The organism is Pseudotabrizicola sp., assembly GCF_030656345.1.
In the GTDB taxonomy this organism is placed as follows: Bacteria; Pseudomonadota; Alphaproteobacteria; order Rhodobacterales; family Rhodobacteraceae; genus Pseudotabrizicola.
Genome location: NZ_JAUSNR010000006.1, coordinates 168,081 through 224,516 on the forward strand (window position 1 = coordinate 168,081; position 56,436 = coordinate 224,516).

Consider the following 56,436-nt stretch of genomic DNA (forward strand, 5'->3'; position numbering starts at 1 on the left):
AGCCCGATATAGGGCAGGGCCGAGAAAAAGCAGCCAATCGCGCCCAGCTGACACGCCGCGCGGATCAGGTGCAGCACCGGCCAGCGGGTGCGCAGCATGGCGGGCAGACGCGGGCCCAACAGCACCGATATGATCAGCACCTGCCCGGCAAAGCGCGCCCAGATCACCTGTGGCACCGGATAGCGCGCGATCAGCCCCTTGGCCACGGCATCCATCGCGGCAAAGCAAAAGATTGCCAGCACCATCAACAGGATGCCGCTTTTGGTGTCCTTGACGGTGGGAAGAGCGATCGGGGGCAGGGTCATGCAGCGTCCTTTTGCGGCGGACGCTATCCTGCTGCCGGGGGCTTCACAAGGCCGTGCCCTGTGCCGTGCCCTTTGCTGCCCCCGTCAATCCTCATCCCGGTTCATGACAATCTCACCGGCCCCTTCGAGCTGGCGGATGGTGGTGACGATGCTGGTCATCGCGTCTTCGGCGTCCTTGTCCTTGACCTTGCCACGGGTGGCCATTTCGTCGCGGATCGACTGCGCCAGCCGCTGCGAGATGTTGGCCAGAATGAATTCCACCGCAGCGGCCTGCTGGGCCTGCGTTTGTGCGGCGGTGAGGGCGGTCACCAGAACCGGCAGGTCGATCATGCGCACGATCTTGGGGATATCGCGGGGCATGATGCGGGCAGGGATATGACCGAAGGTGAAAATCGCCTTGCGTACCTGTTCGGCAAAGGCGGCATCTTCGGCATCCAGTCCGAGCAGCACATCATCACGCGTGGCCGAGGTCGAGATGTTCAGGATTGCCCCCACCCGTTCCACCGGGCCGGCGTCAAAGGCGCGGGCGGGCTGGGCATCCAGCTGGGTCGCCAGCGAATGGCCGATCCGGCGCACGGTTTCGGGGCTGACACTGCCGGTCATGGAAACTGCATAGGCCACGCGGCGCGCCTTGTCGCCCGGCAACCGGCCCAGCAGTTCGGCGGCCTTCGGCACCGGCAGTTTGGACAGCATGACGGCGGCAACCTCCACGCTTTCCGCCTCCAGCACCGGCAGGATGCGGTCTGCGGGCAGGGTGGTCAGCCGTTCCCACGGGTCGCCCTTGCCCAAGGCGCCCGCCAGACGGCGCAGGCGGCTGGCGGCGGTGGCGCTGATATGGCCGTCCATCATGGTCAGCGCGCCATCAATGCCGCCGGGGAAAGACAGCCCCACCTCTTCCAGCTCGGCCAGGAACTCTTCGACCACCTGCGACAGGGTGTTGCGGTCAACCAGACGCATCTGGCCGATCTGTTCGGTCAGCGCCGCCTGCATGTGGTCGGGCAGGGCGGTGACTGGCATCGACCCGCCCTCGGCCAGCATCAGGCGTACAATGATTGCCGCCTTTTCACGCGGCGTCGGCGCGCGCCGTTCGCCCAGACTGCCGCCAAAAGACACTGCGCGCTGCACCGGAGTGATGCGCGCCAAGGCGTGGCCAAAATCATCCGACATCCGATTCCCCGTTCTGGTGGTCCTGCACACAGGCTGCCAGTCCGGGGTTAAGGAGGCATTACGGCCAGATCAGGTGGTGGGGGTCAGCGTGCATTCGCCCTTGGCCTGATCCCAGCTCATGCCGTCCTTGCACGACGACGCGGTGATCTCTTTGTGGCCCGAGCAATAGGCCATCGACACGGACGGCAGCAGCATGAGCGCGATGACGGCGGCGGTGAGTTTGGTGTTCATCAGTCGTCCTTCCCATGGTGAATTGAGTGCAATTCAAGGGTAGCACGGACTCTGGCATATCAAGGCCGGATTCCGGCAGGGCGCATCGCCCCGCCGGTCACGCTTTCGTTATGCGCCGAAAACCCGGGCAAAGATCGTGTCGACATGCTTGGTGTGATAGCCAAGGTCGAACTTTTCCTCGATCTGCGCCGGGGAAAGCGCCGCCAGCACCTCGGCATCGGCCAGCAATTCCGTTTTGAAATCAGCGCCTTGTTCCCAGACCTTCATGGCGTTTCTTTGCACCAGACGGTAGCTGTCTTCGCGTGACACGCCGGCCTGCGTCAGCGCCAGCAGCACCCGCTGGCTCATCACCAATCCGCGGAACTTGTTCATGTTCCGCATCATGTTTTCCGGGTAAACCACCAGTTTTTCAACCACATTTGCCAAACGGTGCAGGGCGAAATCCAGCGTGATCGTGGCATCCGGGCCAATCGCGCGTTCCACGCTCGAATGGCTGATATCACGCTCATGCCACAGCGCCACATTTTCCATCGCCGGCACCACCGCCATGCGGACCAGCCGCGCAAGGCCGGTCAGGTTTTCGGTCAGCACCGGATTGCGCTTGTGCGGCATCGCCGAGCTGCCCTTCTGGCCGGGGCTGAAGAACTCTTCCGCCTCCAGCACTTCGGTGCGCTGCATGTGGCGGAATTCGGTGGCGATGTTTTCAATGCTGCTGGCGATCACGCCAAGGGTGGCAAAGAACATCGCATGGCGGTCGCGCGGGATGACCTGGGTGGAAATCGGTTCCGGCGTCAGGCCCAATTGCGCGCAGACATGCTCTTCCACCCGCGGGTCGATGTTGGCAAAAGTGCCGACAGCGCCGGAAATCGCCCCCGTCGCCACTTCGGCGCGGGCATTGACCAGCCGCGCCCGGCCACGCGCCATTTCGGCATAGAACCGGGCGAAGGTCAGGCCCATCGTGGTCGGCTCGGCATGGATGCCATGGCTGCGGCCGATGCGCACGGTGTCCTTATGCTCAAACGCGCGCGTCTTCAGCGCGGCCAGAACCCGGTCCATCCCGGCCAACAAAAGGTCCGCCGCCCGCACCAGCTGCACGTTCAGCGTGGTGTCCAGCACGTCGGAACTGGTCATGCCCTGATGCACGAAACGCGCATCATCGGCACCGATATGCTCGGCCAGATGGGTCAGGAAGGCGATGACGTCATGCTTGGTCACCGCTTCGATCTCGTCGATCCGGGCGACGTCGAATTCCACATCGCGGGCCTTCCAGACCGCTTGCGCATTGGCCTTCGGGATCACCCCCAGCTCTGCCATGGCGTCGCAGGCATGGGCCTCGATCTCGAACCAGATGCGGAATTTCGTGGCCGGCGACCACAGGGCAACCATCTCGGGGCGGGAATAACGCGGGATCATCACGAACCTATCATTGGAAAGGGGGTGCGCGGCCCCCTTAGACTGCGGGCGTGCTTGACGCAAGGCAAAGGGGACCGGATGCGGGAATTGATGGTGATCCTGACGCTTTGGCCGGGGGTGGCGCTGGCCGAGGGGTGGCAGCAACTGACCGGCGGCCAGATTGCCGATGCGCTGACCTCACGCGTCGTGGTGTTCCCGGACGGGGTGGCGCAGTATTTCCTTGAAGACGGCCGCACGGTCCGGGCCGGGGGCTGGGGCGAATGGCGGGTGGACGGCGATCTGTATTGCGAGATCTGGTCCGGCAAACGCCCGATCTGCGCGCAGGTCGACAGTGACGGGCCGGGCCTGCGCTTCCGCGAAGACTCCGGCTTTACACGCGCCGGCCAGTACGGTGATTTATAGGGCCACGCGATAGCGGATGTGGCCGTCTTCCTGACAGTAGGTATCATACAGCCGCCGCGCCGCCGTGTTGTCGCGGTGGGTGTGCCAATACAGCCGGTGCCAGCCCTGCGCGCGGCCAAGCGCGATCAGATCCTCGATCAGTGCCCGGCCCACACCTTGCCCGCGCGCATCAGCCGTTACGAACAGATCTTCCAGATAGACATCGTCCGCAATCACCCAGGTGGAACAATGGGCATGGTGAATGGCAAACCCGCGCAATGCGGCCCCGTCAAACGCAAGACGACACTGCATCCGGTGGCCCGGGTCCAGACAGCGCGCCCATGTCGATGCTGTAATGTCTTCGGGCAGCGTGACGTCATAGAATGTCAGATAATCCTGCCACAACCCGCGCCAGGCTGTTTCATCACGTGCCTCCGCGCTTCGAATGAAAATGCTCACGGCCCGTCCTTCATCTTGATAAAAATACTCTCGGGGGTAGCCAATTGGTTTCGCCATTGGTCCGAGAAACCAATTGGCTGGGGGGGCAGCAAGCCCCCCGGCCTGTCCGCAAACGCTACGCCAGCCGGTCCAGCACCCGCGCCCAGGACCGGATGCCTTTGTGAAACGACTCCAGATCGTATTTCTCATTCGGGCTGTGGATCAGATCGTCATCGCGGCCAAAGCCGATCAGCATGGCATCCATATCCAGATAGGTCTTGAAATACCCCGCAATCGGGATTGACCCACCGCAGCCGACAAAGGCCGCCGGTTTGCCCCATTCATCCGACAGCGCCGCCCGTGCGGCATCAAAGGCCGGGGCCTCGACCGACATCACGCCGGCGGGGCTGTTGCCATGGCCGTGGAACTCGGCGCGGCAATCGGGGGGTAACTGATCCTGCACCCAGGCGCGGAAATTGTCGCGCAGCGCGTCGGGGTCTTGCCCTGCCACCAGACGGAACGAGACTTTCGCATGGGCCTGCGCCGGCAGCACGGTCTTGAACCCGTCGCCGGTATAGCCGCCCCAGATGCCGTTCACCTCTGCCGTCGGGCGCGACCACAGCATTTCCAAGGGCGTGCGGTCCTGTTCACCCGCCGGGACCGACAGCCCGACATCGCCGAGGAATTTCGCATGGTCAAAAGACAGGGCCTGCCATTGCGCGCGGATCGCGTCGGGCAGTTCCTGCACGCCGTCGTAGAAATGCGGCACCGTGATGCGGCCCTGATCGTCATGCAGATTGCCAAGGATGCGCGACAGCACCCGGATCGGGTTGATCGCGGCCCCGCCATACATGCCCGAATGCAGATCCTTGTCGGGGCCGTGGATGGTGATCTCTTCCCCCAGCAGCCCGCGCAGCATGGTCACGATCGCGGGGGTGGTGTCTTCAAACATGCCGGTGTCGCAGATCAGGGCGATGTCGGCTTTCAGCTCAGTGGCGTTCTCCTGCATGAACGGGATCAGGCTGGGCGAGCTGGATTCCTCTTCGCCTTCGAGAAAGATCGTCAACCTGCCGGGAAGGGTGCCATGCACCGCTTTCCACGCGCGGCACGCCTCAAGGAACGTCATCAACTGGCCCTTGTCATCCGCCGATCCGCGCCCGCGGATCACCCGGCCCTTGGCGGTGTCCTGCACCTGCGGATCAAACGGATCGCGGTCCCACAGATGCAGCGGATCAACGGGCTGCACATCGTAATGGCCGTAGAACAACAGATGTTTGTCCCCGGTGCCGCCATGCGCCACCACCATCGGATGCCCCGGCGTCGGGCGGCTGGAGGCGTCGAAGCCGAGCGTCTTCAGCTCCTCCACCAGCCAGTCGGCGGCGCGGGCGCAATCGGCCTTGTAGGCCGGGTCGGTCGAGATGGAGGGGATGCGCAGCAGATCAAGCAGCCGGTCAAGCGACTGGTCCAGATCGGCATCGATACGGGCAAGGACTGTGTCCAGAGACATGATTTCTTTCGCTTCTCTACAACAAAGTGAACGGATGACCGACGTTAACAGGATGCAAGCCACTGTCCAGAGCTGCGGGCTTGGGTTACATCGCGGCGGGGGACAGAAAGCAATGCCGGACGGCACAGGAGGATACATGGGCAAGTCACAGATGATGAAAGCGGGCGTTCTGGCGGCGCTGATCGCCGCAACCGGCAGTTTTGCTGCGGCGCAGACCGTGCCGGTAGAGGCCGGGGTGAATGCCGGATCGGCGGTCAGCCTGCATCTGCACCCGTTTCTGACGGCGGAAGAACTGGCCACGCTGCGGCTGGTGGCGACGAATGATCAGGCGCTGTCGCTGTTCGTGACCAGCCGCACCGGCCATGCGGCCCTTGCCATCTCGCCGCAGGACGGGTTTGTGCGCGACGGATCACCCGTGCCGTCGGCCGTGGCCCTGGGGGATCTGCCCGATGCGGCGGCCGCGCGCACTGCCGCACTTGCCGCCTGTGATCAGGCCCGCAAAGGGCAGATGCCCTGCGTCGTGGTTCTGGAAGTGGCACCTGCCCAGTGATTTCGGCGTGATGCAGACCCCGCCGGGCGGGAGGGGCGGCAAATTGCCCTGTTCCTTCTGTCCCCGGGTTGATGCAAGTCAAGGCAAGCCGCAGCTTTGTGCCTGATATTCGGGCGGAGCTGCACGCAACAGCCCCTGCGACCGATTGCAGCAGGGGGGCCACGGAGAAGACCCATGCGCTATGACACCGACCTCGATATCGCCCTGCAACGCCTGCATGATGAAGGGCGCTACCGCACCTTCATCGACATTGAACGGCAGAACGGCCAGTTTCCGCATGCGGTCTGGACCCGGCCCGATGGCAGCAAGAAAGATATCACCGTCTGGTGCGGCAATGATTATCTGGGCATGGGCCAGCACCCGGTGGTGCTGGCTGCCATGCACGAGGCGCTGGAGGCCACCGGCGCCGGGTCGGGCGGCACCCGCAATATCTCGGGCACCACCGTTTATCACAACCGGCTGGAGGCAGAGCTGGCCGATCTGCACCGCAAAGAGGCGGCGCTGGTGTTCACCAGCGCCTATATCGCCAATGATGCCACCCTGTCGGTGCTGCGCCAGATATTCCCCGGGCTGATCATTTATTCTGACGCGCTGAACCATGCGTCGATGATCGAAGGCGTGCGGCGCGGCGGCGGTCTCAAGCGGATTTTCCGGCACAATGATGTGGCCCACCTGCGCGAACTGCTGGCGGCGGATGATCCGGACGCGCCCAAGCTGATCGCGTTTGAATCGATCTATTCGATGGACGGCGATTTCGGCCCGATTGCGCAGATCTGCGATCTGGCCGACGAATTCGGCGCGCTGACCTATCTGGATGAGGTGCATGCCGTCGGCATGTACGGCCCGCGCGGGGCAGGGGTGGCCGAACGTGACCATCAGATGCACCGGGTGGACATCATCAACGCCACGCTGGCCAAGGCGTTCGGGGTGTTCGGCGGCTATATTGCTGCAAGTGCGAAGATGGTGGATGCGGTGCGATCCTACGCGCCGGGGTTTATTTTCACCACCTCGCTGCCCCCTGCGGTTGCGGCCGGGGCGGCGGCGAGCGTGCGGTTTCTGAAAACGGCAGAGGGTCAGAAATTGCGCGATCTGCAGCAATCCTATGCCCGGACGCTGAAGATGCGGCTGAAAGGTCTGGGCCTGCCGATCATTGATCACGGCTCGCATATTGTGCCGGTGCATGTCGGCAACCCCACCCATTGCAAGCTGCTGTCCGATATGTTGCTGGATCAGTTCGGGGTCTATGTGCAGCCGATCAACTACCCCACCGTGCCTCGCGGCACCGAGCGGCTGCGTTTTACACCCTCGCCTGTGCATGACTCTGTGGAAATTAACGCTTTGGTAACGGCTATGGATCATCTCTGGGGGCAATGTGCGCTAAATCGCGCCGAGGTGTCAGCCTAGGGCCGTTCTCGCAGGTGCAAAAGACCTTGTGCTGTGATAACGAATCCCTAATACGAACAAAATGAGTCGTGGTAAAAACGGCGATAGGGACTTGGGGACAGTCATGGGGCAGTGCGCATGATCGGGCGGAGGGCGAAACCTTCGATGCCGGAGACAGAGGGCCCAAAGGGCTTTGACGACTTCGATCTGCGGTTGGGCGACCTTATGCGGGGCGAACGTGCCACGATGGGGAAATCGCTGCTGGACGTGCAGCGTGAGCTGAAGATCAAGGCCGCCTATATCGCCGCAATTGAAAATGCCGATATCTCTGCCTTTGAAACCCAGGGGTTTGTGGCCGGTTACGTGCGGTCTTATGCGCGCTATCTGGGGATGGACCCGGATATGGCCTTTGCCCGGTTTTCCAAGGAAGCAAATTTCGAAGTCGCCCATGGGATGAGCGCTGCAGCCTCATCTTCCGGGATGACCGCCGCGCGCAGCCGCAGCACGCAGGTGTTCAGCGACCCGCTGGCCAATCCGAACGCCACCTTCATTCCCCGCAGCGAAAGCCTGTTTGCGCAGGTTGAACCGGGGGCGGTCGGATCGCTTCTGGTGCTGGTCGCGCTGATCGGGGCGATTGGCTATGGCGGCTGGTCGGTGTTGCAGGAAGTGCAGCGCGTGCAGCTGTCGCCGGTGGATCAGGCCCCGATGGTGGTGGCCGAAATCGACCCGCTGGGCAATGTCAGCGGCTCAGCCCCGCTGGTGCGCTCGGCCCCGCTGGCCGGCACCGACCTGGCCGGCATCGAACTGGCCAGTGCCGATCCGGTGCAGCAGCAGGTCGAACAGATGGATCGCCTGTACCGTCCGCAGGCGCTGGATGTGCCGGTGCTGACGTCTCGTGATGGCCCGATTGCGGCGATCAACCCGCGTCTGGCCGCCGCCGCCGCATCACCCGAAGCGGTGGATGCCGCGCTTGCCGAAGCCTTGGGCACCGGCGATCAGGCGGTGCAGGTCGTGGCCGCAGCGCAACCGGGGGTCGAACTGCTGGCCGTGCGCCCGTCCTGGGTCCGGGTGTCGTCGGCAGATGGCACGGTGTTGTTTGAAAAGATCCTCGATGCCGGTGAGCGTTGGGCCGTGCCGCAGCTGGAAGAACCCGCGGTTCTGCGCGCCGGCAATTCCGGATCGCTTTATTTTGCGGTGAACGGCCAGACCTATGGCCCGGCCGCCCCCGGTGCGCAGGTGGTCAAGAACGTCGCCCTGTCGCCTGAAGCGCTGACCGAAAAGTTTGCCGTCGCGGATCTGAACCGCGATGCCGATCTGGCCGCGATTGTGAACGTCGCCGATGCCTCGCAGCTGATCGGCACCCCGTCGCAATAGACCTGCGTCCTTTCCGGGTGCCGCTGAACCGTTACAGGTTTCTGTCAATCATGAGTGACATGGCCGTCCTTGGCATTGCCGGGGCGGCTTTGTCGTCTTATCAAGAGGCAAAGCATCAGAGGACCCGTGCCAAGATGAGCCTGAATACCGTTCGCCCGTGGCGCAATATTTACCGTCGGACCTCGCGCCAGATCCGCGTTGGCAAGGTGCTGGTGGGCGGCGACGCGCCGATCTCGGTCCAGACCATGACCAACACGCTGACCACCGATGTGGCGGGCACGCTGGAACAGATCCAGCGCGCGGCGATTGCCGGGGCCGATATCGTGCGGGTCTCGACCCCCGACCCGGAAAGCACGGCGGCGCTGCGGTTGATCTGCCGCGAGTCGCCCGTGCCGATCGTGGCCGATATCCATTTCCACTACAAACGCGCGATCGAGGCGGCAGAGGCGGGCGCGGCCTGTCTGCGCATCAACCCCGGCAATATCGGCGATGCAAAGCGCGTGGCCGAGGTGGTGAAGGCGGCCAAGGATTACGGCTGTTCGATCCGTATCGGGGTGAATGCGGGGTCTTTGGAAAAGCACCTGCTGGACAAATATGGCGAGCCTTGCCCGGACGCGATGGTCGAATCCGGTATGGATCATATCAAGCTGTTGCAGGACAACGATTTTCACGAGTTCAAGATCTCTGTGAAAGCATCGGATGTGTTCATGGCGGCGGCGGCCTATCAGCAACTGGCCGATGTGACCGATGCGCCGATCCATCTGGGCATCACCGAAGCCGGGGGCCTGCAATCGGGAACGGTGAAATCGGCCATCGGGTTGGGCAACCTGCTCTGGATGGGGATCGGCGATACGATCCGGGTGTCGCTGTCGGCGGACCCGGTGGAAGAGGTGAAGGTCGGGTTCGAGATTCTGAAGTCGCTGGGCCTGCGGCATCGCGGCGTGACGATCATCTCCTGCCCGTCCTGCGCGCGGCAGGGGTTTGATGTGATCAAGACGGTGACCGCGCTGGAGGACCGTCTGGCACATGTGACCACCAGCCTGTCACTGTCGATCATCGGCTGCGTGGTGAATGGTCCGGGTGAGGCGCTGATGACCGACATCGGCTTTACCGGCGGTGGGGCCGGGTCGGGGATGGTGTATCTTGCCGGCAAGCAAAGCCACAAGCTGGGCAATGACGCGATGATCGACCATATTGTCGAGCTGGTCGAGGCCAAGGCCGCCGAGATTCAGGCGGCAGATGCGGCGGCGGAAGCGGAAGCGACGCAGGCCGCTGAATAAGCGCTTACCGTCCGCGCCAGACCCAGCCGCCGCCCAAGACCCGGCTGCCCTCGGTGGCGTAGAACACGCAGGCCTGGCCTGCGCTGACGCCATCTTCGGGGTCCAGCAGCTCTACCTCGGCCTCGGTCGCCGACAGCGGCCGGATCACCGCCGGGCGCGGCGGGCGGGTCGAGCGGACCTTGACCATGACCTGCCATTCGGGCTGCGAGTCAAAGGCTGCATCGCCCAGCCAGTTCACCTCCCGCACCGGGATGGTGCGGGTGGCAAGCGATTCACGCGGGCCGACGATGACGCGGCGGGTTTCAGGATCAAGCCGCACCACATACAGCGGATCGCCCAGGCCCCCGATGCCCAGACCTTTGCGCTGGCCGATGGTGTAATGGATCACGCCGCGGTGCTGCCCCAGCACGCGGCCTTCCAGATCGACAATCTCGCCCCGATCGGCGGCTCCGGGGCGCAGCTTTTCGATCACCGCCGCATAATCGCCGTTCGGCACAAAGCAGATGTCCTGACTGTCGGGCTTGTCCGCCACCGGCAGGCCGTATTTGGCCGCCAAGGCGCGGGTCTCGGCCTTGGAGTGCAGGTGGCCCAGCGGAAAGCGCAGGTAATCCAGCTGTTCGGCGGTGGTCGAGAACAGGAAATAGCTCTGGTCGCGGTTCGCATCGGCAGCGGCATGCAGTTCCGGGCCGGAGTTGCCGGTCTTGCGCTGGATATAATGCCCCGTCGCCATGCAATCGGCATCCAGATCGCGGGCGGTGGCCAGCAGATCCTTGAACTTCACCCGTTCATTGCAGCGGATGCAGGGCACCGGGGTGGCACCGGCCAGATAGGCATCGGCGAATTCTTCCATCACCGCTTCGCGGAAGGTGTTTTCATAATCCAGCACATAATGCGGAAAGCCCATGGTTTCGGCCACGCGGCGCGCATCGTGAATGTCACGCCCCGCGCAGCAGGCCCCTTTTTTGGCCAGAGCCGCGCCGTGATCATACAGCTGCAGCGTGACGCCGACGACGTCGTAGCCTTCTTCCTTCAGCATCGCAGCCACGACCGAGCTGTCGACACCCCCCGACATTGCCACCACGACGCGCGTGGCGGACGGGGGCTTTGGCAGCCCCAGCGAATTGAGCGGGTGGTCGAGCATGGTCAAACCTTTCGGGAATGGCGCGTAATATAGGAAAATGCGCGGCAATCTCAACCCCTTCTGACGCGCAACCTTCACCATCACTTAAGTCTGATCAGGCACGGTCGGGGTAAAGCGGGTTGTCGAATGGAAAGTCATGGCCATGTATCTCAAACGTGTTGATGGCCCGCGCCAGGTCACCCTGCCGGATGGCAGCATCCTGTCCCGTGCCGATCTGCCCCCGCCCGACACCCGGCGCTGGGTCGCGAGCCGCAAGGCGGTGGTGGTGAGCGCGGTGATTCACGGTCTGATCACCCTTGCGGAAGCGCTGGAACGCTATGATCTGTCAGAGGAAGAGTTCACATTGTGGCGTCAGGCTGTTGAATCGCATGGCGAGAAGGCGTTGAAAGTCACAACCATCCAGAAATATAGACAACTTTAAGATGTTTTTGCCTCGCGCTCTGGCAGAGTAACGTATGGTTAACCATTGCCCCCCATGGTGTTAACGAACCTGTCTGTTGCGGAGCCTGACCATGCGAATACTTCTCGTCGAGGATGATCCAACAACCTCGCGCAGCATCGAGATGATGTTGAGCCACGCCAACCTGAATGTGTACTGCACAGACATGGGCGAAGATGGCATAGATCTGGCAAAGCTTTATGATTACGATCTTATTTTGCTGGATCTGAACCTGCCTGACATGTCCGGGCACGAGGTGTTGCGACAGCTTCGGCTGGCACGGATCGAAACACCGATCCTGATTCTGTCAGGGACAGATGACACGGACTCGAAGCTTAAGGGCTTTGGCTTCGGGGCAGATGATTATCTGACCAAACCGTTTCACCGCGAGGAACTCGTGGCGCGGATTCATGCCATCATCCGCCGCTCCAAAGGGCACAGCCAGTCGGTGATCGTGACCGGCAAGGTGAATGTGAACCTTGATGCCAAAACGGTCGAGGTGGACAACAAATCGGTGCATCTGACCGGCAAGGAATATCAGATGCTGGAACTGCTGTCCTTGCGCAAGGGCACCACGCTGACCAAAGAGATGTTTCTGAACCATCTTTATGGCGGCATGGATGAGCCGGAGCTGAAGATCATCGACGTGTTCATCTGCAAGCTGCGCAAAAAGCTGGCAGAGGCGACCGGCGGGCACAATTACATCGAAACCGTCTGGGGCCGGGGCTATGTCCTGCGTGACCCGGTGGGGGAACCGCGCAAGATGGTCGCCAGCGCCTGAACCTTGCAGCCCTTGCCCTTGGCTGGCCGCCCCCCTAAACCTTGGGGGCAAGCGGAGGGGATGATGGCCGAAACAGCGGTGGATCAGTTGACCGAAGATCAGGCGCGCAGCGAACTGGCGCGGCTGGCAGCGGTTTTGGCGGGCGCGAACCGGGCCTATCACACGCTGGACGCACCCGAGATCTCGGATGCCGAGTATGATGTGCTCAAACAGCGCAATGCGGCGATAGAGGCGCGGTTCCCCGGCCTGAAACGCGCCGACAGCCCCAGTGATCAGGTGGGGGCGTCGGTGTCGGATGGCTTTGGCAAGGTCGCGCATTCCGTGCGGATGCTGAGCCTTGAGAATGCGTTTGATGACGCGGATGTTGCGGATTTTGCCGATCGGGTGCGCAAATATCTGAACCACTCCAGCCCCTTGGCCTTTACCGCCGAACCCAAGATCGACGGGCTGTCGCTGTCCTTGCGGTATGAAGGCGGCGTGCTGGTGCAGGCGGCGACGCGCGGCGATGGCGAGGTTGGGGAAAACGTAACCGACAACGCCCGCACCATTGCCGATATTCCGCAGCGCCTGAGCGGCGCGCCGGATGTGCTGGAGGTCCGGGGCGAGGTCTATATGTCCCACGCCGATTTTGCCGCGCTGAATGCGCGGCAGGCGACGTCGGGCGGCAAAACCTTTGCCAATCCGCGCAACGCCGCCGCCGGATCTTTGCGCCAGCTGGATGCGGGCGTTACGGCGGCGCGGCCGTTGCGCTTTTTCGCCTACAGCTGGGGCGCGCTGTCTGAACCGCTGGCCGCCACGCAATATGGGGCGATTGCCCGGCTGGCGGCGCTGGGGTTTCAGACCAACCCGCTGACGCAGTTGTGCGACGGGCCGGATCAGATGCTGGCGCACTACCGCCAGATTGAGGTGCAGCGGGCCGCTTTGGGTTATGACATCGACGGTGTGGTCTACAAAGTCGATGATCTGGGCCTGCAGGCGCGGCTGGGGTTCCGCTCGGCGACGCCACGCTGGGCGATTGCGCATAAGTTTCCGGCAGAGCTGGCCTGGACGGAACTGCTGGGCATCGACATTCAGGTCGGCCGGACCGGGGCGCTGTCGCCGGTGGCGCGGCTGCGCCCGGTCACCGTGGGGGGCGTGGTGGTCAGCAATGCGACCCTGCACAATGAGGATTACATCGCGGGGCGGGACGCCAAGGGCAATGAAATCAGGGGCGGCAACGATTTCCGCATCGGCGATTGGGTGCAGGTCTACCGCGCCGGGGATGTGATTCCCAAACTGGCGGATGTGGACCTGAGCCGTCGCAAGGACGGCTCGCAAGCTTTTGTTTTCCCGCATGAATGCCCCGAATGCGGCAGCCCGGCCCTGCGTGAGGAAGGCGACGCGGTGCGGCGCTGTTCCGGCGGGCTGATCTGCCCGGCGCAGGCGGTGGAGCGGCTCAAGCATTTCGTCAGCCGCCACGCCTTTGACATCGAAGGTCTGGGGGCGAAACAGGTGGAGATGTTTTTCCGCGATCACGATCTGCCGGTGAAAACGCCCGCCGATATCTTCACCCTTGCCGCAAGAGACGCCGCCAACGGTTTGAAACGGCTGAAGAATCGCGAAGGCTTTGGCGAGACTTCGGCGCGCAAACTGTTCGCCGCGATTGAGGATAAGCGCCGCATCCCGCTGGACCGGCTGATCTTTTCGCTTGGCATCCGGCATGTGGGTGAGGTGGCAGCACAGATCCTGTCGCGGCACTACAGCACCTGGGAGGCGTTCGAGGCCGCCGTCACCCATGCGGTGCCGGGCACGGGCGCGTGGGAGGAATTGCTGTCGATTGACGGCGTGGGAGAGACACTGGCGACAAGCCTGACGGCGGCGTTTCAGAACGATGCCGAACGCGCGGCGATTGATGCGCTGGTCGATCAGTTGCAGGTGCAGCCGGTGGTGTGGAAAGCGGCGAGCGACAGTCCGGTCGCGGGCAAGACGGTCGTCTTCACCGGCAGTCTGGAAAAGATGACGCGGGCCGAAGCCAAGGCGCGGGCGGAATCGCTGGGGGCCAAGGTGGCGGGCTCTGTCAGTGCGCGCACCGATATTCTGGTGGCAGGGTCGGGTGCCGGATCAAAGCTGAAAGAGGCGGCAAAACATGGGGTTACGGTGCTGGATGAAGACGGCTGGCTTGCCTTGATTGAGGGCGCATGAGCCGGCCGGAAATCCTGTTTCCGCTGTTCGCGGATCTGGAAACGCTGGAAGGCGTGGGGCCGAAGACCGCCCGCGCGATGGAGGCGCTGGGGGTGACCCGGCCACGCGATCTGCTGTTCCTGCTGCCGCATTCCGGCATCGACCGCAGCCGCAAGACCTCCGTGCGCGATGTGGTGCCGCCTTGCGTGCTGACGGTCGAGGTGGAGGTGGGCGCGCATTTCCCGCCGCGCACCAAGGGCAAGCCTTATCGTGTGATGGTGCGCGATCCGCAGCTGGAATGGGCGCTGGTGTTCTTTCATGCGCGGGGCGACTACCTGCAAAAGCTGCTGCCGACGGGTCAGCGCCGCATCGTCTCGGGCCGGATCGAGCTGTTTGATGGCATTGCCCAGATGGTACACCCCGATCATGTGCTGCGGGTGGAAGAGGCGGGGGAGCTGCCCGCCTATGAGCCGGTTTATCCGCTGACCGCAGGTATCACGCTGCGGGTGGTGGCAAAGGCGGCAGAGGGGGCGGTGGCGCGCGCGCCCGATCTGGCGGAGTGGATCGACCCGGGGCTGAAGGCGAAGGAGGGTTGGCCGGACTGGCGCGCAGCGATTGCGGCGGTGCACCAGCCGGGCGATGCGGCAGCGCTTGCGCCCACCGATTCGGCCCGCGCGCGGCTGGCCTATGACGAGCTGTTTGCGCATCAGCTGACGCTGTCTTTGGCGCGGGCGTCTTTGCGCAAGTCAAAGGGGGTGGTGACGCGCGGCACCGGGCAGTTGCAGGCGCAGGTGCTGGCCGGTCTGCCCTATGCGCCGACCGGGGCGCAAACCCGCGCCGTGGCCGAGATTGCGGCGGATATGGCGGCACCCTTGCGGATGAACCGTTTGTTGCAGGGCGATGTGGGGTCGGGCAAAACGCTGGTCGCCTTCATGGCGCTGCTGATCGCGGCAGAGTCGGGCGGGCAGGGCGTGATGATGGCCCCGACTGAAATTCTGGCGCGGCAGCATTATGAAGGGTTGGCCCCTTTGGCGGCGGCGGCCGGTGTGCGGCTGGAATTGCTGACGGGCCGCGACAAGGGGGCGGAGCGTGCTGCCAAGCTGCAGGGGCTGGCCGGGGGACAGATTGCAATGCTGGTCGGCACCCATGCGGTGTTTCAGAAAGATGTGGCGTTCCACGATCTGCGGCTGGCGGTGGTGGATGAACAGCACCGCTTCGGTGTGGCGCAGCGGATGGAGCTGGGGGCCAAGGGCCGGGCGGTCGATGTGCTGGTGATGACGGCGACGCCGATTCCGCGCTCTCTGGCGCTTGCCAGCTATGGCGATATGGATGTCTCGGTGTTGGATGAAAAACCCGCCGGGCGCAAACCGATCAAGACCGCGATGATCGCGGCTGGGCGGATGGATGAGGTGGTGGCCCATCTGGCCCGCGCTGTGTCAGAGGGGCGGCAATGCTATTGGGTCTGCCCGCTGGTGGAAGACTCCGAGGTGCTGGACTACGCCTCAGCCGAGGCGCGCTTTGCCCATCTGCGCGCGGCGTTGGGCGATGTGGTGGGGCTGGTGCACGGCCAGTTGCCCCCGGCTGAGAAGGACGCCGCGATGGCCCGGTTTCAGCGTGGGGAAACCCGGGTGCTGGTGGCAACCACGGTGATCGAGGTGGGGGTGAACGTGCCCAATGCCTCGATCATGGTGATCGAGCGGGCGGAAATCTTTGGTCTGGCACAACTGCACCAGCTGCGGGGGCGCGTGGGGCGCGGGGCGGCAGAGTCGACCTGCCTGCTGCTGTATCAGGCCCCGTTGAGTGAGGCGGGGGAGCGGCGGCTGACCACGATCCGCGATACCGAAGACGGCTTCCGCATTGCCGAGGAAGATCTGGCAATGCGCGGCGCGGGCGATCTGATCGGCACTGCGCAATCGGGTCTGCCCCGGTTCCGCGTGGCCGATCTGGAACGGCAGGCGGCGCTGATGGCAGTGGCACAGTCGGATGCGCGGGCGTTGCTGACGGTGGACCCGGGGTTGACCAGCCCGCGCGGGCAGGCGGCGCGGGTGCTGTTGTGGCTGCTGGATCAGGACCGGGCGATCCGGCTGATCTCGGTCGGCTGACGCCGTATGCATTTTGTTCTCAAATGTTCTTAAAAAGTTCTTTACAGGCCTGCGTTGGTGTGAGAACAATATGGCAACACGCAAACAGGAGGATGCCATGGTTGCCCAGGTCAAGGAAATCGTCACCCGGTCCCGCGCCACGTTGATTGAGGATCTGTTGGGCGTCTTCGCCCTGTTTGCCACGCTTTATGTCTGCCTGTCGTTCTCGTTCTGACACTGCCTGCGGTCTGATCCCGCGCGCCCCGCATCTGTCCCCAAGTGATGCCATTTGCGCGCACCAGACACGCCACTTGCCGCCGCCGTCGATCCGACGTGCGGCGGTTTTTTTATTCCGGGGGTGTCGGCGGTCAGCCTTGTGGCAGCGTCGCATCCGCCATCGCAGCGGCTTCCGCTGCGGCCTCGATCGCCAGCAGGATCGAGGCGTGGCGGTTCTTGTAGTCGCGTGCCGGGGTCAGCACCACATAACCGTCGAACGGCGCGGCCGGCACCGGGCCCGCGTCCTTGAGCATGGCGCGCAGGGCGTCGCGTCCCTGCGCCAGTTCGGCCGCAGTGCGCCCGATCACCACATGGCCCAGCAGGCTGGCTGCGGCTTGCCCCAGCGCGCAGGCCTTCACGTCCTGACCAAAGGCGCTGACCCGGCCCGCGTCCATGACCAGATCCACCGTCACCGTCGACCCGCACAAGGGCGAGCGTTTGCGCACCGTGGCCTGCGCCCCGGGCAGGCGGCCATGCAGGGGAATATCCGCCGCCAGTTCAAGAATCTGGCCGGAATACAGTTTGATCAACTCGGTATCGCTCATGTTTGTGTGGTCGCTTTCGCTCAGGGCGCTTTTCCTTTGGTCAATCCTTAGATAGACCTTCCCCCCGCGCCCGCCAAGGAGAACCCCGATGGCTTTTGACCCTGCAACACTAAAGTACGACTCGAACGGGCTGATCCCCTGCATCGCGCAGGACCATGAGACGGGCGATGTGCTGATGATGGCGTGGATGACCGCCGACGCGGTCGCACAGACGCTGGCCACAGGCCGGGTGACCTATTGGTCGCGGTCGCGGGCGGCGTTCTGGGTCAAGGGCGACACTTCGGGCCATGTGCAGCATCTGGTGGAATTGCGGGTCGATTGCGACCGCGATTGCCTGCTGGTGCGGGTGCATCAGCACGGGCCTGCCTGCCACACCAACCGCCGGTCGTGCTTTTACACCGTGGTGCAGGGCGGGGTCGAGGTGATCACCATGGAACCGATGACCGGGGCCGATCGTTGACGTAATGAGTCACCTTTTCCCGGCGCAGGTCTTGACCTTCGGCCCGGAAAAGCACCTATTTGCGCCAGACCGTACCAATCGACAAAGGATGAACACGATGGCTTTCACGCTTCCCGATCTGCCCTATGCCCACGATGCGCTTGCCGCGCTTGGCATGTCGAAAGAGACGCTGGAGTATCACCACGACATTCACCACAAGGCCTATGTCGACAACGGCAACAAGCTGATTGCCGGCACCGAATGGGAAGGTAAGTCGGTCGAAGAGATCGTGGTCGGCACCTACAACAAGACCGCCGTCGCGCAGAATGGCATCTTCAACAACGCCAGCCAGCACTGGAACCATGCCCTGTTCTGGGAGATCATGGGGCCGGGTGAAAAGGCGATGCCGGGTGCGCTGGAAAAGGCGTTGACCGAGTCGTTCGGGTCGGTTGACACGTTCAAGGAAGAATTCTCCGCTGCCGGTGCAGGCCAGTTCGGATCAGGCTGGGCCTGGCTGGTCAAGGACGCGGACGGCGCGCTGAAGGTCACCAAGACCGAAAACGGCGTCAACCCGCTGTGCTTTGGCCAGACCGCACTTCTGGGCTGTGATGTGTGGGAACATTCCTACTACATCGACTTCCGCAACAAGCGTCCCGCTTACCTGACAAATTTTCTTGACAAATTGGTGAACTGGGAAGCGGTCGCGGCCCGTCTCTGACGCTTAACCCATTGATATAATTGCCATTCTTATGTCTGGCCTGATACCCGCGCATTTTTTTGTGCGGGTATTTTTGTTGTGGTCACTGTGTCACACTACCGGCGCATCATGCAGTTCCCATCTGAAAGGGAGATGAACAAGAAACGGGGGGAGGACGATATGACAATGATCACACGGGGTTGCTGGATTGTGGTGGTGGACGGGGCCGGAGCGGTGATTCTTGAGAATGCCGGCACGGTGGCCACACCCGATTTGCGGCTGATTGACCGGATTGAAACGCCCAGGTGCGACACCCCGCCAGAACCCGGCGATGGCAATCGACCGGCGGAGGCGAGCGATCGGGCACGTCTGGCCGAAACGGCAATGGTTGCCATGCTGATGACACGACTGTCCTTTGCCGTGCGCCAGTCGCGCACCTCACGTCTGGCCATCGCAGCACCACCGCATCTGCTGGAGGCGATCCGCACCCGGCTGGACCATAATCTGCGCAGCCGGGTGGCGATCATGCTGCCCAAAACGCTGACGCAGCATCCGCTGGACAAGATTGTCAGCGTGATGGCCGAAGCGATGGAGCGGGCGGCCTGAGAATTTGCCTGAGGTTGGCCGCGTAAGCGACTGACAAGTTCAGGAAAAGTCAGAGTCCAGCCGGGCCAGCAGGCCCGGCACATCGGGGATGGCGGTGAAGGCGTGGCGCAGATGCGGCTCGGCAAAGCCCTGTGCGATGACGTGATCGACAAGTTGGATCAGCGGCTGCCAGTAACCATCTGTATCCAGAAGGAAAATCGGTTTGGTGTGCAGCCCGATCTGCCGCCAGGTCAGCACCTCGAAAAACTCGTCCAGACTGCCTGCGCCGCCGGGCAGCACCACGATGGCGTCTGAATTCATGAACATGACCTTTTTACGCTCGTGCATGTCTTCGGTGATGACCAGCTGGTTCAGATCGCGCTTGCCGCGTTCCTTGCCCATCAGATGCGTCGGGATCACGCCCATGGTGCGTGCGCCTGCGGTCAGGGCGGCGCGGGCGACTTCGCCCATCAGCCCGACATCGCCCGCGCCATACACCAGCCGCCAGCCGTGATCGGCGATGCCCAGACCCAGGGCGCGGGCATCTGCGGCATAGGCGGGCGACAGGCCGGGGCGTGATCCGCAGAAGACACAGACGGAACGAAGCAGGGTCATAGTGGCCTCATTTGGGGATTTTCATTGCAAGCCCAGTGTTATCGGGGTTCCTATGCAAAGGAAAGCAGGGGCCGGGGACAGGCCCCGCAGGCCGGGCCGGTTTCGGGCCGGGGAAGCGACGGGGAAACGATATGGCGGTTTCGACTGGGTTGAGCGGCGGCGCGCGCGTCGCGGGGATTGTGGTTGGTCTTGGCGTGGTGGCGGTGATCGCGGCTGTGCTGTGGCCGGTGCAGCAGCCTGCGAATGACACGCCGCCTGTGGCCGTGACCGCCGTGCCGGAACTGGGCGGGGATAGCACGCCGGAGCAGATTGTGGCCGCTGCACCCGTGGCACCTGCGACGCAGCCCGATGAGCAGCCTGCGCCGGTCGGGCTGTCCGCTGCGCCATCTGAGCCGGAGGCCGAGCCGGGGGTGCCCGGGGTTCAGGCGGCAGCGGCGGAGCCAGCGGCAGAGCCAGAACCTGCGGCAGAGCCTGTGCCACCCGCCGCGCCCGCGCCCGTCCCCCCCGCCTTTGACGGCTACCGGATCGAGGCGGATGGCTCTGCCGTTGTGTCTGGCCGCGCGGCGGCAGGGGCGATGGTGTCGGTGCTGGTCGATGGCCAGCCGGTGGCCGAGGTTCAGGCGGGCGGCGATGGCAGCTTTGCCGCGCTGTTCACCCTGCCGCCCAATGCGCAGCCCAGTCTGATGACGCTGGACGCGCTGTTGCCAGGTGGCGCGCGGGCGGGGTCGGAACAATCGGTGGCGCTGGGGCCGATTGCCGGGCCGCAGATCGTGGCCATGGCCGCTGCACCCGCCACCGCTCCCGCCCCTGCCGCAACTCCCTCTCCGGCACCCGCGCCGATGGCAGAGGGCGCGGCAGAGGCACCGGCAGAGGCAGCCGAGGTTGCGGCCCTTGCCGCGCCTGCGCCAGAACCCGCAGAGCCCGCAGCAGAACCCGCGCCGCCCCCGGCACCGCCGGTGGCTTTGCTGGTGACCGAAGACGGGGCAACGGTGGCACAAGGCGCGCAGCCCACCGCCGATCTGGTGGCAGACGGGGTGCCGGTGCTGCTGGAGACGATTTCCTATGCACCCGGCGGCGCTGTGCAGCTGTCGGGCCGGGGCCAGCCCGGCCAGACCGTGCGGATCTATCTGGATACCGCGCTGGTGGCCGAAGCGGCCATTCTGGAAACCGGGTTGTGGCAGGTGACACTGGGCGACACCGCGCCGCAGATCTATACGCTGCGGGTCGATCAGGTGGACGGAACCGGCAAAGTCTCGGCCCGGTTCGAGACCCCGTTCAAGCGCGAAACCATCGAAAACCTGGCGGCCTTGACAGCGGCAGGCGCGCAGGACGCCGGGACCACAGCGCCGGAACAGGCCGTGGGGCAAGTGGCTGTCCGGACCGCGCAGGCGGCAGGGGACGCCGCACCCGCCGCCCCGCCGTTGCCTGAATCGGAAGAACTGGGCGCGGCACCCGCCGCGGATGTTGCCCCAACCGACACCGCCTTCGCCGGATCGGCCCCCCCGGTCGCCCCGGCGGGCACTGCTGCGCCCGCAGCGCTGACGGCGGATGCCGCAGCGCCTGCCGGGTCACCGCCGCCGCCGGTCACCGTCACCGTGCAGCCCGGCTTCACCCTCTGGGGCATCGCGCGCGAAAATTTCGGACAGGGCGTGCTGTATGTGCAGGTCTATGAGGCCAACCGCGACAAGATCGGCAACCCCGATCTGATCTATCCGGGGCAGGTGTTTACTATTCCGGCAAAACCCTAGCGCGGGTCTGGCCATTTCCGCCCGATCCCCCTAGATATCAGGGCCGAAAAGAGGCCCCCATGTTTGAACCGACCCCGAAAGACGCCCCGGCCAGTGGCCTGCAGACCATTGCGCGTGTGATCCCCTATCTGTGGCCCCCGGGTCAGGCCTGGGTGAAACGGCGGGTGGTGGCATCCCTGCTGCTGCTGGTGATGGCCAAGGTGGTGTCGGTCTCGACCCCGGCGATCTACAAGCAGGCGGTGGATGCGCTGGCGGGCGACGCGCCTGATGCGGCCACCCTGCTGGGGCTGGCAGCGGTGGGGCTGACGGTGGCCTACGGCATGGCGCGGCTGCTGACGGTCGCCTTCAACGAGGCGCGCGATGCGGTGTTCGTGCGGGTGGGGCAACGCGCGCTGCGCCAGCTGGCGCTGGAGACGTTCACCCATATCCACAAACTGTCGATGCGCTATCACATCACCCGGAAAACCGGGGGGCTCAGCCGGATTATCGAACGGGGTGTGAAGGGCGTCGATTTCCTGTTGCGCTTCATGCTGTTGTCCATCGGGCCGCTGATCCTTGAGCTGAGCATGGTGGCGATCATCTTTGCGGTGGTGTTCGGCTGGCAATATGCGGCGGTGGTGGTGGTGGTGATCAGCATCTACATCGGTTTTACCCTGAAGGTCACCGAGTGGCGGGTGGCGATCCGGCGCGAGATGAATGCGCAGGACACCGATGCCAACCAGAAGGCCATCGACTCTCTGCTCAACTATGAGACGGTGAAGTATTTCAACGCCGAAGGGCTGGAGGCGCAGCGCTATGACATGGCGATGCAGCGCTATGAGGTGGCGGCGGTCAAGACCGGGTTGTCGCTTGCGTTCCTGAACCTTGGGCAGGCGTTCCTGATCACCTCGGGTCTGGTGATCGTGATGGTGATGGCGGCGCGCGGGGTGCAGCAGGGCGTGCTGACGGTCGGCGATTTCGTCATGGTCAACGCCTATATGATCCAGATCACCATGCCGCTGAACTTCCTTGGCACGGTGTACCGCGAAATCCGGCAGGCGCTGGTCGATATGGGTGAGATGTTCGGCCTGCTGGGCCAGCCTGCCGAGGTGGTTGACAAGCCCGCAGCACCCGATCTGGCGGTGACCAAGGGCGAGGTCACCTTTGACGATGTGCGCTTTGACTATGACCCGACCCGCCCGATCCTGAAAGGCGTCAGCTTTACCGTGGCGCCGGGGCAACGGGTGGCGCTGGTCGGGCCGTCGGGGTCGGGCAAATCAACCATCGGGCGGCTGTTGTTCCGGTTCTATGACGTGACCGGCGGCGCGATCCGCATCGACGGGCAGGATCTGCGCGATGTGACGCAGACCAGCATCCACGGGCAGATCGGGGTGGTGCCGCAGGATACGGTGCTGTTCAACGATACGGTCTATTACAACATCGCCTATGGCCGCGCCGGGGCCACGCGGGATGAGGTGGAGGCGGCGGCAAAGGCGGCGCGCATCCACGATTTCATCGTGTCCCTGCCCGAAGGGTACGAGACCACGGTGGGTGAACGCGGGCTGAAACTGTCGGGCGGGGAAAAGCAGCGGGTGGGCATTGCGCGGACCTTGCTGAAGAACCCGCCGATCCTGATTCTGGATGAGGCGACCTCGGCGCTGGATACCCAGACCGAGCGCGACATTCAGGACAGTCTGCTGCTGATGGGGCAGGGCCGGTCGGTGATCACCATCGCGCACCGGCTGTCGACCATTGCCGATGCCGACCGGATCATCGTGCTGGAAGCGGGCGAGATCGTGGAACAGGGCACGCATGAGGTGCTGCTGACCAATGGCGGGCGCTATTCCGCGATGTGGGCCCGGCAATCGGCGGAAGAGGAAGAGGCGGCGTAAGCGCCGCTCCTCCCTCGCTTGCGCGCGGTCCTCGCTATTCCGCCGCGCTGCGGATGGGATGGGGGTCTGTCGGCGGCGCGTCTTCCCACAGGATCAGCGGGCCCTGCACCGCGCGGGCGGCGCGGGTCAGCGCCAGATCGCGCGCCTCCACGCTGCCCTTGCCATGCGCGAGGGCCGACAGTTGCGCCCAGCCCCGGTAGGCCCCGGCCCAGAACCAGACGCGCAGCGCCAGCAAGGAGGGCGTCAGCACCAGCGTCAGTACGGTGGCAATGCCAAGCCCGAACACCACGGCGGTGGCCAGCTGCGTCCACCACAGCGCCGAAGGGCTGTTGAGCGTGTAGCCGCCGCCGATGAAATCGACCGACAGGCCGAACATCATCGGGGCCAGCCCCGCCATGGTGGTGATGGTGGTCAGCAGCACCGGGCGCAGGCGCTGTTCCGCCGTGCGGGTGATCGCCTCCAGCTTTGGCATGTAGCGGCTGAACTCCTGATAGGTGTCAATCAGGATGATGTTGTTGTTCACCACAATCCCCGCAAGCGCCACGATGCCGGTGCCGGTCATGATGATGCTGAAGGTCTGGCCCATCACCATCATGCCGATCAGCACCCCGGTGGTGGACAGGATGACGGCCAGGAGCACCAGCACCGCATTGTAGACCGAGTTGAACTGCGCCAGCAGGATGATGAACATCAGACCCAGCGCGCCGGCAAAAGCCTGCATCAGAAAGGCCCCCGCCTCGGCCTGATCTTCCTGATCGCCGGTCCAGACCCAACTGACACCAGCGGGCAGCGGGTTGGTGTCCAGCCATGCCGTCAGCTGCCCGATCCGTTCGGTGGCGTTGATCGGCACGCCATCGGGCCGCGTCAGGCCGGGGGCCACATCGGCGCGGATGTCGTAGACGCGCGATTCGTTGACCCGGTCGATGCGGCCCAGTTTCGGCACCGGCTTGCGGCTGATGAAGTTTGACAGCGGCACCAGCCCGTCTGCGGTGCGGACTTTCAGCGAATCGAGGGTCGACAGCACCCGGTCGGCCTCTGGCAGGCGGACGCGGATCTCGATCTCTTCATCCGAGGTGTCGACGCGCATCGTGTCGAGCATCACGCCGCGCGTCACCAGCTGCACCATGCCGCCGACAGTGGCGACATCGGCCCCAAAGCGCCCGGCGCGGGCAACATCGACGGTGATTTCCCAGTCGATGCCGGGCAGGGGGCGGGTGTCTTCCACGCCGATGATTCCGTCCAGCGTCGCCATCTGCGCGCGCACGGTTTCGACGGCGCTGTCGAGGGCGGCAAAATCATCGCCCGACAGGCGCAGGTGCAAAGGCTTGCCCGAGGCGGGACCAGAGGCCCCGGCCAGCACCTCGATGCGGATGCCGGGCAGGGCTTGCAGGCGTTCGGTCAGTCCCGCGATGATCTGCGCGCCGCCAAGGGCGGGGTCTGCGCTGCGCTGTTCCCACGGGGCCAGTTCCAGCTGGATCTGGCCCACGCTGTCCAGGGGGGATTGCGCGCCGCCGGTATTGGCGTTCAGGCCGCCAGCCCCGGCGAAAGAAAACGTGGACTGCACCCCCGGCGTGCCGACCACCAGCGCCTCTGCCTGTTGCAGCAGCGCGTCTTTTTCGGTCAAGGACAGGTTGCCGCGCGCCTGAACGTAGACGATGGCCTGTTCGGGTTCGGTGGCTACAAAGAACTCCACCCCTTTGCCATGCTGGGCATAGAGGCTGAAGATCAGGGCGATAAAACCCGCCACAGTGGCAATTGTCACCAGCGGCATGATCGGGTTGCCGGTCAGAAAGCGGATCACCCGGCCAAACGGGCTGCGGCGGTAGCCAGACACCACAGGTGCCCGGCGCTGGGGCTTTGCGGCCTCCAGCGTGATGGACGCGGCAAAGCCGCCCAGCATCGCCAGCCCGGCACCGGGCAACAGACCGGGCACACCCATGCCGCGCGGGGCCAGCAGCAACGCCACGCCGGTGAACAGAATGGCAAGCGAGACCAGCACCAGCAAAACCCGCAGCCACAGAGGGCGCGGGCGCAGCAGGGCGGCGATGGCTTCCAGCTGCCGCGTCACCCGGCCCGCCACACCCCCCATCACCGGCACATAGACCAGCGCGACCAGCAGCGATGCCGACAGCACAAAGATCAGCGTGACCGGCAGCATCCCCATGAATTCCCCCGCCACCCCGGGCCAGAACAGCATCGGCAGAAAGGCACACAGCGTGGTGGCGGTAGAGCTGACGATGGGCCAGAACATCCGCTTGGCGGCCTCGGTATAGGCGGCCATCGGGCCGGAGCCTTCCTGAATCCGCTTGTCGGCATATTCGACCACCACGATGCCGCCATCGACCAGCATCCCCACCGCCAGAATCAACCCGAACATCACGATGTTCGAGACTGAGATGCCCAGCACGGCAAAGAAGGCGAAGGTCAGCAGAAACGTGGTGGGAATTGAAAACCCGACCAGCAGCGCCGACCTTGTGCCAAGCGCCGCCAGCACCACCACCATCACCAGCGCAATCGCGGTCAGCACAGCGCCTTCCAGCTGGCGTACCATGCCCTGCACATTGGTCGACTGGTCCAATGATGCCGCGACCGAGACCGACCGGCGCAGGTCTTCGGGCCAGAGCGCCACCTCTGCCGCCACCACCTCCTGCACCAGACGCGAGGTATCAATCAGGTTGAAGCCCTTGCGCTTGACCACCTGAATGGCGACCGTGGGCGCACCGTTATAGCGCGCGGTGCCGGTGGGGTCTTCAAAGGTCAGGTTGATCTGCGCCAGATCCCCCAGCGTGATGGTGCGGTCACCGTTCACCTTGACCGGCAGGCCGTAGACCTGCGCCGGGGTGTTGAAACTGGACGGGATCTTGACCGCGAATGCCCCGCTGGCGGTTTCCACCTCTCCGGCCGCGATCAGCTGGTTGTTGCGGGTGACAACCGTGATCAGCTCGGCGGCGGTGATGTTATACGCCTCCAGCTTCAGCGGGTCGATCAGCACCTCCAGCATCTCATCCCGGTGCCCGGCCAGTTCGGCCTTGAGCACCGGCTCCATCGCCGCGATCTTCGATTGCAGATCCTTGGCGGCGCGCAAAAGCGTACGTTCGGGCACGTCACCCGACAGGGCGATCACCAGAATGGGAAATTCGCTGAAATTGATCTCATTGATCGAATAGGTGTCGGCCCCTTGTGGAAACTTCGCTTCCGCCGTGTTCATCCGGTCGCGGACATCGGCAATGGTCTGCGATTTGTCCCAGCCGAATTCAAATTCCAGCGCCACGCCGCCATAGTTTTCAGCCGCCGTGCCGGAAATGGTCTTCAACCCGTCAAGGCCAGACAGTTCCTGCTCCATCACCTTGACCAGCAGGGTTTCCGAATCGGCGGCGGAAATGCCGGGGAAGGGGACAGAGACGAACAGCGCAGGGATGTCGATATCAGGCTCGCCCTCCTTGGGCAGGCTGACATAGGCCAGCACCCCGGCAGCAACCGACAGCAGGATGAAGGCCACCACCATCCGGGCGCGGGCGGCGGCCCAGTCGATCAGCCCGGTCATGGTGCAGCCTGCTGCAAGGTGACGGTTACGGCCGTGCCGTCGGTCACATATTCCTGACCGACCGTGATCACCGTCGCCTGATCGGGCAGGCCGGTGACCAGCATGCCCTCCACCGTATCGCGCAGCACGGTGACGTGGGCAAAGCTGGCGCGACCCTCCACCGCCAGCCGCACGCCCAAGATGCCCGCATTGTCCAGCGTCAGGCTGGACGCGGGCAGCAGATGCGCCATCACCCCATCGGCGGCGATCAGCATCTCCGCCGTCTGGCCATCGCGGATCGCAAGGTCGGTGTTGGGCACCGTCACCTCGACCCGAAAGGTGCGGGTGGCGGGATCGGCGACGCGCGACAGAAAGGTGACGCGGCCCTGCACTTCGCGCCCGGAGATCAGCCGCGCACCGGCAATGGCCCCGACGCTGATCCGGTCAACCTCGGCCTCGGGCACGAAACCGACCAGCCGGATCGGGTCCAGCTGGATCACCGTGGCGCAGTCGCCGCCGGGCTGCAACAGGCTGCCAAGCTCGGCGGTGTCGGTTTCCAGCAGCCCCTCAAACGGGGCGGTGACGGTCAGGCGGGAAATGTCGATGCGGATCGCATCGAGTGCCGATTGCGCCGATTGCACCCCGGCGCGGGCCGATTCAAGCGCGGCCTCGGTCCCGATGCGGCGGGTTTCCGTGGCAAAGCCGCCCTCGGTCAGCCGGTTGGCGGCATCGGCGTTCACCTCGGCCTCGCGCAGGCGGGATTGGGCTTCAGTCAGCCGCGCCTGCGCTTCGGCCTCCTGCTGCGGCCTTGTGCCGGGGTCCAGTTGGCACAAGGTCTGGCCGGTGCTGACAAAGGCTCCGCGCCGCAACGGGTCTGACCGCACCAGCCCGCCGGTTTCGGCCCGCACGTTGACCTGACGCGCGGCCTCGGTCCGGCCCCGGGCGATCACGGCGTTCTGCACCAGCGTGGCGGTCGATGCGATTGCCACCACCGACATCGCGGCATCGGCGGGTGTTTGCGCAGGCCCCTGATCCGCACCGGCGGGCCCCGGTTCGGCGGCGGTGGTGGTGGCCATCAGACGATCACGTTCGAACACGGCAACGTAAAGCGTTGCCGCGACAGCCAGAGCGGTCAGGGGGGGAAGGATACGCATTGTTACCTTTCAGGCCGCGCTTGCAGCGGTTAATTTAGGTGTTGCGGGGGCGTCCGGCAAGCCGCGTCCATGCCGCAGCCTGTGCCGGATGCCGGGCCGTGTCCGGGGCAGGGCTTGGCAAGCCCTTGTGCTTGCGTGTAAGACAGGGCGCAGACGTGTGGTCTGGCGCGCTTCAGGCCGGGTCATGCCCGACCGACCAGTAAAGCGCCCTTTTGAAAGCCGAAGTGACGTGAGCAATCCCGAAAGTTTCATCCAGGAAGTGACGGAAGAGGTACGCCGCGACCGGCTGTATTCCTATTTCCGCAGATATGGCTGGATTCCCGCGCTGATCGTGCTGGCCGTTGTCGGTGGCACCGCCTGGACCGAGTGGTCAAAGGCGCGTGACGCCGCACAGGCGCAGGCCTTTGGCGATTCCGTTCTGGATGCGCTGGATCTGGGCGGGGCAGAGGCGCGGCAACAGGCGCTGTCAGCGGTTCCGGCAAACGGCGCGCAAAAGGCGGTGCTGGCGCTGCTGCTGGCCTCGGACCCGACGCAGGACCGTGCCGCCAGTCTGGCGTCGCTTGAGGCGCTGGCGGCAGATACGGCGCAACCGCAAAGTTACCGCGATCTGGCCGTGTTGCGCCGGGTGATCCTGGCGGGGGCCGATCTGCCCGTGGCCGATCGCCGGGCGATGCTGGAGCCGGTTGCGGCTGCGGGGAGGCCGTTCCGGCCACTGGCGCTGGAACAGCTGGCCTATCTGCTGGTGGAAGACGGCGACACCGCCGCCGCGATCAGCGCGCTGCGGGCGCTGACCCAGGACCAGCAGGCCCCTGCGGGCTTGCGCGGGCGGGCGGGACAGATGATTGTGGCGCTTGGGGGCGACACCGCCCCGGCAGGTGACGCCGGGTGACGGTGTTTGGCAGGGCGGTGTTTGGCAGGATGGGGTCCGTGGGAGTGGAGCGAGTGGTGAAACAGAAGTGCTGGCTGGGGCTTTCGGCAATGACGGCCGTTTTGCTGCTGTCTGCGTGTGAACGCGAACTGATCCTGCCGGGCGAACGCTTTCCGGTGCGCGCCGATCTGGATGCCTCGGTCCGGTTGGAAGGCCAGCCTGCGCCGGTGGCCCCCTCTGCACTGCCCCCGAACCGCTCTGTGCCGATTTCCCTGCCTGCGGCGGCGGCGAATGCGGACTGGAGCCATCGCGGCGGCTCGGCCCGCCACGCCTCGCCGCACGGGCGGCTGTCTGCCACCCCTGCGCGGGTGTGGAGCGCCAATATCGGGGCCGGGTCCAGCCGCAAGAACCGGATTTCAACCTCTCCGGTCGTGGCCGATGGCCGGATCGTGACGATGGACAGCAATGCGCTGGTGGTGGCCACCGGCACCAACGGGGCCACGCTGTGGCAGGCCGATCTGACGGCCCCGTTTGACCGGGGCGGCGCGGTGTCGGGCGGCGGTGTGGCGCTTGGCGGCGGCATGGTCTTCGTGGCGACCGGCTATGGCGAGCTGGTGGCCTTGCAGGCCAGCAGCGGTGCCGTGGTCTGGCGGCAGCGTCTGGCCAGCCCTGTGTCCGGCGCGCCGGCCTATGATGGCGGCACGGTCTATGTGGCCACCCGCGATGGCGCGGGCTGGGCGGTGGATGCCCGCAACGGCAAGGTGCAGTGGACGGTTCCCGGCCTGCCCAACACGCTGGCGGTCTCGGGGTCTTCGGCCCCGGCTGTGACCGACCGCACCGTGATTTTCCCGTTTCCCAGTGGTGAGCTGGTGTCGGCCCTGCGTCTGAATGGCGTGCGGGTCTGGGGCGCGCCGGTGACCGGGCAACGCCCGGGGCGCGGCTATCAGGGGCTGACCGATCTGACCGGCGATCCGGTGATCGTGGGCAGCACGATTTACGCAGGCACCGCCGCAGGCCGGACCGCCGCGATCAACGCCGGGTCGGGTGACCGGATCTGGACGGCGGTAGAGGGTGCGATGAACCCGCCGCTGGTGGTCGGCGGATCGGTCTTTGTGGTGAATGACGAGGCGCGTCTGGTGCGTCTGGACGCCGCCACGGGTGAGGTGATCTGGCTGGCCGACATGCCGTATTTCGAGAATGAAAAGCCCCGCCGTCACAAGGCGATCACCGCGCATTACGGCCCGGTTCTGGCCGGGGGCCGGGTGATCGTGGTGTCGGGCGATGGCATTTTGCGCCAGTTCAGCGCGACCGATGGCACGCTGGTGGGCACGGCGCAGATTCCCGGCGGGGCGGCGGCTGCACCAGCCCTTGCGGGCGGTGCGCTGTATGTCGTCAGCACCAGCGGGCAACTTCACGCTTTCCGTTAAGGGCAAAGCCCTGTATGGGGAACGGCTTGAATGAACCCGGAACCGTATAAGACATGAGCTTTACCCTCGCCATCGTGGGCCGCCCCAATGTGGGCAAGTCAACGCTTTTCAACCGCCTTGTCGGGCGCAAGCTGGCCCTGGTCGATGACCAGCCGGGGGTGACCCGTGATTTGCGCGAGGGTGACGCCAAGCTGTTCGACCTGCGCTTCACCGTGATCGATACCGCCGGGCTGGAAGAGGTCACCGACGACTCGCTTCAGGGCCGGATGCGGCGGCTGACCGAACGCGCGGTCGATATGGCCGACATCTGCCTGTTTTTGATCGACGGCCGTGTCGGCGTGAACCCCTCGGATGAGGTGTTTGCCGAGATTCTGCGCAAAAAGGCCGCGCGCGTCATCCTTGGCGTGAACAAGGCCGAAGGCCGCGCCGGGGAAGACGGTGCGCTGGAAGCGTGGTCGCTGGGTCTGGGCGAGCCGCTCCGGATTTCCGCCGAACATGGTGAGGGGATGGACGATTTGTACCGTCTTCTCAAGCCGTTGGAAGGCGAATTTGCCGAGCGTGAGGCTGAGAATACCCCGCTGGTCGACGTTGATATCTCTGAAGACGATGCCGAGCTGGAGGTCGATGAATTCGCCCACCGGCCCACGATCAAGAAGCCACTGCAGATTGCGGTGATCGGGCGCCCGAATGCCGGAAAATCGACGCTGATCAACAAGATCATCGGCGAAGACCGTCTGCTGACCGGACCGGAAGCCGGGATCACCCGCGATGCGATTTCGGTGAAATCGGACTGGCTGGGCACCCCGATTAGGATTTTTGACACGGCGGGGATGCGCAAACGCGCCAAAGTCGTTGAAAAGCTTGAGAAACTCTCGGTCGCTGACGGGCTTCGCGCGGTGCGCTTTGCCGAGGTGGTCGTGGTGCTGCTTGATGTCGATATTCCCTTTGAATCCCAGGACTTGCGGATCGCAGATTACGCAGAGTCTGAAGGCCGCGCCGTGGTGGTTGCGGTCAACAAATGGGATCTGGAGGATGAAAAGCAGGACAAGCTGGCCGAGCTGAAGGAAATGTTCGACCGGCTGCTGCCACAGCTGCGCGGCGCGCCGCTGGTCACCGTATCGGCCAAGACCGGCCGCGGGCTGGACCGTCTGCACGACGCCATCCGCCGCGCGCATGACACCTGGAACAAGCGCATCACCACCAACCGGCTGAACACCTGGCTGGGCGCGATGACCGAGGCGCATCCGCCACCGGCCCCGGGCGGCCACCGGATCAAGCTGCGGTATATGACGCAGGTGAAGACCCGCCCGCCGGGGTTTGTCATCAAATGCTCGCGTCCCGAAGAACTGGCCGAAAGCTATAAACGCTATCTGGTCAATGGGTTGCGCGAACACTTTGATATGCCGGGCACGCCGATCCGGTTGTTCTTCCGCTCACAGGCGAATGACAACCCGTTCAAGGAACGCAAATTCCACACCCCCAGCCGTCTGCGCAAGCATATGGACAAGAAATAGCCAAACCCGGTTGACCCCAGGGTCACGGGCTTTTCATCATCCGCGCCCCATGATAGGGACGCGCCGCAGAACACGGGCGCAAGGCAGGGGCCTTGACCCAAATCAGGAGACGCCGAAATGGCCATCGAACGCACGCTTTCCATCATCAAACCCGACGCCACCCGCCGCAATCTGACCGGCAAGATCATTGCCAAGTTCGAAGAGGCCGGTCTGCGCGTCGTCGCCTCCAAGCGCATCCACCTGTCGGCAACCCAGGCCGGTGAGTTCTATGCCGAGCACAAAGAGCGCGGCTTTTACGGCGAACTGTGCGAGTTCATGGCATCCGAGCCAGTTGTGGTTCAGGTGCTGGAAGGCGAAGGCGCCATTGCCAAGAACCGTGAAGTGATGGGGGCCACCGATCCGGCACAGGCCGATGACGGCACTATCCGCAAGGATTTCGCACTGTCCAAAGGCGAAAACTCGGTCCACGGCTCCGACAGCGCTGAGTCGGCTGCCCGCGAAATCGCGTTCTACTTCTCGGGTCTTGAACTGGTTGGCTGATTTCAGCCGGGCGGGTTCGCCCGCTCGACCACACCAAAAAACGACAGGGCCGCCTCCAGATCGGAGCGGCCCTTTTCTTTTGTGCCGAGGATGCTGGATTTGATCGCATCAAAGCGTTTGCGCAGGGCGATCTTCTCCGCCCCCTTGCAATCGTTCCACGGCCGGCCCTGCAACCCCATCACCAGCACGTAATAGCCGATGAAATGCGGCGCACTGCCCGACAGCAGCAAGCGGCGATAGGCTTCGTCTGCCCCCAGCGCGCGCAGCGCATCCGCAGAGTGAATGCCCGCCCGGGCAAAGGCCCGCTCGGATGCCGGACCAAGGTTGGGGATAGAGGACACCGGATCAGTCATTGTCGCCCTCATCAGAATCAGAACGGGGCCAGCGTGACCGCTGACCCCGTCCGGTTCAAGACCGTTCTTTATATGTCCTTCAGATCGACGCCCAATCCTTGAAGACTGGCGTGCCACCCTGCTGCTGGGGCGCGGGTTTGCCGCCCTGCTGCTGTTGGCCACCCTGTTGGGGCGTTGATGTCTGCTGCGGGGTCATTTTGTGCTCCATCTGACCGTGTGCCTGCCGGTGTTTCAGCTTTGTCACGGCCTGTGGCCGCAGCAAGACAAAAACATGACAGTGCCGCGAGGCTTTATGCCGCCTGTGGATAAGCCGCAACAGGGGAAGCGATCACGCTGTCGTATGGCGGTCGATTTCCGGCAGTGGTGGCAAAAGCGCGCCGATGGTGGGGGCCTGCTCCCATTCATCTGTTCAAAAATATCCCGGGGGGAGGCGCGAAGCGACGGGGGGCTGGCCCCCCAGAAACGCAAAAGGCCCGCGCATCCGCACGGGCCTTTCACAACAGGTCGCCAGATCCTTACAGCAGCGCCTTGGCCTTGGCGACCGCCGCTTCGGCGGTGATGCCGAATTCTGCATAAAGCCGTTCTGCCGGGGCAGACGCGCCAAACCCGGTCATGCCGACAAAATCGCCCTTGTCGCGCTTGCCGCCTTCGCCGAACAACCATGTGTCCCAGCCAAAGCGGGTGCCCGCCTCGATCGCGATGCGCACCGCACCGGGTGGCAGGACCTTACGGCGATAGCTGGCATCCTGCTCGGCAAACAGCTCCCAGCAGGGCATCGAGACCACGCGGGTGCCGATGCCTTCGGCCTCGAGCAGATCGCGGGCTTTCAGCGCGATTTCGACCTCGGACCCGGTGGCCATCAGGATGACCTGACGCTTGGCGGTGGCCTCTTCCAGCACATAGGCGCCTTTGGCGACAAGGTTCTGGTTGGTGTGGGTTTTGCGCACGGCGGGCAGGTTCTGGCGTGACAGGGCCAGCACGGTGGGTGTGGTCTTAGACGACAGCGCCACTTCCCACGCCTCGGCGGTTTCCACCAGATCGGCGGGGCGGATCACATAGGTGTTGGGCGTGGCGCGGCTGATTGCCAGATGCTCGACCGGCTGGTGGGTCGGGCCGTCTTCGCCCAGGCCAATGCTGTCGTGCGTGAACACGTGGATGACGCGAATTTTCATCAGCGCGGCCATGCGGATGGCGTTGCGGCTGTAGTCGCTGAAGGTGAGGAAGGTGCCGCCGTAGGGAATGTAGCCACCGTGCAGGGCGATGCCGTTCATGATGGCGGCCATGCCGAACTCGCGCACGCCGTAGCTCAGGTGGTTGCCCCACGCATCACGGCCCGCTTTCACGCAGCCCTTGAAATTGGTGAGGTTGGAACCGGTTAAATCTGCGCTGCCGCCGAAGAACTCGGGCACCAGCGGCGCCAGCACGTCCAGCGCGTTCTGGCTGGCCTTGCGGGTGGCGAAGGCGTCGGCCCTGGCGGCGATGGTTTGCAGCAGCTCGGGCAGCTTGTCGGCGAACGCCGGCAGCAGATCACCGGCCATGCGGCGCTCGAACTCGGCCGCTTCCAGCGGGTACTGGGTGCGGTAGGCCTCGAAACGCTGGCGCCAGGCGCGCTCGGCGGCGGCACCGCGGGCCGTGGCATCCCAAGCCTCGGCCACGTTGGCAGGGACCTCAAACGGACCGGCGGTCCAACCCAGCGCGTCGCGCGTGGCCTGCACCTCGGCAGCGCCCAGCGCGGCGCCGTGCACGTCGTGCGTGCCGGCCTTGTTCGGCGAGCCCATGCCGATCACGGTCTGGCAGCAGATCAGTGTGGGCTTGCCGTCAGCGCGCACGCCCTGCTTCTTGGCTTCGATCAGCGCGGCCTCAATGGCCACCGGATCGTGGCCGTCCACGTTCGGGATCACGTGCCAGCCGTAGGCGTCGAAGCGTTTGGGCGTGTCGTCGGTGAACCAGCCTTCGACGTGGCCGTCGATGGAGATGCCGTTGTCGTCGTAGAAGGCCACCAGCTTGGACAGGCGCAGCGTGCCGGCCAGCGCGCAGGCCTCGTGGCTGATGCCTTCCATCATGCAACCGTCGCCCAGGAACGCATAGGTGAAGTGGTCCACGATGTGGTGGGTCACGTCTTCGTCTTCGCGGTTGAACTCGGCGGCGAGCAGCTTTTCGGCCAGCGCCATGCCCACCGCATTGGTGATGCCCTGGCCGAGCGGGCCGGTGGTGGTTTCCACGCCGGGGGTGATGCACACTTCAGGGTGACCGGCGGTCTTGCTGTGCAACTGGCGGAAGGCCTTCAACTCGCTCATCGGCAACTCGTAGCCGGTGAGGTGCAGCAGCGCGTAGATCAGCATCGAACCGTGGCCGTTGGAGAGCACGAAACGGTCGCGATCAGGCCAGTGCGGGTTGCCCGGGTTGTGCTTGAGGTGGCGGTTCCACAGCACCTCGGCGATGTCGGCCATGCCCATGGGCGCGCCGGGGTGGCCGCTCTTGGCCTTTTCCACCGCGTCCACGGCCAGCATGCGGATGGCGTTCGCCATCTGGCGAGCGAGTTCGGGGGAGGGAGTGTTCATGGTTTGCCTTCAGTGCTTGGGAGATGAGGGTTTCTGGCGGAGGTGTCTGCTGGCGGGCCCCCACCCCTGTCCTCCCCCAGAGGGGGAGGGCGTCCAACAGGGAAGCTCTTGTCTTTGCGCCTTCTCCCTCTGGGGGAAGGCGGGGATGGGGGCCCGCGAGAGGAAGCGCGAATCAACGAATCAAGTCAGTCCCATCGCGCGTTTCTTGCGTTCCACCATCCGCCAGATGAAGGGCGTGAAAATCAGCTGCATGGCAATTTCCATCTTGCCACCGGGCACCACAATGGTGTTGGCGCGGCTCATCCACGATCCGTTGATCATGCTGAGCAGGTACTGGAAGTCGATGCCCTTGGGCCTGGCGAAGCGGATCACCACCATGCTCTCGTCGGCGCTGGGGATGTCGCGTGCGATGAAGGGGTTGGACGTGTCCACCACCGGGATGCGCTGAAAGTTCACGTGCGTCAGGCCGAACTGCGGCACGATGAAGTTCACGTAGTCGGGCATGCGGCGCAGGATGGTGTCGACCACCGCCTCCTGGCTGTAGCCGCGCTGGGTCTTGTCGCGGATCAGCTTCTGGACCCATTCCAGGTTGATCGAGGGCACCACGCCGATCAGCAGGTCGGGGTAGCGCGCGATGTCGACCGTCTCGGTTTTGACCGCGCCGTGCAGGCCTTCGTAGAACAGCAGGTCGGTGCCGGTCGGGATCTCTTCCCAGGGCGTGAAGGTGCCGGGTTCTTGCTTGTAGGGCGCGGCTTCGTCGGCGTTGTGCAGGTACTTGCGGCACTTGCCGGTGCCGTCGGTGGCGTACTGGCGGAACAGGGCCTCGATGTTCTCGAACAGGTTGCCATTGGCACCGAAATGGCTGAAGTGGCGGTTGCCCTTGGCCTCTTCGTCGGCCATGAGCTTCTTCATGGCTTTGCGGTCGTAGCGGTGAAAACTGTCGCCCTCGATGACGGCGGCGTTCAGTTCTTCGCGGCGGAAGATGTTCTGGAAGGTGCGGGTCACCGTGGAGGTGCCGGCGCCCGATGAACCGGTGATGGCGATGATGGGGTGGCGTTCGGACATGTTGGTCTCCGGAGATGAAAAATTCGCTGCGTCTGATCAGTCGCGGAAGAGGGAGCGCTCAGCAAACAGCGGGTTCGCGTCGTCCTTGTGTGCGCCGGGTTCGCGGTGGTAGCGTTCGATGCGCTCAACTTCGTTCTTGCTGCCAAACACCAGGCCGATGCGCTGGTGCAGCGAGGTCGGCACCACACCCATCATCGGCTCGCGCCCGGTGCTGGCGCGGCCACCGGCTTGCTCCATGATCATGCCGACCGGGTTGGCTTCGTAGAGCAGGCGCAGGCGACCCGGTTTGCTGAGGTCCTTGGTGTCGCGCGGATAGAGGAACACGCCGCCACGCATCAGGATCCGGTGCGCCTCAGCCACCATGGAGGCGATCCAGCGCATGTTGAAGTCCTTGCCGCGCGCCCCCGTCTTGCCGGCCAGGCATTCGTCCACATAGCGCTTGACCGGCGCCTCCCAGAAGCGCGCATTGGAGGCGTTGATGGCGAACTCCTGCGTGTCGGGCGGGATTTTCATGTCGGGGTGGGTGAGCATGAATTCGCCCAGATTCGGGTCGAGGGTGAAACCGTTGACGCCACGGCCCACGGTGAGGATCAGCAGGGTGGTGGGACCGTAGAGCGCATAGCCGGCGGCCATCTGGGTGGCGCCGGGCTGCAGGAAGTCGGCCTCGACCACGTCGCGACCGCTGTCGATCACCTCTTGCGGGGCCCGCAACACCGAGAAGATGCTGCCCACCGAGACGTTGACGTCGATGTTGCTGGAGCCGTCCAACGGGTCGAACACCAGCAGGTAATGGCCGCGCGGGTACTGCGCCGGAATCTGGTGCGGCAAGTCCATCTCTTCGGACGCCATGCCCGCCAGGTGGCCCGACCACTCGGTGCGCTGCATGAAGACCTCGTTGCTCAGCACATCGAGCTTTTTCTGGGTTTCGCCCTGCACATTCACGCTGCCGCCTTCGTCGGGCGCGTGGTTGCCCATGGCGCCCCCGAGCTCGCCATAGGCCACGGTGCGGGCGATGGCCTTGCAGGCCAGGGTCACATCGAGAATCAGGGCGTTGAAGTCGCCGCTGGCCTGGGGAAAGCGGCGCCGCTCTTCGATGAGAAACTGCGTGAGCGTGGAACGGTTGGTCTGGAGCATGGAATGCCTCGGTGGCGATTGAAGAAAAGGGGACGCCGGTGCGTGGCGCTCAGGCTTGGCGAGCGTTCTTGCGCAGCAGCTTCATGACGGTCTGGTAACCGCCGTTGTTGTCGGGTGCGCCAAACACGGCGCTGCCGGCCACCAGCGTGTCGGCGCCGGCGCGCACGATCTCGGCGATGTTGTCCACCTTCACGCCGCCGTCCACTTCGAGCCAGATGGCCTGGCCGCCATGGGCCATGTGGGTGTCGATGCGCTGGCGGGCCTCCACCAGCTTGGCCAGCGTGCCGGGAATGAATTTTTGACCACCAAAGCCGGGGTTCACGCTCATGAGCAGCACCACGTCGAGCTTGTCCATCACGTGGTCCATCAGCGCGAGCGGCGTGGCCGGGTTGAACACCAGGCCAGCCTTGCAGCCGTGGTCGCGGATCAGCTGCAGTGTGCGGTCCACGTGGCGGCTGGCCTCGGGGTGGAAGGTGATGATGTTCGCGCCCGCCTTGGCAAACAGCGGGATCAGCGCGTCCACCGGCTCCACCATCAGGTGCACGTCGATGCCGATCGTCACGTGCGGGCGGATCGCCTCGCACACCAGCGGACCAATGGTCAGGTTGGGCACGTAGTGGTTGTCCATCACGTCGAAGTGCACCAGGTCGGCGCCCGCCGCTTCGATGGCACGCACCTCTTCGCCCAGGCGGGAAAAGTCGGCAGACAGGATGGAGGGGGCGATGCGGATGCTCATGGAGGGCCTGACGGAAGAATTGAAAAAAACCGGGAAGCTCAGCGCCCGTGCCATTCCTTGAGCCGCGCCACGTTGACGCTGCTCAGGTCGGGCACCACGCGCAGGGCACCCTTGAAATCGTGGTGGGCGGTGAAGCTGTTGGGCGTGATCACCGTGTTCAGCCCCGCCGCGCGGGCCGCGCGCAGGCCGTTGGACGAGTCTTCGAACGCCACGCAGTCGGCCGCGCGCAGCCCCAGATCGGCCAGCACCTTCATGTAGACCTGCGGATGGGGTTTCTTGATGGGCGCGTTGCTGGCGTCGCCAATCGCCAGAAAGTGCGAGCGCCAGTCAAACCCGATGGCCAAGCGCATCAGGGCCGCGATGTTGACCGGTGACGTGGTGGTGGCGATGGCCAGTTGCAGGCCTTGCGCGCGGGCTTCGTTCATCAGCGCCAGCACGCCGGGACGAAGGGTCACCGCGCCGCTGTTCACCGCGTTTTCGTAATAGGCGGTCTTGATCTCGTGCAGCCGGTTGATGGTGGCCTCCACGCTGCCGCCGGCCAACTCTTTCAGGTCGGGCTGCAGGCTGCGCCAGTGGTGCAACATGCGCTCTTTTCCGCCCGAGATGTCGAGCAACTGCGTGTACCGGAGCAAGTCCCAGTGCCAGCCCATGCCGACTTGCTCAAAAGCGTGGTTGAACGCGGCCAGGTGCACGCTTTCGGTGTCGGCCAGGGTGCCATCCACATCAAAAATCAGGGCTCGGAGCATGGGTTTCAATCGGGAAAACACACGGGACATTGGGAATTTGGTGAACTATAGGCATGCACATAAATAAGGTAAATTCAAACTTAATTGGTTTTAAGTTAAGCTTTCACTGAATGAAGAACGCCACCTTCCGCCAACTCAGGGTTTTCACCGAGGTCGCCAAACACCTCAGTTTTGCCCGCGCGGCCGAGGAACTGCACCTCTCGCCGCCGGCGGTGACCATGCAGGTGAAAGAGCTGGAAGGCCATGTGGGCCTGCCGCTGTTTGACCGCACCGGGCGCCAGGTGTCGCTGACCACGCCGGGCGAATACATGCTGGTGTACGCCCGCAAGGTGCTGGCCACGCTGAAAGACGCCGAAGATGCCGCCGCCCGGCTGCAGCGGCTGGAGGTGGGCACGCTCACGATCGGCATGGTGAGCACCGCCAAGTACTTTCTGCCCCGGCTGCTGGCCGCGTTTCAGCACGAGCACGAGGGCATTGAAATCCGGCTGGCCGTGGGCAACCGCGAACAGCTGCTGAAGATGCTGCAGGGCAACGAACTGGACATTGCCATCATGGGACGCCCACCCACCGAACTGGCCACCCGCGCCGAGCCGTTTGCCGCCCACCCGCATGTGTTTGTGGCCGCCACCGACCACCCGCTGCTCAAGGTGGGCCACCACACGGTGGACGCGCTCAAACCCTACGGCTTCATCTTGCGCGAGCGCGGTTCGGGCACGCGGGCGGCCATGGAAAAATTTCTGGAACGCACCCGCATGGAACCGCGCGTGGTGATGGAAATGACCAGCAACGAAACCATCAAGCAGGCCGTCATGGCCGGCATGGGCATCAGCTTTCTGTCGCTGCACACCATCGGCCTGGAGCTGAAACACGGGCTGATCGCCACCCTGGAGGTGGAAGGCACGCCCATCGTCCGCGCCTGGAACGTGGTGCACACCTTGTCTAAACTGCTGTCCCCTGCCGCAGAAGCGTTTCGCTATTTCATGCTGGAACGCGCCGAAGGTCACCTGGCCGAAAAATACGGCCAGTTGCTGAAACTGCCGCAGGCGCTGTAGGAACGCCATTTCCACCACACACCCATGACAACCCCAAACACCCCGGCCACCGACCGCACCGACGAACGCCTGACGCAGCTTGAGATCAAGCTCAGCTACACCGAAGACCTGCTGGACACCCTGAACCAGCTGGTGGCCACGCAGCAAGACCGGATTGACCTGCTGCTGCGCGAGGTGGGCCGCTTGCGCCAGCACGGTGGTGGCGAAAGCATGGCCGCGCCACGCAACCCGCGCGACGAACTGCCGCCGCACTATTGAACCCACATTGGCCCGGGGTGCGCGCAAACGACTGCACGCCCCTGCCCGTCTGGTTACAAGTGGGGTTTCTGAATCGTTTCTAATGATGCCTTGCCACCGGTTTCGCCCCGCTCGGCGAATTCGATGCTGGCCACACGGGCAGGCGGTCCCCCCCGCTGCCGCCCCGTGTGCACACCCCAACGCTGACGAGACGTTCAGGCTGAAGCACTGAATGAAAAAACAGCATTTGGTCGTGCCCAGCGGGCCCCCGGGCCCACCCTTTTTCAACCGCTTGATGGCCCCGTTTCGGAGCAAAGGAATGGTTTTGCGCAGCAACTTCAGCAGTTCCAGCCTGGTGCGCCTGCTCGGTGACGGCATGCCCGCGCCGGCCGATGCGCCCCGGCAGGACTTTGCCGAGCGGCTGGGCCAGTGGCTGAACGTGGCAGACGCCATTGCGCTGCACGCAGCCCACCAGTCGATCCAGGCGATGGCACCAGGCAGGCCGGTGCGCGCCCGGGCAGACCGAACAGACCGAACAGACCGCACAGACCGTGCAAGTGCCCTGAACGCCGAGTTTCAGCGCGTGCGCGCCACGCTGGCCCAAGCCATCCAGACCCCGCCCGAAACCGGCACGGCCCCCAAGCGGCACCGCCACGCGCTGCCCGCCAGCGTGCTGCCGGTGGACGCACAAGCCACACCCGCCGCACCAGACATCAGCTTTGCCCCGTTCCAACAGCGCTACCAGGAACACCAGCGGCGCATGGACATGAGCCTGGAAGCCCTGCGCGGCCATGTGCGCCAGACGCTGGCCAGCGCCACGCCAGCCCTGGCCCAACTGGCCGCACTGGACGCCGTGCTGGACCCTTTGCTGGGCGGGCGCGAACACAAAATGCTGGCCACCGTGCCCGCGTTTCTGGAACGCCGTTTCGACCAACTGCGCCAGCAGCACCCGGCCGATCCCGCTGCACCCGCGGCGGCGGCGGGCTGGCTGGCCTCTTTTGAACCGATCTTCCAGGCCACCTTGCTGGCCGAACTCGACGTGCGCCTGCAGCCCGTTCTGGGAATGATCGAAGCACTCAGCAACTCCGTGAATCCGTGAAGCAACAACAATGAGCAGAATCGTTTTGGCCGTGGCCTTTGTCCTGGGTCTGGTGGCCGTCCTCTGGGTGGGTGTGGGTTTTGTGGGCTCCAGCGCGCTGGCGCTGGCCATGAGTGTGGTGATTGGCGCGGTCTACGTTCTCGGCGCCATGGAAATCCGGCGCTTTCGCGCCGTCACCGCCTCGCTGCAAACGGCGCTGGCCCACATTCCGCAGCCGCTGGCGCAACTGGGCGACTGGCTCACGGGCCTGCACCCTTCGGTGCAAAACGCCGTGCGTGCGCGGGTGGAAGGCGAGCGTGTGGCCCTGCCCGGCCTGGCGCTCACGCCCTACCTGGTGGGTTTGCTGGTCATGCTGGGCATGCTGGGCACCTTTGTGGGCATGGTCGTCACCTTCAAAGGCGCTGTTTTTGCACTGGACGGCTCCACCGACCTGCAGGCCATCCGCTCGGCACTGGCCGCCCCCATCAAGGGGCTGGGTCTGGCCTTCGGCACTTCGGTGGCGGGTGTGGCCGCGTCGGCCATGCTGGGCCTCATGTCGGCCATCAGCCGGCGCGAGCGCCTCGGCGTGGTTCGCCTGCTGGACACACACATCGCCACCACCTTGCGGCCGTTTTCGCTGGCCCACCAGCGCCAGGAAAGCTTCAAGGCCCTGCAGTCGCAAGCCCAGGCGCTGCCCCAGGTGGTCCACCAGCTGCAGGCCCTGATGGCGCAGATCGAACAGCGCAGCGAGCAGCTGGACGCGCAGTTGCTCAGCCGCCAGGCGCAGTTTCACAGCGAGGTGTCGGTGGCCTACACCGGGCTGGCCAGCGCCGTGGCCACGTCGCTGCAAGACAGCCTGAGTGCCAGCGCCCGGGTGGCCGGCGAGAGCCTGAAACCGGTGGTCGAGTCCGCCATGGCCGCCATGGCCGAAGAGTCGGCCCGCCAGCACGGGCGCGTGAGCGACGCGGTGCAAACGCAGTTGAACGGCCTGGCCACCCAGTTTGGCGCCACCGCCGCCACCGTGGCCGACACCTGGACCAGCGCCCTGGCGCAGCACGCGCACACCAGCGAACAGCAGGTGAGCGGGCTCGACCGCGCGCTAACCGCCTTTACCCACACATTTGAAGAACGCGCCGCCGCCTTGCTGGCCAGCGTGCAGGCCAGCGCCGCCCAGTCGCTCGCCGGGCTGGCGCAGGCCGACCAGCACAAGCAGGCCGCCTGGACGCAGTCGCTGCAAGCGCTGGCTTCCACGCTGCAAGGCGAATGGCAGCAGGCCGGTGCGCAAACGCTGGCGCAGCAACAGGCTGTGTGCCAGGCGCTGGAACACACCGCCACCACGGTGAGCGAACGCGTCAGCCAGCAGGCCGGCCGCAGCCTGGACGACATGGCGCGCCTGCTGGCGCAGTCCGAAGAACTGGTGCGCGCCCGCACCGAGGCGGAAGCCCGCTGGGCGCAAGACCAGGGCCAGCGCATGGACGCACTGGCCACGCTGTGGCGCACCGAACTGGCCGCCCTGCGCAGCGACGAAAGCGCGCGCGGCCAGGCCGCTGTGGACCGCCTGGAAGCCCTGCAGACCACGCTGGCCGAACAGCTGGCGGCCTTGCGCACCGACGAATCCGAGCGCGGCCAGGCTGCGGTGGACCGGCTGCAAGCCCTGCAGACGGAGCTGAGCGCGCACATGAGCACCCTGCGCACCGAAGAAGCCGCCAGGGGCGAAGCCGCCGTGAGCCGGCTGGGCGAGCTGCAAGGCGCGCTGGCCAGCCACCTGGCCACGCTGGGTACCGCGCTGGAAACCCCCATGACCCGCCTGCTGGAAACCGCCTCAGAAGCGCCCCGCGCCGCCGCCGAGGTGATTGCCCAGCTGCGCCAGGAAATGGGCCACATCACCGAGCGCGACAACCTGGCCCTGCAAGAGCGCACCAGCCTGGTGGCCCAGCTCGACACGCTGCTGCACACCGTGCAGCAGGCCACCGGGGAGCAGCGCGCCGCCATCGAGTCGCTGGTGGCCTCGGCCGCCACGGTCATGGAACAGGCCAGTGGCCAGTTTGCCCAGACCCTGGGCGCGCAGGCCGGCCGGGTGGACGAGGTGGCCGCGCATGTGAACGCCAGCGCGGTCGAGCTGGCCAGCCTGGGCGAGTCGTTCGGCCACGGCGTGCAGCTGTTCAGCGCCAGCAACCAGCAGCTGATGGACAGCCTGCAGCGCATCGAGAGCGCGATTCAGCAGTCCATGGCGCGCAGCGACGACCAACTGGGCTACTACGTGGCGCAGGCGCGCGAGGTGATCGACCTCAGCATCAGCGCGCAGCAAGGCATTGTGGAAGACCTGCGCCGGCTGCACGGCGCGCCCGCCACCCAGCCGGTGGGAGCCCCGGGATGACCGAGCTGGACGACCGCAATGACCGCGACGGCGGCCTGGAGCAGAGCGCCCCGGTCTGGGCCGTGTTTGGCGACCTGATGTCGGGCCTGCTCGGCGCCTTTGTGCTGATTTTGGTGGGCGTGTTGGTGGTTCAGATGGACCTGATGAGCAACCTGGCGTCTGAAATTGCCAAGCGCGAGGCCGAAGAGCAGCGCCGCATGGCGCTGGAAAAAGCGCTGGCCATTCCGCTGCAAACGGGCCGCGTCACGCTGAACAACGGGCGCATCGGCATCAGTGGCAGCGTGCTGTTTCCGCTCAATTCCGACGAACTGCGCCCCGATGGCCGCCAACTGCTCAGGAGCCTGGTGCCACCGCTGCAGGTGTACCTGGGCGAGCGTGACGAAATGCTGATGGTGAGCGGCTTCACCGACGACCGCCCGATCCAGGACGGCAACCGGCGCTACGCGGACAACCTGGAACTGTCGGCCCAGCGCGCGCTCACCGTGACCCGCGCGCTGATGGACGAAGGCATGCCGCCCGCGCGCGTGTTTGCCGCCGCCTTCGGGGCCGAGCAGCCGGTGGCCTCCAACGCCGACGAACAGGGCCGCACCCAAAACCGCCGTGTGGAAATGGCCCCGGTGCCCAAAACTGCCCACCCGACCGCAGCCAAGCCATGACCGAGCCGCTGGCCGCGCTGGCCGACCTGCGCCACGCGGGCGCCCACCTGCTGGACCCGGTGCGCTTTCACTACCTGGAGGCGCTGGCCGCCCGCGTGCAAACGGCCGCGCCGGGCGTGCAAAGCGCGCTGGCCACCCGGCTGGGCGCCGCGCTGGCCGACTACCAGCAGCGCGCCACACAAGCCCGGCAGGCGCGCCAGGGCGCAGTAGACGCGCAGGCCGCGCAACAAACCCAGCGCAAGCTGGATCGGCGCCGGCTGGCAGCGGCCGGCGGCGCGGGCATGCCGGTAGCCAGTGCCCAGCCACCCGAATCGCCGCTGGCCGAGCTCACCCGTTACATCGAGCGCGTGCGGCAGTGGCCGGCCGACGACCCGCTGGAACACACCGCCCAGCCCCACCAGAACGCCCTGCCCGAGCTCAACAGCGTGCGCCGGTTTCGCGAGACCTGGTCGCGCATCTGTGCCGAAGACCAGGTGGACCTGGCGGTGGAGCGCGGCCCGGAAAACGCCGGACCGCTCAACTCGCACATGCTGGTGCTGCGCTCGTTGGCGCTCATGCGCGAGCTGTCGCCCCACTACCTGCGGCGCTTCATGGCGCATGCCGACGCCCTGCTGTGGATCGAGCAGGCCAGCGCCCGACTGAAGCCCCCCGCTAGCAAGCCCAAGGCGGTGCGCGCCGCCAAGGCCAAAAAGTAAGGGTGACGCTGCCCCGGCTAAAACCGCGTTTGTTGCCGCTCTTCGCGCTGCACCGGGCCAGCCTTCGCCAGCGCCATCCACACATGAAACGGCAGGCGCTCCAGCGCGCGGCGCGGTGCCTCGCGCACCACCGTCAGCGTCTCGGGCGTGGCCAGCATCACCCCGCATTCGGGTGGAATCTCCTCGGGCTCGCCAATCGGGCGGCCCCGCGCGTCGTGCCCCAGCACATACCAGCAGGCGCTGGCCAGCCCCAGGTAGGCGGCGCGCTTGGCGGGTTTTTTCAGGTCGCCCAGCAGGTCGGCGCGGTTCACTTTGATCTCGTGCACCACCGGCTCCAGGTAGGCGTCCACCGAGCTGTGGCGAATGGAAAACACGTCGGGGCAGGCCATGCACCAGGCGTGGTCGGGCTGGCCGGGCACGGTGTCAGTTCCATCATCAAACGCGCTCAACTGCACGGGCGGCTCAGCCACCACGGCCGGCACCACGCCATGGTCCAACGGCTCGCCCTGCAACAGCGTGCGCGGCAGCGGCACCCGCAGCGCCAGACCGCGCCAGGCCAGGCGCCCGGCGCGGCCCATGGCCACCGCCACCTGCTCGACCAGCGTTTCGTGCGGGGAGCGCGCCGCCTGGTTGCTGGCAAACACCCGCGCCAGCGTTTCAATGCCGGCGTCGGTCACCCGCAGCGTCTCGTGGCCCTGGTCCGACAAGCGCCGCTCCACCTGCCCAGCCGCCAGCAGATCCACCTCCAACAAGTCCTGGCAGGGCCAGCCGGCCGAGCGGTAAATGTCGCGCAGGCGCTGGTGGTGGCGGCGGGTCAGGGTGGGCACAAACGAACGCATTGCCTGACTATATAACCAGTACCATGCACCCACCCACACCGCCCCACCGTGAACGCCGCCCCACCCCGCCTGGAACCCGAAACTGCTGAAGACGCCCCGCTGGGCGTGGTGGCGGTGCGCGCGCTGTGCGACTTTGCAGCGCGCACGGGCGACCTGGACCTGCGCTTCACGCCCTCGCCCAGCGGCAGCGAAGGCGTGGCCGGGCACAGCGAAGTCACGTCGCGCCGGGGCGCGGGCTACCAGCGCGAGCTGCCCCTGAGTGTGGTTTGGGGCGGGCTGCGCGTGCAAGGCCGGGCCGATGGGTTTGACTCGGTGGCGAAGCGGCTGGAAGAAATCAAAACCCACCGCGGCGACCCGGCCCTGATCGGCGCCAACCAGCGCGCGCTGCACTGGGCGCAGGCCCGCGTGTACGGCCACCTGCTGTGCGAGCAGCTGGCGCTGGACGGGGTGGACCTGGCGCTCATTTACTTCAACATCGACACCGCGCACGAAACACCGCTGGTGCAGCGCCACAGCGCGCCCGAACTGCGCGCGTTTTTTGAAGCCTTGTGCACGCGCTACGCGGTGTGGGCGCGGGCCGAGCGCGCGCACCGCGTGGCGCGTGACGCAGCGCTGCGCAATCTGGTCTTTCCATTTGCCGCGTTTCGCACCGGGCAGCGCGCGTTGGCCGAGGCGGTGTACCGCACCCACAGCCACGGCCGGGTGTTGATGGCACAGGCCCCTACCGGCATTGGCAAAACCATGGCCACCTTGTTTGCCGCGCTCAAGGCCGCGCCCGGCAACGGCAAAGACCTGGGCACCGACAAACTTTTTTACCTCACCGCCAAAACCCCCGGCCGCCAACTGGCGCTGCACGCGCTGGACAAGCTCACCCAGGCCGACACGCCGCAAGCCATCCCGCTGCGGGTGCTGGAGCGCGTGGCCCGAGACAAAGCCTGCGAACACCCCGACAAAGCCTGCCACGGCGACAGCTGCCCGCTGGCCCAGGGCTTTTACGACCGCCTGCCCGCCGCCCGCCAGGCCGCCGCACAAGGCCGCTGGCTCAGCAAAACCACGCTGCGGCAAATGGCGCGGGAACACAGCGTGTGTCCCTATTACCTGGGGCAGGAAATGCTGCGCTGGGCCGACGTGGCCGTGGGCGACTTCAACCACTACTTTGACCACGGCGCCGCCTGGCACGCGCTGACCGAGGCCAACGGCTGGCGCGTGGGCCTGCTGGTGGACGAAGCGCACAACCTGATCGAGCGCGCCCGGCTCATGCACAGCGCCACACTGGCGCCCGCCGCTTTCCAGGCCCTGCGCCAAGCCGCCCCTGCCGCGCTGAAAAAGCCGCTGGACAAGCTGCAACGCCGCTGGGCCGCCCTGGCCAAAACGCAGACGCAGGACCTCGAGGTGCTGCCCGAGCTGCCGGGTGAATTCATCACCACGCTGCAGCAACTGTGCAGCGACATCGGCGACCACTTTGCGCAGCACCCGCAAGACGCGCTGGACGGCCCGCTGCAGCGCTGGTGGTTTGACGCGCTGCACGTGCTGCGCGTGGCCGAGCAGTTTGGCGAGCATTCGCTGTGCGACCTCACGCGCGACGGCACCGGGCGGGTGAAGCACCCGGCGCTGGCCATCCGCAACGTGGTGCCCGGCCCGCTGCTGGCGCCACGCTGGGCCGCAGCCCACAGCGCCACGCTGTTTTCAGCCACGCTCGCGCCCATGGACTTTGTGGCCCACCTGCTGGGTCTGCCGCCCGACACGCTGCGGGTCGATGTGCCGTCGCCCTTTGCGCCCGCGCAGCTGGCGGTGCGCGTGGCGCCCCACATTTCCACCCGCTGGAGCGACCGCCAGGCCTCGCTCACGCCCATGGTCGAGCTGATGGCGGCGCAATACGCCGCCGAGCCCGGCAACTACCTGGCGTTTTTCAGCAGCTTTGACTACCTGCAGCAAGCGCTGGACCGGCTGCAACACCACCACCCCGCCCTGCCCGTGTGGGCGCAGGCGCGCGGCATGAGCGAGCCCGAGCGCGATGCCTTTGTGGCCCGTTTCACCGAGGGCGGCCAGGGCATCGGCTTTGCGGTGCTGGGCGGCGCGTTTGGTGAAGGCATTGACCTGCCGGGCCGCCGCCTCATTGGCGCCTTCATTGCCACGCTCGGCCTGCCACAGGTGAACCCGGTGAACGAGCAGATGCGCGCGCGCCTGCAAGCCCTGTTTGGCCGGGGTTACGACTACACCTACCTTTACCCCGGCCTGCACAAGGTGGTGCAGGCGGCCGGCCGGGTGATCCGCACCGAGCGCGACCACGGCACCGTGTGGCTGCTGGACGACCGCTTTGCGCGGCTGGAAGTGCAGCGCCTGCTGCCGGCCTGGTGGCACGCCCCGCGCATGGCCCAAGACCCGCCTGGCCTATAGTGCCGCATGGGCTGTGCTCGGTGGGTTGTCCACCGTTCTGTACCCCCACGCCGAACCAGCTCCCAGGCCGCGTGCCTTTTTTGCCAGCCCCCATGCCAGACATCCCACCCGACCCGACCCAGCCTCCTCGCCACGACCGGCCCGAAGGCGGCATCCAGCTGCACGCCGAGCCGGGCCACCTGATCCGCCGCGCCCACCAGCTCGCCGTAGCCACCTTTCACGACACCCACGGCCGCCAGATCACACCGGTGCAATACGCCCTGCTGCGTGCGCTGCAAGAAGAGCCCGGCCTGGACCAGGTGACGCTGGCGCAGCGGGTGGCGCTGGACACATCCACCACCGCCGACATCGCCACCCGCCTGGAGAGCAAGGGCTGGATCGTGCGCGAGCTGCTGGCCCGGCGCCAGCGCAGCCTGCGCCTCACGCCCGAAGGCGAAGCCATGCTTTGCGACATGTTGCCCCGCGTGGCGCCCATGTACCAGCAACTGCTGCAGCCACTTTCGCCCGTCGAGCAGGCCGAGTTTTTGCGTTTGCTGCGCAAGTTTGTGCACCTGAACGAAGCCGCAGCACCGCCGCAAACCACGGGAAAACCCGAGGTTTGAACCCCTGTCATGGGCGCCGCACATTCTATAAAATACGCTTCATTCAGCATACTGAATGAAGAACCCCCACAGGAGGCACCGCATGTTCCCCAAAAACACCTGGTACGTGGCCTGCACGGCCGAAGACATTGACGCCAAGCCCCTGGGCCGCAAAATCTGCAACGAGCGCATCGTGTTTTACCGGGCGCAGGCCGGCAAAGTGGCCGCCGTGCAAGACTTCTGCCCCCACCGCGGTGCCCCGCTCTCGCTGGGCTACGTGTGCGAAGGCAAGCTGGTGTGCGGCTACCACGGCTTGGAAATGGGCTGCGACGGCAAAACCATCGCCATGCCCGGCCAGCGCGTGGGCGGTTTCCCGGCCATCCGCAGCTTCCCCGTAGAAGAGCGCTACGGCTTTATCTGGGTCTGGCCCGGCGAGAAAGACAAGGCCGACCCGGCCCTCATTCCCCACATGGAGTGGTACGAAAACCCCGAGTGGGCCTACGGCGGCGGGCTCTACCACGTCAAGGCCGACTACCGCCTCATGGTGGACAACCTGATGGATCTGACGCACGAAACCTATGTGCATGCCACCAGCATTGGTCAAAAAGAGATTGACGAGTCGCCCTGCAAAACCACCACCGACGGCGACACCGTGGTCACCAGCCGTTTTATGGAAAACATCTCGGCCCCGCCGTTTTGGAAAGCCGCCCTGCGCGCCAACCACCTGGCCGACGACGTGCCGGTGGACCGCTGGCAAATCTGCCGCTTCACACCACCCAGCCACGTCATGATTGAGGTGGGCGTGGCCCACGCCGGCCACGGCGGTGTGAACGCACCGGCCGAACACAAGGTGTATGCCGTGGTGGTCGACTTCATCACCCCCGAAACCGACACCTCCATGCACTACTTCTGGGGCATGGCGCGCAAGTTCAACCCGCAAGACAAAGCCCTCACCGCGCAAATCCGGGAAGGCCAGGGCAAGATCTTTTCAGAAGACCTGGAAATGCTGGAACGCCAGCAGCAAAACCTGAGCGAATTCCCCGACCGCGCCCTGCTCAAGCTCAACATCGACGCTGGCGGCGTGCAGTCACGTCGGGTGATTGAGCGGCTGGTGGCCACCGAACAAGGCACCGCCCCATGAGCCAGCCCAATCCCACCCTGGCCGTGCGCGTGGCGCGCAAGCGCACCGAAGCGCAAGACATTTGCAGCCTGCAACTGGTGGCCGCCAACGGCACCACCCTGCCCGCCTTCACCGCCGGTGCCCACCTCGACGTGCACCTGCCCGGCGGTCTGGTGCGCCAATATTCCCTGTGCAACCCGCCCAGCGACGCTGGCCACTACGAAATCAGCGTGCTGCGCGACGCCCAGTCGCGCGGCGGCTCGGTGGCCGTGCACGACGCCGTGACCGAAGGCAGCGTGCTGCACATCAGCCCGCCCAAAAACCACTTTCCCCTGGCCACAAACGCCGCCCACCACCTGCTGCTGGGCGGCGGCATCGGCATCACACCGCTGCTGGCCATGGCCGAACACCTGGCCAGCCAGGGCGAAAGCTTTGAGCTGCACCACTGCACCCGCTCGCGCGAGCGCACGCCCTTCACCGAACGCCTGGCCGCATCCCCCTATGCGCGCCACGTGCACCACCACGTTGACGACGGGCAAGCCACCCAAAAGCTGGACATCGCCGCCACGTTGAAAAAAGCCGGCACTGGCACGCACCTGTATGTGTGCGGCCCGCAAGGCTTCATGGACGCCGTGCTGTGCACCGCCCGCGCCCAGGGCTGGCCAGAGGAGCGCCTGCACCACGAATATTTCAGCGCCGCCCCGGCAGACACCACAGGCGACGGCAGCTTCGAGATGGAAGTGGCCAGCACCGGCCAGGTGATCACCGTCGCCCCCGCTCAAACGGCCCTGCAAGCACTGCTGGCCGCAGGCTTTGACATTCCCATGTCCTGCGAACAAGGCGTGTGCGGAACCTGCCTGACCGGCGTGAAGGCCGGCACCCCCGAACACCGCGACCACTACCTGACGCCGGAAGAACAAGCAGGGAATGACCAGTTTCTGCCCTGCTGCTCGCGCGCCCGGGGTGGACGTTTGGTGTTGGATTTGTAGGGCGGGAAAACACCGGCCGGCGCCCGACCAGCGCCAGGGTCGGCCGTTTTGAACGGCTCCGCAACGGCCGTACCGTGCATCGGCGTGAGGTACCGCGTGTTCTGTCCCCCGCGGTGCGGGCGGCCCAGCGCCGAGAGCCGCAGCGGGCGGCTCGTGATGGCCTCCCTGCTGCCGCTGGATGGCCCGCCCTTCCGTACCAGCCCCACCAGTTGCACACCCGCGCACAGGCCCGCGCCGGCGTCTGGCGGTGGTTGAGGTCCTGCGTGGTGAAGCCGCTCATCCCCCACGGGCTCGTCAATCCGTCCAACCCGCCAACGCTGTCGTCCTGGCGGCCAGCCCGGTCGCGGCAGAGCGGACAGGTCGCCGCCAACAGGTACTCCCACAGCGCCCCTCTGCGCCAGCAAATCGCCCTCGGCAGCGGCGTTCCGCTGGTGTAAGGTGACAACGCCCGCCAGGCAGAAACCACCATGAACAAGCACCCAGCCAGCCGCCTTTTTTTCATCGTGCATGTCTCCACAAGGGTGTGCAGGCAACTCAGCGGCGCCGCCATGCCGCCGCATCGGGACGGCAGCCCCGCCGGCAGGGGCATCCCGCTGTGGCCCTGGCTCGCCGGCCTGGCGCTGGCCAGCGCAGCGCAGGCCACACCGGTGCTACCGCCGCTGACGCTGGATAGCGGCGCCCTCAACCCGGCCTGGCGCGTGGTGGGGTTTCCCAAGCAGCACGCCGACATTCCGCTCACCCGTTTCGAAGCCGCCACGGTGGACGGCGAGCGCGCCGTGCAGGTGCTGACCGCCTCGTCGTATGGCACGCTGGTGCACGACACTCCAAACAGGTCACCCGGCCGCCTGCAATGGCGCTGGCGGCTGGATCAGCCGCTCTCGGGTGGCCAGGCCGCACCCGACCTCACCACCCAGGCTGGCGACGACGCCGCGCTCAAGGTTTGCGCCCTGTTCGACCACCCGCTGGAGCGCGTGCCCTTTGTCGAACGCACGGTACTGCGCATCGCCCGCAGCGTGAGCGGCGAAGCCCTGCCCGCCGCCACCGTGTGCTACGTGTGGGACAGCGCCCATGCTGCCGGTCGGCAGGGCGCCAACCCCTACACGCGGCGCGTGCGCTACATCAGTCTGCGCGGCAGCGAAACGCCGGCCCGCCAGTGGGCAGCCGAGGCGCGCGACCTGGCACAAGACTTCAGCACCCTCTTTGCCGATGAATTGCCCGCCGGCGCCGCCGTGCCGCGCCTGCGCAGCGTGCTGATCGGCGCCGACAGCGACAACACCGCCAGCCGCAGCACCGGCTGGGTGACCGATCTGCGCTGACGCGCGGGGACGCCAGGCCTGCCCCGTAAGATCGGTGCCCATGCACCACAGCATCCAGCAACTGCCGCCCGGTCCAGACCAGGGCGCCGCCGGGCACAGCACCCCGCCCACCAAAGAAGCCAGGGTCCGTCGCTGGAATAAGCCGGTCGACCGCACCTTCATGACCAGGCACACGCAGCGGGCCTGAGCAGCATGCCATTCCCATCCAACGACCGCCGCGCCTTGGGCGTGTTTCTGGTTTTCCTGCGCCTGGGCCTCACGTCGTTCGGCGGGCCGGTGGCACACCTTGGCTATTTCCGCACCGAATTCGTCGAACGCCGCCGCTGGCTCAGCGACGCGGCGTACGCCGACCTCGTGGCCCTGTGCCAGTTCCTGCCCGGCCCAGCCAGCAGCCAGGCGGGCCTGGCGCTGGGCCTGATGCGCGCCGGCTATCCCGGCGCTCTCGCCGCATGGGCCGGCTTTACCCTGCCCTCGGCCCTCGTGCTTATCGGGCTGGCGCTCGGTATTGCTCAGGCCGGTGACGCCTTATCAACCGGTTTGCTGCAGGGTCTGAAAGTGGTGGCAGTGGCGGTGGTTGCGCAGGCCGCCTGGGCCATGGCGCGCAGCCTCTGCCCGGACACCCCACGCCGCGCGCTGATGCTGGGCACCGCCGCGCTGCTGATCGCCTGGCCCAGCAGCGTGGCCCAACTGCTGGCCATCGTCCTGGCCGCGCTGGTGGGCCTGGCGTGGCTGCGGCCAGCGGCCGAAGCGCCGCACGAACCGCTGGCCGTGCCGGTCAGCCGCCGCGCGGGGGCCGCGTGGCTGGCGCTGTTCTTCGCCCTGCTGCTCGGTCTGCCCCTGCTGCTGTCGGCCTTTACATCGCAGGCCCTCGCCGTGGTGGACGCTTTCTACCGCGCCGGTGCCCTGGTCTTCGGCGGCGGCCATGTGGTGCTGCCGCTGCTGCAAGCCAGCGTGGTGCCCACCGGCTGGGTGAGCGACGAAGCCTTCCTCGCCGGCTACGGCGCCGCCCAGGCCGTGCCCGGCCCGCTGTTCACTTTCGCCGCCTTCCTCGGCGCGAGCATGCAGGGCGCGCCCACCGGCTGGGCCGGCGGCTTGCTCGCCCTGGCGGCCATCTTCACCCCCGCCTTCCTGCTCATCGCCGGCGCGCTGCCGTTCTGGGAAAGTCTCAGGGCCCAGCCGCGCGTGCGGGCCGCCCTCATGGGCATCAACGCCGCCGTCGTCGGCCTGCTGCTCGCGGCGCTGTGGAACCCGGTCATCACCAGCGGGATTCGGAGTGTGGGCGATGCGCTGCTGGCCGGTATGGCGCTGGTGGCGCTGATGCAATGGAAGTGGCCGCCCTGGGTGGTGGTGGCGGGGTGTGCGGGGTTGGGGTGGATGATGGGGACCGTTGGAGTCTGATTTGCTGATGAATCTCACAATCATCGGCCAAGCTTGAGATTTTTAGCAGCAATCCAAGCCGATTACACAAAAATTCGGACACGCCCCCAGCAGATCGGGCACCTGGCCGAGGCGCTGGAGCTGATCGTGAAGAAGATGCAGCTGCTGGAGAGCCCCGAGCTGTCGCAGCAAGCGAAGGACGTGCTGCAGGTTTTCCTGGGCGACGTGTCGGCCATCCGGCAGATCAAGGCGTCGCTGCCGGACGCCCGACCTGCCCGGCCCCGTTCAGTACTTGGCCGGCGCGGTGGCCTTGGCCGCAGCATCGAAACCACCCTGGGCCTTCCACTGTTCCATGCCGCCCTGCAAGCTGCGCAGATTGTCCCTGCCCGCCACGCGCAGTGCGAAACCGGCCTGGGCCGAGAATGAACCGGTGTTGCGCTTGGCCAGCACCTGGCGCCAGTCCAGGTTGATGGCGCCGGGAATGTGGCCCTTGGCAAACTGACCGGCATCGCGGGCGCCAATGACGGTCATCTTTTTCCACGCGTCGGCCGGAATTTGCTCGGCAAAAATCACGCCGCCGCCGTGGTCGACGCATTCGAACTGGCGGCATAGGGGCCTGCCTGTCGGCATGGACGGCAGGCGCCAGCAACAGGCTGGCGGCGGTGAAGGCCGCGAGCGCCACCGCGTGCGGGTCGGTGTGGCCGCCACAGCGCGGGAACGGCGTGCACCATCACGTGCGGATCTGCGGCTCGTGGGCCATCCCCCAGGTTCCGATGGCGTTCATGGCCCAGCCCCAGCTTTCCAGCGGCCGGTTCGCGACCTGCCATTCGCTCACGCCGTCGGACACACCGGCTATGCCGCCCAGCCCACGCGGGCCAGCACCCAGACCATGGCACCGTAAGCCGCCGCCGTGGCCACCGACGCCAGCGCCAGACTCGGCCAGAACGACCAGCCGGCACGCAGCAGCAGCGGCAAGACGAGGAACAGGACCAGCGAAGGCAGCACGAGCCAGAAGATGTTCAGCGACAGGGATGCGATCTGCCCGGCGTCACCGGTGTCCAGCTGCAGCCAGACGAAGGCCAGCAGCGAGGTGACCGGCAGCGAAGCCAACGCCGCAGCCCAGAAGGCGCTGCGCTTGGCGATTTCGGCAATGGCGACGATCAGCAGTGCCGAGATCGCGACTTTCGCGGTGTATTGCCACATGGTTGAAAGGCCTTCCGTCTGAGTCCAGCAGATGAGATGCCGCTTGCCACCCCGGCGCTCAGGCCGGCGCCGGACAAGCCAGCAGGTCGGCCAGGTGCAGCAGGTCGCGCGCATGGTGCGTATTGGCCGGGTCGGGTGACAGCTCCCGGGGCTGCGACGCGCCGAATTCCAGCGGCCGCTCGATGTAGGCCGTGGCCAGCCCGCAGGCGCGGGCGGCGTCCAGGTCATCCTGGTGGGCAGCCACCAGGATGACCTCGGCCGGAGCTGCATCAAAGACACCGGCCACACCCAGGTAGGTGCGCGGGTCGGGCTTGTAGGCACGAAACACCTCGGCCGAGAGAATGCAATCCCACGGCAGGCCGGCGCGCTTGGCCATGTCGGTCAGCAGGCCGATGTTGCCGTTGGACAGCGTGCAGACGATGTGCCGCGTTTTCAGGCGGGTGAGGCCGGCCACCGCATCGGGCCAGGGGTCGAGCCGGTGCCACACGCGATTGAGGTGCCGGCGCTGGTGCTCGTCCAGATGGCCCAGCCCAAAGCGCGGCAGCAACCCGTTGAGGATCAGGCGGTGCAGCTCGTCGATGCGTGTCCAGCCCAGTTCGCCCGACATCACACGGGCCATGGCGGGCCTGTAGCCGGCGCGCCAGGCCAGCGCGAAGGCATTCGCATCCACCTGCGGATACAACGCCGACACCTCGCGCACGATGCTGCCGTGCCAGTCCACCACGGTGCCGAAGATGTCGAAAGCAAGGACACGCACGCGGTTCATGGCCATACCTTCACACAGGAGCTGCGGCGCGCGCTTGCGTGGGAACGGCCCGGTCGGGGTCCGCGTGTCGCACCGGCGCGATCCACCAGAGGCTGCTCGAAATCGTTCCCGCCGCGCACGCCGGTCCTGAGCGAAAACGCCTGCAGGCAACCCGGGCACGGCCTTGTGTCGGCCCGCATGCTGCGGTTGCCCGACCGGCAGAGCACCACGATCCCGCACTCGTGGCGACCCGACAACCTGGGGACGGTGTCCCCGCAATCCCCGTCGCAGGCCGCTTCCAGCCCACCGCACGGCACGCTGTTCGAACCGGCGATGTGAGGTGCATCAGACTGGTGCGGCTCGCGAATGCCCAGCAGCAGCGGTGGCCGGTGCTGCTGCAGCCGGTCGGCCAGCTCCCAAAGCAAGATTTCCCTCACCTCCGCCAGGTCTTCGGCGATCTGGTCGGCACAGTGCTTCATGGACAAGCCCCCTCTGGTTGCAGCCGCTCGGGCTGTGACTGCCCGGGCCGCGGCACACCTCAACCGCGCTTGCTGCCCACCAGCAGCAAGGCGCCGCCCACCACAATGGCCCCAATGCCCGCCCAAAGGGGAATGTTGACCGTCTTCTTCTCCTGAACCGTGAGCTCCAGGGGTCCGAGCTTCACCGCCGTGGAGTCCTTGGTGTAGCTGAAACCCCCGTAAGCCAGCGCCAGCACCCCAGCGGCAATAAAAAGCAGCGCAACGAGC

General features: G+C 65.7%; 53 protein-coding genes (2 of these 53 running past the window's edge). 30 read left to right on the plus strand and 23 right to left on the minus strand.

Going from position 1 to position 56,436, the window contains the following annotated elements; translation table 11 throughout:
• The 4 genes from Q7J44_RS02775 to purB form a co-directional block, all read right to left on the minus strand.
• A protein-coding gene (locus Q7J44_RS02775; protein WP_304876757.1) for a DMT family transporter crosses the window boundary here: on the minus strand, positions 1-305 show its 5' end (the start). Its footprint begins 595 nt before the window's first position; only the first 305 of its 900 coding nucleotides appear in the window; the start codon lies at positions 303-305; its stop codon lies off the left edge, out of view.
• Between the two features lie 84 nt (positions 306-389).
• Positions 390-1,472: a flagellar motor switch protein FliG gene (locus Q7J44_RS02780; RefSeq protein ID WP_304876759.1), complete on the minus strand. Its 1,083-nt coding sequence runs from the start codon at positions 1,470-1,472 to the stop codon at positions 390-392.
• A gap of 69 nt (positions 1,473-1,541) precedes the next feature.
• Positions 1,542-1,703, minus strand: a complete 162-nt coding sequence (locus Q7J44_RS02785) for a hypothetical protein (protein ID WP_304876760.1) — start codon at positions 1,701-1,703, stop codon at positions 1,542-1,544.
• A 108-nt stretch (positions 1,704-1,811) separates the two neighbouring features.
• Positions 1,812-3,116 carry an adenylosuccinate lyase gene (gene purB, locus Q7J44_RS02790; RefSeq protein ID WP_304876897.1) on the minus strand — a complete coding sequence of 435 codons (1,305 nt, stop codon included), beginning with the start codon at positions 3,114-3,116 and terminating at the stop codon, positions 1,812-1,814.
• A gap of 78 nt (positions 3,117-3,194) precedes the next feature.
• On the opposite strand from purB, the gene Q7J44_RS02795 reads away from it, so the two are divergent.
• Entirely contained in the window at positions 3,195-3,518 is a 324-nt protein-coding gene (locus tag Q7J44_RS02795; RefSeq protein WP_304876762.1) for a hypothetical protein, read from the plus strand.
• Here Q7J44_RS02795 and Q7J44_RS02800 read toward each other — a convergent pair.
• Together Q7J44_RS02800 and Q7J44_RS02805 are read right to left on the minus strand one after the other, a co-directional pair.
• Positions 3,513-3,956 carry a GNAT family N-acetyltransferase gene (locus Q7J44_RS02800; protein ID WP_304876764.1) on the minus strand — a complete coding sequence of 148 codons (444 nt, stop codon included), beginning with the start codon at positions 3,954-3,956 and terminating at the stop codon, positions 3,513-3,515. The genes Q7J44_RS02795 and Q7J44_RS02800 overlap by 6 nt on opposite strands.
• Before the next feature lie 115 nt (positions 3,957-4,071).
• On the minus strand, positions 4,072-5,442 hold the full coding sequence (locus tag Q7J44_RS02805) for a M20/M25/M40 family metallo-hydrolase (RefSeq protein ID WP_304876766.1): 1,371 nt from the start codon (positions 5,440-5,442) through the stop codon (positions 4,072-4,074).
• A gap of 136 nt (positions 5,443-5,578) precedes the next feature.
• On the opposite strand from Q7J44_RS02805, the gene Q7J44_RS02810 reads away from it, so the two are divergent.
• The 4 genes from Q7J44_RS02810 (at position 5,579) to ispG (ending at position 10,029) form a co-directional block, all read left to right on the plus strand.
• Positions 5,579-5,992, plus strand: coding sequence for a hypothetical protein (locus Q7J44_RS02810; protein WP_304876768.1), 414 nt, complete (start codon positions 5,579-5,581; stop codon positions 5,990-5,992).
• 174 nt (positions 5,993-6,166) lie between these two features.
• Positions 6,167-7,396: a 5-aminolevulinate synthase gene (hemA, locus tag Q7J44_RS02815; RefSeq protein ID WP_304876770.1), complete on the plus strand. Its 1,230-nt coding sequence runs from the start codon at positions 6,167-6,169 to the stop codon at positions 7,394-7,396.
• Positions 7,397-7,513: 117 nt separating this feature from the next.
• Positions 7,514-8,749 (plus strand): helix-turn-helix domain-containing protein, encoded by a 1,236-nt coding sequence (locus Q7J44_RS02820; protein ID WP_304876772.1) that lies wholly within the window; start codon positions 7,514-7,516, stop codon positions 8,747-8,749.
• Between the two features lie 134 nt (positions 8,750-8,883).
• Positions 8,884-10,029 carry a flavodoxin-dependent (E)-4-hydroxy-3-methylbut-2-enyl-diphosphate synthase gene (ispG, locus tag Q7J44_RS02825; RefSeq protein ID WP_304876899.1) on the plus strand — a complete coding sequence of 382 codons (1,146 nt, stop codon included), beginning with the start codon at positions 8,884-8,886 and terminating at the stop codon, positions 10,027-10,029.
• Between the two features lie 4 nt (positions 10,030-10,033).
• Here the strand turns inward: ispG and mnmA are convergent, their stop codons facing one another.
• Positions 10,034-11,170, minus strand: a complete 1,137-nt coding sequence (gene mnmA, locus Q7J44_RS02830; protein WP_304876774.1) for a tRNA 2-thiouridine(34) synthase MnmA — start codon at positions 11,168-11,170, stop codon at positions 10,034-10,036.
• Between the two features lie 142 nt (positions 11,171-11,312).
• Here mnmA and Q7J44_RS02835 point away from each other — a divergent pair, with 142 nt between their 5' ends.
• The 4 genes from Q7J44_RS02835 (at position 11,313) to recG (ending at position 16,652) form a co-directional block, all read left to right on the plus strand.
• Positions 11,313-11,591 (plus strand): DUF1153 domain-containing protein, encoded by a 279-nt coding sequence (locus Q7J44_RS02835; protein ID WP_304876776.1) that lies wholly within the window; start codon positions 11,313-11,315, stop codon positions 11,589-11,591.
• Positions 11,592-11,682: 91 nt separating this feature from the next.
• Positions 11,683-12,390 (plus strand): response regulator transcription factor CtrA, encoded by a 708-nt coding sequence (gene ctrA, locus Q7J44_RS02840; RefSeq protein ID WP_304876778.1) that lies wholly within the window; start codon positions 11,683-11,685, stop codon positions 12,388-12,390.
• Positions 12,391-12,450: 60 nt separating this feature from the next.
• Entirely contained in the window at positions 12,451-14,571 is a 2,121-nt protein-coding gene (gene ligA / locus Q7J44_RS02845; protein WP_304876780.1) for an NAD-dependent DNA ligase LigA, read from the plus strand.
• Positions 14,568-16,652, plus strand: coding sequence for an ATP-dependent DNA helicase RecG (gene recG / locus Q7J44_RS02850; RefSeq protein WP_304876782.1), 2,085 nt, complete (start codon positions 14,568-14,570; stop codon positions 16,650-16,652). Before ligA ends, recG begins: the two co-directional genes overlap by 4 nt.
• A gap of 347 nt (positions 16,653-16,999) precedes the next feature.
• On the opposite strand, the gene Q7J44_RS02855 is transcribed toward recG, so the two are convergent.
• Entirely contained in the window at positions 17,000-17,452 is a 453-nt protein-coding gene (locus tag Q7J44_RS02855; protein ID WP_304876784.1) for an iron-sulfur cluster assembly scaffold protein, read from the minus strand.
• Between the two features lie 88 nt (positions 17,453-17,540).
• Here Q7J44_RS02855 and hisI point away from each other — a divergent pair, with 88 nt between their 5' ends.
• From hisI to Q7J44_RS02870, 3 genes are all read left to right on the plus strand, one after another.
• Complete coding sequence (hisI, locus tag Q7J44_RS02860; protein WP_304876786.1) at positions 17,541-17,912, plus strand: phosphoribosyl-AMP cyclohydrolase; 372 nt, start codon at positions 17,541-17,543, stop codon at positions 17,910-17,912.
• A gap of 97 nt (positions 17,913-18,009) precedes the next feature.
• Positions 18,010-18,609 (plus strand): superoxide dismutase, encoded by a 600-nt coding sequence (locus Q7J44_RS02865; protein WP_304876788.1) that lies wholly within the window; start codon positions 18,010-18,012, stop codon positions 18,607-18,609.
• Positions 18,610-18,768: 159 nt separating this feature from the next.
• Positions 18,769-19,194, plus strand: a complete 426-nt coding sequence (locus Q7J44_RS02870) for a host attachment protein (protein WP_304876790.1) — start codon at positions 18,769-18,771, stop codon at positions 19,192-19,194.
• 39 nt (positions 19,195-19,233) lie between these two features.
• Here the strand turns inward: Q7J44_RS02870 and Q7J44_RS02875 are convergent, their stop codons facing one another.
• On the minus strand, positions 19,234-19,788 hold the full coding sequence (locus Q7J44_RS02875) for a TIGR00730 family Rossman fold protein (protein ID WP_304876792.1): 555 nt from the start codon (positions 19,786-19,788) through the stop codon (positions 19,234-19,236).
• Positions 19,789-19,919: 131 nt separating this feature from the next.
• Between Q7J44_RS02875 and Q7J44_RS02880 the strand changes: the two genes are divergently transcribed.
• Positions 19,920-21,536 (plus strand): LysM peptidoglycan-binding domain-containing protein, encoded by a 1,617-nt coding sequence (locus Q7J44_RS02880; RefSeq protein WP_304876794.1) that lies wholly within the window; start codon positions 19,920-19,922, stop codon positions 21,534-21,536.
• A 59-nt stretch (positions 21,537-21,595) separates the two neighbouring features.
• On the plus strand, positions 21,596-23,407 hold the full coding sequence (locus Q7J44_RS02885; RefSeq protein WP_304876796.1) for an ABC transporter ATP-binding protein/permease: 1,812 nt from the start codon (positions 21,596-21,598) through the stop codon (positions 23,405-23,407).
• Between the two features lie 34 nt (positions 23,408-23,441).
• Here the strand turns inward: Q7J44_RS02885 and Q7J44_RS02890 are convergent, their stop codons facing one another.
• On the minus strand, positions 23,442-26,951 hold the full coding sequence (locus tag Q7J44_RS02890; protein ID WP_304876797.1) for an efflux RND transporter permease subunit: 3,510 nt from the start codon (positions 26,949-26,951) through the stop codon (positions 23,442-23,444).
• On the minus strand, positions 26,948-28,084 hold the full coding sequence (locus Q7J44_RS02895) for an efflux RND transporter periplasmic adaptor subunit (protein ID WP_304876798.1): 1,137 nt from the start codon (positions 28,082-28,084) through the stop codon (positions 26,948-26,950). Before Q7J44_RS02895 ends, Q7J44_RS02890 begins: the two co-directional genes overlap by 4 nt.
• Positions 28,085-28,313: 229 nt before the next feature.
• On the opposite strand from Q7J44_RS02895, the gene Q7J44_RS02900 reads away from it, so the two are divergent.
• The 4 genes from Q7J44_RS02900 (at position 28,314) to ndk (ending at position 32,433) form a co-directional block, all read left to right on the plus strand.
• On the plus strand, positions 28,314-28,973 hold the full coding sequence (locus Q7J44_RS02900) for a hypothetical protein (RefSeq protein WP_304876799.1): 660 nt from the start codon (positions 28,314-28,316) through the stop codon (positions 28,971-28,973).
• 56 nt (positions 28,974-29,029) lie between these two features.
• Positions 29,030-30,379: a PQQ-like beta-propeller repeat protein gene (locus Q7J44_RS02905; protein WP_304876801.1), complete on the plus strand. Its 1,350-nt coding sequence runs from the start codon at positions 29,030-29,032 to the stop codon at positions 30,377-30,379.
• Between the two features lie 53 nt (positions 30,380-30,432).
• Entirely contained in the window at positions 30,433-31,893 is a 1,461-nt protein-coding gene (der, locus tag Q7J44_RS02910; RefSeq protein WP_304876802.1) for a ribosome biogenesis GTPase Der, read from the plus strand.
• 117 nt (positions 31,894-32,010) lie between these two features.
• The gene (ndk, locus tag Q7J44_RS02915) at positions 32,011-32,433 is read left to right on the plus strand and encodes a nucleoside-diphosphate kinase (RefSeq protein WP_304876804.1); all 423 of its coding nucleotides are present in this window, start codon (positions 32,011-32,013) and stop codon (positions 32,431-32,433) included.
• Positions 32,434-32,435: 2 nt separating this feature from the next.
• Here the strand turns inward: ndk and Q7J44_RS02920 are convergent, their stop codons facing one another.
• The 6 genes from Q7J44_RS02920 to Q7J44_RS02945 all read right to left on the minus strand — a co-directional run bounded on the left by Q7J44_RS02920 (position 32,436) and on the right by Q7J44_RS02945 (position 39,028).
• Positions 32,436-32,786, minus strand: coding sequence for a TfoX/Sxy family protein (locus tag Q7J44_RS02920; protein ID WP_304876806.1), 351 nt, complete (start codon positions 32,784-32,786; stop codon positions 32,436-32,438).
• Positions 32,787-33,301: 515 nt separating this feature from the next.
• Positions 33,302-35,347: a transketolase gene (tkt, locus tag Q7J44_RS02925; RefSeq protein WP_304876808.1), complete on the minus strand. Its 2,046-nt coding sequence runs from the start codon at positions 35,345-35,347 to the stop codon at positions 33,302-33,304.
• Between the two features lie 180 nt (positions 35,348-35,527).
• Entirely contained in the window at positions 35,528-36,412 is an 885-nt protein-coding gene (locus Q7J44_RS02930) for a phosphoribulokinase (RefSeq protein WP_304876810.1), read from the minus strand.
• 36 nt (positions 36,413-36,448) lie between these two features.
• Complete coding sequence (locus Q7J44_RS02935) at positions 36,449-37,546, minus strand: class 1 fructose-bisphosphatase (protein WP_304876812.1); 1,098 nt, start codon at positions 37,544-37,546, stop codon at positions 36,449-36,451.
• A gap of 49 nt (positions 37,547-37,595) precedes the next feature.
• A complete protein-coding gene (gene rpe / locus Q7J44_RS02940) occupies positions 37,596-38,282 on the minus strand; it encodes a ribulose-phosphate 3-epimerase (protein ID WP_304876814.1) in 687 nt (228 codons plus the stop codon).
• Positions 38,283-38,320: 38 nt separating this feature from the next.
• A complete protein-coding gene (locus Q7J44_RS02945) occupies positions 38,321-39,028 on the minus strand; it encodes an HAD-IA family hydrolase (RefSeq protein WP_304876816.1) in 708 nt (235 codons plus the stop codon).
• Between the two features lie 110 nt (positions 39,029-39,138).
• Here Q7J44_RS02945 and Q7J44_RS02950 point away from each other — a divergent pair, with 110 nt between their 5' ends.
• From Q7J44_RS02950 to Q7J44_RS02975, 6 genes are all read left to right on the plus strand, one after another.
• Positions 39,139-40,080, plus strand: a complete 942-nt coding sequence (locus tag Q7J44_RS02950; RefSeq protein ID WP_304876818.1) for a LysR family transcriptional regulator — start codon at positions 39,139-39,141, stop codon at positions 40,078-40,080.
• 24 nt (positions 40,081-40,104) lie between these two features.
• Positions 40,105-40,338 carry a SlyX family protein gene (locus Q7J44_RS02955; protein WP_304876820.1) on the plus strand — a complete coding sequence of 78 codons (234 nt, stop codon included), beginning with the start codon at positions 40,105-40,107 and terminating at the stop codon, positions 40,336-40,338.
• Positions 40,339-40,636: 298 nt separating this feature from the next.
• Entirely contained in the window at positions 40,637-41,416 is a 780-nt protein-coding gene (locus Q7J44_RS02960; RefSeq protein WP_304876822.1) for a DUF3348 family protein, read from the plus strand.
• 10 nt (positions 41,417-41,426) lie between these two features.
• A complete protein-coding gene (locus Q7J44_RS02965) occupies positions 41,427-43,772 on the plus strand; it encodes a DUF802 domain-containing protein (protein ID WP_304876823.1) in 2,346 nt (781 codons plus the stop codon).
• Positions 43,769-44,428, plus strand: a complete 660-nt coding sequence (locus Q7J44_RS02970) for an OmpA family protein (RefSeq protein ID WP_304876825.1) — start codon at positions 43,769-43,771, stop codon at positions 44,426-44,428. Before Q7J44_RS02965 ends, Q7J44_RS02970 begins: the two co-directional genes overlap by 4 nt.
• On the plus strand, positions 44,425-45,123 hold the full coding sequence (locus Q7J44_RS02975; RefSeq protein WP_304876827.1) for a DUF2894 domain-containing protein: 699 nt from the start codon (positions 44,425-44,427) through the stop codon (positions 45,121-45,123). The genes Q7J44_RS02970 and Q7J44_RS02975 overlap by 4 nt, the downstream gene beginning before the upstream one ends.
• 17 nt (positions 45,124-45,140) lie before the next feature.
• On the opposite strand, the gene Q7J44_RS02980 is transcribed toward Q7J44_RS02975, so the two are convergent.
• Entirely contained in the window at positions 45,141-45,962 is an 822-nt protein-coding gene (locus tag Q7J44_RS02980; protein WP_304876829.1) for a hypothetical protein, read from the minus strand.
• A gap of 105 nt (positions 45,963-46,067) precedes the next feature.
• Between Q7J44_RS02980 and Q7J44_RS02985 the strand changes: the two genes are divergently transcribed.
• The 6 genes from Q7J44_RS02985 (at position 46,068) to chrA (ending at position 53,763) form a co-directional block, all read left to right on the plus strand.
• Positions 46,068-48,359 (plus strand): ATP-dependent DNA helicase, encoded by a 2,292-nt coding sequence (locus Q7J44_RS02985; protein WP_304876831.1) that lies wholly within the window; start codon positions 46,068-46,070, stop codon positions 48,357-48,359.
• Positions 48,360-48,451: 92 nt separating this feature from the next.
• The gene (locus Q7J44_RS02990; RefSeq protein WP_304876833.1) at positions 48,452-48,961 is read left to right on the plus strand and encodes a MarR family winged helix-turn-helix transcriptional regulator; all 510 of its coding nucleotides are present in this window, start codon (positions 48,452-48,454) and stop codon (positions 48,959-48,961) included.
• Positions 48,962-49,043: 82 nt separating this feature from the next.
• Positions 49,044-50,081, plus strand: a complete 1,038-nt coding sequence (locus tag Q7J44_RS02995; protein ID WP_304876835.1) for an aromatic ring-hydroxylating dioxygenase subunit alpha — start codon at positions 49,044-49,046, stop codon at positions 50,079-50,081.
• Entirely contained in the window at positions 50,078-51,049 is a 972-nt protein-coding gene (locus tag Q7J44_RS03000) for a PDR/VanB family oxidoreductase (protein WP_304876837.1), read from the plus strand. The genes Q7J44_RS02995 and Q7J44_RS03000 overlap by 4 nt, the downstream gene beginning before the upstream one ends.
• Before the next feature lie 467 nt (positions 51,050-51,516).
• Positions 51,517-52,365, plus strand: coding sequence for a DUF3047 domain-containing protein (locus Q7J44_RS03005; RefSeq protein WP_304876839.1), 849 nt, complete (start codon positions 51,517-51,519; stop codon positions 52,363-52,365).
• A 192-nt stretch (positions 52,366-52,557) separates the two neighbouring features.
• Entirely contained in the window at positions 52,558-53,763 is a 1,206-nt protein-coding gene (gene chrA / locus Q7J44_RS03010; protein WP_304876841.1) for a chromate efflux transporter, read from the plus strand.
• Between the two features lie 264 nt (positions 53,764-54,027).
• Here chrA and Q7J44_RS03015 read toward each other — a convergent pair whose 3' ends face one another.
• The 5 genes from Q7J44_RS03015 to Q7J44_RS03035 all read right to left on the minus strand — a co-directional run.
• Positions 54,028-54,315, minus strand: coding sequence for a rhodanese-like domain-containing protein (locus Q7J44_RS03015; RefSeq protein ID WP_304876843.1), 288 nt, complete (start codon positions 54,313-54,315; stop codon positions 54,028-54,030).
• Positions 54,316-54,594: 279 nt separating this feature from the next.
• Positions 54,595-54,945, minus strand: a complete 351-nt coding sequence (locus Q7J44_RS03020; RefSeq protein ID WP_304876845.1) for a DUF3147 family protein — start codon at positions 54,943-54,945, stop codon at positions 54,595-54,597.
• A gap of 58 nt (positions 54,946-55,003) precedes the next feature.
• Complete coding sequence (locus Q7J44_RS03025; RefSeq protein WP_304876847.1) at positions 55,004-55,711, minus strand: haloacid dehalogenase type II; 708 nt, start codon at positions 55,709-55,711, stop codon at positions 55,004-55,006.
• On the minus strand, positions 55,708-56,169 hold the full coding sequence (locus tag Q7J44_RS03030; protein WP_304876849.1) for a rhodanese-like domain-containing protein: 462 nt from the start codon (positions 56,167-56,169) through the stop codon (positions 55,708-55,710). The genes Q7J44_RS03025 and Q7J44_RS03030 overlap by 4 nt, the downstream gene beginning before the upstream one ends.
• 59 nt (positions 56,170-56,228) lie before the next feature.
• A protein-coding gene (locus Q7J44_RS03035) for a hypothetical protein (RefSeq protein ID WP_304876851.1) crosses the window boundary here: on the minus strand, positions 56,229-56,436 show its 3' portion. 14 nt of this gene lie beyond the right edge of the window; 208 of the gene's 222 nt are visible here — the last part of the coding sequence; its start codon lies off the right edge, out of view — the gene reads right to left on this strand; its stop codon occupies positions 56,229-56,231.

Excerpts from the sequence above, each read along its gene's own strand:
- hemA (WP_304876770.1), top strand. The coding sequence starts at position 6,167 with ATGCGCTATGACACCGACCTCGATATCGCCCTGCAACGCCTGCATGAT.
- Q7J44_RS02975 (WP_304876827.1), top strand. The coding sequence starts at position 44,425 with ATGACCGAGCCGCTGGCCGCGCTGGCCGACCTGCGCCACGCGGGCGCC.
- Q7J44_RS02980 (WP_304876829.1), bottom strand. The coding sequence starts at position 45,962 with ATGCGTTCGTTTGTGCCCACCCTGACCCGCCGCCACCACCAGCGCCTG.
- Q7J44_RS02865 (WP_304876788.1), top strand. The coding sequence starts at position 18,010 with ATGGCTTTCACGCTTCCCGATCTGCCCTATGCCCACGATGCGCTTGCC.
- hisI (WP_304876786.1), top strand. The coding sequence starts at position 17,541 with ATGGCTTTTGACCCTGCAACACTAAAGTACGACTCGAACGGGCTGATC.
- Q7J44_RS02835 (WP_304876776.1), top strand. The coding sequence starts at position 11,313 with ATGTATCTCAAACGTGTTGATGGCCCGCGCCAGGTCACCCTGCCGGAT.
- Q7J44_RS02965 (WP_304876823.1), top strand. The coding sequence starts at position 41,427 with ATGAGCAGAATCGTTTTGGCCGTGGCCTTTGTCCTGGGTCTGGTGGCC.
- tkt (WP_304876808.1), bottom strand. The coding sequence starts at position 35,347 with ATGAACACTCCCTCCCCCGAACTCGCTCGCCAGATGGCGAACGCCATC.
- ispG (WP_304876899.1), top strand. The coding sequence starts at position 8,884 with ATGAGCCTGAATACCGTTCGCCCGTGGCGCAATATTTACCGTCGGACC.
- Q7J44_RS02950 (WP_304876818.1), top strand. The coding sequence starts at position 39,139 with ATGAAGAACGCCACCTTCCGCCAACTCAGGGTTTTCACCGAGGTCGCC.
- purB (WP_304876897.1), bottom strand. The coding sequence starts at position 3,116 with ATGATCCCGCGTTATTCCCGCCCCGAGATGGTTGCCCTGTGGTCGCCG.
- rpe (WP_304876814.1), bottom strand. The coding sequence starts at position 38,282 with ATGAGCATCCGCATCGCCCCCTCCATCCTGTCTGCCGACTTTTCCCGC.
- Q7J44_RS02955 (WP_304876820.1), top strand. The coding sequence starts at position 40,105 with ATGACAACCCCAAACACCCCGGCCACCGACCGCACCGACGAACGCCTG.
- Q7J44_RS02895 (WP_304876798.1), bottom strand. The coding sequence starts at position 28,084 with ATGCGTATCCTTCCCCCCCTGACCGCTCTGGCTGTCGCGGCAACGCTT.
- Q7J44_RS03020 (WP_304876845.1), bottom strand. The coding sequence starts at position 54,945 with ATGTGGCAATACACCGCGAAAGTCGCGATCTCGGCACTGCTGATCGTC.
- Q7J44_RS03025 (WP_304876847.1), bottom strand. The coding sequence starts at position 55,711 with ATGAACCGCGTGCGTGTCCTTGCTTTCGACATCTTCGGCACCGTGGTG.
- Q7J44_RS02970 (WP_304876825.1), top strand. The coding sequence starts at position 43,769 with ATGACCGAGCTGGACGACCGCAATGACCGCGACGGCGGCCTGGAGCAG.
- Q7J44_RS02780 (WP_304876759.1), bottom strand. The coding sequence starts at position 1,472 with ATGTCGGATGATTTTGGCCACGCCTTGGCGCGCATCACTCCGGTGCAG.
- Q7J44_RS02995 (WP_304876835.1), top strand. The coding sequence starts at position 49,044 with ATGTTCCCCAAAAACACCTGGTACGTGGCCTGCACGGCCGAAGACATT.
- Q7J44_RS02855 (WP_304876784.1), bottom strand. The coding sequence starts at position 17,452 with ATGAGCGATACCGAGTTGATCAAACTGTATTCCGGCCAGATTCTTGAA.
- ctrA (WP_304876778.1), top strand. The coding sequence starts at position 11,683 with ATGCGAATACTTCTCGTCGAGGATGATCCAACAACCTCGCGCAGCATC.
- Q7J44_RS02870 (WP_304876790.1), top strand. The coding sequence starts at position 18,769 with ATGACAATGATCACACGGGGTTGCTGGATTGTGGTGGTGGACGGGGCC.
- ndk (WP_304876804.1), top strand. The coding sequence starts at position 32,011 with ATGGCCATCGAACGCACGCTTTCCATCATCAAACCCGACGCCACCCGC.
- Q7J44_RS02930 (WP_304876810.1), bottom strand. The coding sequence starts at position 36,412 with ATGTCCGAACGCCACCCCATCATCGCCATCACCGGTTCATCGGGCGCC.
- Q7J44_RS02795 (WP_304876762.1), top strand. The coding sequence starts at position 3,195 with ATGCGGGAATTGATGGTGATCCTGACGCTTTGGCCGGGGGTGGCGCTG.
- Q7J44_RS02880 (WP_304876794.1), top strand. The coding sequence starts at position 19,920 with ATGGCGGTTTCGACTGGGTTGAGCGGCGGCGCGCGCGTCGCGGGGATT.
- Q7J44_RS02785 (WP_304876760.1), bottom strand. The coding sequence starts at position 1,703 with ATGAACACCAAACTCACCGCCGCCGTCATCGCGCTCATGCTGCTGCCG.
- Q7J44_RS02960 (WP_304876822.1), top strand. The coding sequence starts at position 40,637 with ATGGTTTTGCGCAGCAACTTCAGCAGTTCCAGCCTGGTGCGCCTGCTC.
- Q7J44_RS02945 (WP_304876816.1), bottom strand. The coding sequence starts at position 39,028 with ATGCTCCGAGCCCTGATTTTTGATGTGGATGGCACCCTGGCCGACACC.
- Q7J44_RS02990 (WP_304876833.1), top strand. The coding sequence starts at position 48,452 with ATGCCAGACATCCCACCCGACCCGACCCAGCCTCCTCGCCACGACCGG.
- Q7J44_RS02820 (WP_304876772.1), top strand. The coding sequence starts at position 7,514 with ATGATCGGGCGGAGGGCGAAACCTTCGATGCCGGAGACAGAGGGCCCA.
- Q7J44_RS02935 (WP_304876812.1), bottom strand. The coding sequence starts at position 37,546 with ATGCTCCAGACCAACCGTTCCACGCTCACGCAGTTTCTCATCGAAGAG.
- Q7J44_RS02875 (WP_304876792.1), bottom strand. The coding sequence starts at position 19,788 with ATGACCCTGCTTCGTTCCGTCTGTGTCTTCTGCGGATCACGCCCCGGC.
- Q7J44_RS03005 (WP_304876839.1), top strand. The coding sequence starts at position 51,517 with ATGAACAAGCACCCAGCCAGCCGCCTTTTTTTCATCGTGCATGTCTCC.
- der (WP_304876802.1), top strand. The coding sequence starts at position 30,433 with ATGAGCTTTACCCTCGCCATCGTGGGCCGCCCCAATGTGGGCAAGTCA.
- chrA (WP_304876841.1), top strand. The coding sequence starts at position 52,558 with ATGCCATTCCCATCCAACGACCGCCGCGCCTTGGGCGTGTTTCTGGTT.
- Q7J44_RS02890 (WP_304876797.1), bottom strand. The coding sequence starts at position 26,951 with ATGACCGGGCTGATCGACTGGGCCGCCGCCCGCGCCCGGATGGTGGTG.
- recG (WP_304876782.1), top strand. The coding sequence starts at position 14,568 with ATGAGCCGGCCGGAAATCCTGTTTCCGCTGTTCGCGGATCTGGAAACG.
- Q7J44_RS03030 (WP_304876849.1), bottom strand. The coding sequence starts at position 56,169 with ATGAAGCACTGTGCCGACCAGATCGCCGAAGACCTGGCGGAGGTGAGG.
- ligA (WP_304876780.1), top strand. The coding sequence starts at position 12,451 with ATGATGGCCGAAACAGCGGTGGATCAGTTGACCGAAGATCAGGCGCGC.
- Q7J44_RS02920 (WP_304876806.1), bottom strand. The coding sequence starts at position 32,786 with ATGACTGATCCGGTGTCCTCTATCCCCAACCTTGGTCCGGCATCCGAG.
- mnmA (WP_304876774.1), bottom strand. The coding sequence starts at position 11,170 with ATGCTCGACCACCCGCTCAATTCGCTGGGGCTGCCAAAGCCCCCGTCC.
- Q7J44_RS02805 (WP_304876766.1), bottom strand. The coding sequence starts at position 5,442 with ATGTCTCTGGACACAGTCCTTGCCCGTATCGATGCCGATCTGGACCAG.
- Q7J44_RS03000 (WP_304876837.1), top strand. The coding sequence starts at position 50,078 with ATGAGCCAGCCCAATCCCACCCTGGCCGTGCGCGTGGCGCGCAAGCGC.
- Q7J44_RS02885 (WP_304876796.1), top strand. The coding sequence starts at position 21,596 with ATGTTTGAACCGACCCCGAAAGACGCCCCGGCCAGTGGCCTGCAGACC.
- Q7J44_RS02810 (WP_304876768.1), top strand. The coding sequence starts at position 5,579 with ATGGGCAAGTCACAGATGATGAAAGCGGGCGTTCTGGCGGCGCTGATC.